General features: G+C 64.2%; 55 protein-coding genes and 1 tRNA gene (2 of these 56 cut by a window edge). 15 read left to right on the top strand and 41 right to left on the bottom strand.

The window, feature by feature from the left end; all coding sequences use genetic code 11:
• On the bottom strand, positions 1–68 hold the start of the coding sequence (locus AC3RCP_RS02290) for an ABC transporter substrate-binding protein (protein WP_492571727.1). 955 nt of this gene lie to the left of the window's left edge; only the first 68 of its 1,023 coding nucleotides appear in the window; it begins with the start codon at positions 66–68; its stop codon lies off the left edge, out of view.
• A gap of 389 nt (positions 69–457) precedes the next feature.
• On the opposite strand from AC3RCP_RS02290, the gene AC3RCP_RS02285 reads away from it, so the two are divergent.
• From AC3RCP_RS02285 to AC3RCP_RS02275, 3 genes are read left to right on the top strand one after another with little or no spacing between them, the layout of a single operon-like run.
• Complete coding sequence (locus AC3RCP_RS02285; RefSeq protein ID WP_492571728.1) at positions 458–2,053, top strand: ABC transporter permease; 1,596 nt, start codon at positions 458–460, stop codon at positions 2,051–2,053.
• Positions 2,050–2,877 (top strand): ABC transporter ATP-binding protein, encoded by an 828-nt coding sequence (locus AC3RCP_RS02280; protein WP_492571729.1) that lies wholly within the window; start codon positions 2,050–2,052, stop codon positions 2,875–2,877. The genes AC3RCP_RS02285 and AC3RCP_RS02280 overlap by 4 nt, the downstream gene beginning before the upstream one ends.
• A 14-nt stretch (positions 2,878–2,891) precedes the next feature.
• Positions 2,892–4,502, top strand: a complete 1,611-nt coding sequence (locus tag AC3RCP_RS02275) for an arylsulfatase (RefSeq protein WP_492571730.1) — start codon at positions 2,892–2,894, stop codon at positions 4,500–4,502.
• Positions 4,503–4,744: 242 nt separating this feature from the next.
• Here the strand turns inward: AC3RCP_RS02275 and AC3RCP_RS02270 are convergent, their stop codons facing one another.
• The gene (locus AC3RCP_RS02270) at positions 4,745–5,818 is read right to left on the bottom strand and encodes a fatty acid desaturase (RefSeq protein WP_492571731.1); all 1,074 of its coding nucleotides are present in this window, start codon (positions 5,816–5,818) and stop codon (positions 4,745–4,747) included.
• 100 nt (positions 5,819–5,918) lie between these two features.
• On the opposite strand from AC3RCP_RS02270, the gene AC3RCP_RS02265 reads away from it, so the two are divergent.
• A complete protein-coding gene (locus AC3RCP_RS02265) occupies positions 5,919–6,923 on the top strand; it encodes an AraC family transcriptional regulator (RefSeq protein ID WP_009041634.1) in 1,005 nt (334 codons plus the stop codon).
• Between the two features lie 45 nt (positions 6,924–6,968).
• On the opposite strand, the gene AC3RCP_RS02260 is transcribed toward AC3RCP_RS02265, so the two are convergent.
• Positions 6,969–7,655, bottom strand: coding sequence for a Crp/Fnr family transcriptional regulator (locus AC3RCP_RS02260; protein WP_492571732.1), 687 nt, complete (start codon positions 7,653–7,655; stop codon positions 6,969–6,971).
• Positions 7,656–7,757: 102 nt separating this feature from the next.
• Here AC3RCP_RS02260 and AC3RCP_RS02255 point away from each other — a divergent pair, with 102 nt between their 5' ends.
• A complete protein-coding gene (locus tag AC3RCP_RS02255; RefSeq protein WP_101336456.1) occupies positions 7,758–8,282 on the top strand; it encodes an Mpo1 family 2-hydroxy fatty acid dioxygenase in 525 nt (174 codons plus the stop codon).
• Positions 8,283–8,354: 72 nt separating this feature from the next.
• On the opposite strand, the gene AC3RCP_RS02250 is transcribed toward AC3RCP_RS02255, so the two are convergent.
• The 6 genes from AC3RCP_RS02250 to dibA all read right to left on the bottom strand — a co-directional run bounded on the left by AC3RCP_RS02250 (position 8,355) and on the right by dibA (position 14,726).
• Complete coding sequence (locus AC3RCP_RS02250; protein WP_007921524.1) at positions 8,355–9,344, bottom strand: sulfate/molybdate ABC transporter ATP-binding protein; 990 nt, start codon at positions 9,342–9,344, stop codon at positions 8,355–8,357.
• 3 nt (positions 9,345–9,347) lie between these two features.
• The gene (gene cysW, locus AC3RCP_RS02245; RefSeq protein ID WP_007921522.1) at positions 9,348–10,220 is read right to left on the bottom strand and encodes a sulfate ABC transporter permease subunit CysW; all 873 of its coding nucleotides are present in this window, start codon (positions 10,218–10,220) and stop codon (positions 9,348–9,350) included.
• Between the two features lie 13 nt (positions 10,221–10,233).
• Entirely contained in the window at positions 10,234–11,052 is an 819-nt protein-coding gene (gene cysT / locus AC3RCP_RS02240) for a sulfate ABC transporter permease subunit CysT (protein ID WP_007921521.1), read from the bottom strand.
• Between the two features lie 106 nt (positions 11,053–11,158).
• Positions 11,159–12,169, bottom strand: a complete 1,011-nt coding sequence (locus AC3RCP_RS02235) for a sulfate ABC transporter substrate-binding protein (protein ID WP_007921518.1) — start codon at positions 12,167–12,169, stop codon at positions 11,159–11,161.
• 155 nt (positions 12,170–12,324) lie between these two features.
• Entirely contained in the window at positions 12,325–12,507 is a 183-nt protein-coding gene (gene oscA, locus AC3RCP_RS02230; RefSeq protein WP_007921516.1) for a sulfur starvation response protein OscA, read from the bottom strand.
• Positions 12,508–12,806: 299 nt separating this feature from the next.
• Positions 12,807–14,726, bottom strand: coding sequence for a phosphodiesterase DibA (gene dibA, locus AC3RCP_RS02225; protein WP_007921514.1), 1,920 nt, complete (start codon positions 14,724–14,726; stop codon positions 12,807–12,809).
• 145 nt (positions 14,727–14,871) lie between these two features.
• On the opposite strand from dibA, the gene desA reads away from it, so the two are divergent.
• Positions 14,872–16,056 (top strand): delta-9 fatty acid desaturase DesA, encoded by a 1,185-nt coding sequence (gene desA, locus AC3RCP_RS02220; protein WP_007921512.1) that lies wholly within the window; start codon positions 14,872–14,874, stop codon positions 16,054–16,056.
• A 248-nt stretch (positions 16,057–16,304) separates the two neighbouring features.
• On the top strand, positions 16,305–17,297 hold the full coding sequence (locus AC3RCP_RS02215) for a GGDEF domain-containing protein (protein WP_007921510.1): 993 nt from the start codon (positions 16,305–16,307) through the stop codon (positions 17,295–17,297).
• 182 nt (positions 17,298–17,479) lie between these two features.
• Here AC3RCP_RS02215 and AC3RCP_RS02210 read toward each other — a convergent pair whose 3' ends face one another.
• The 10 genes from AC3RCP_RS02210 to AC3RCP_RS02165 all read right to left on the bottom strand — a co-directional run bounded on the left by AC3RCP_RS02210 (position 17,480) and on the right by AC3RCP_RS02165 (position 25,918).
• On the bottom strand, positions 17,480–18,709 hold the full coding sequence (locus AC3RCP_RS02210; RefSeq protein WP_492571733.1) for an HDOD domain-containing protein: 1,230 nt from the start codon (positions 18,707–18,709) through the stop codon (positions 17,480–17,482).
• Positions 18,710–18,848: 139 nt separating this feature from the next.
• The gene (gene gabT / locus AC3RCP_RS02205) at positions 18,849–20,126 is read right to left on the bottom strand and encodes a 4-aminobutyrate--2-oxoglutarate transaminase (RefSeq protein ID WP_007930337.1); all 1,278 of its coding nucleotides are present in this window, start codon (positions 20,124–20,126) and stop codon (positions 18,849–18,851) included.
• Between the two features lie 187 nt (positions 20,127–20,313).
• Positions 20,314–21,756, bottom strand: coding sequence for an NADP-dependent succinate-semialdehyde dehydrogenase (gabD, locus tag AC3RCP_RS02200; protein ID WP_009046383.1), 1,443 nt, complete (start codon positions 21,754–21,756; stop codon positions 20,314–20,316).
• Between the two features lie 454 nt (positions 21,757–22,210).
• Positions 22,211–22,522: a RebB family R body protein gene (locus AC3RCP_RS02195; RefSeq protein ID WP_025808521.1), complete on the bottom strand. Its 312-nt coding sequence runs from the start codon at positions 22,520–22,522 to the stop codon at positions 22,211–22,213.
• 52 nt (positions 22,523–22,574) lie between these two features.
• Complete coding sequence (locus AC3RCP_RS02190) at positions 22,575–22,889, bottom strand: RebB family R body protein (RefSeq protein ID WP_009041621.1); 315 nt, start codon at positions 22,887–22,889, stop codon at positions 22,575–22,577.
• An 85-nt stretch (positions 22,890–22,974) separates the two neighbouring features.
• On the bottom strand, positions 22,975–23,439 hold the full coding sequence (locus AC3RCP_RS02185) for a hypothetical protein (protein ID WP_492571736.1): 465 nt from the start codon (positions 23,437–23,439) through the stop codon (positions 22,975–22,977).
• Positions 23,440–23,532: 93 nt separating this feature from the next.
• Entirely contained in the window at positions 23,533–24,240 is a 708-nt protein-coding gene (locus AC3RCP_RS02180; protein ID WP_492571737.1) for a hypothetical protein, read from the bottom strand.
• Positions 24,241–24,258: 18 nt separating this feature from the next.
• Positions 24,259–24,486 (bottom strand): RebB family R body protein, encoded by a 228-nt coding sequence (locus tag AC3RCP_RS02175; RefSeq protein WP_007930328.1) that lies wholly within the window; start codon positions 24,484–24,486, stop codon positions 24,259–24,261.
• Between the two features lie 119 nt (positions 24,487–24,605).
• On the bottom strand, positions 24,606–25,136 hold the full coding sequence (locus AC3RCP_RS02170) for an RNA polymerase sigma factor (protein WP_492571738.1): 531 nt from the start codon (positions 25,134–25,136) through the stop codon (positions 24,606–24,608).
• A gap of 89 nt (positions 25,137–25,225) precedes the next feature.
• Positions 25,226–25,918 carry a Crp/Fnr family transcriptional regulator gene (locus tag AC3RCP_RS02165; protein WP_158245994.1) on the bottom strand — a complete coding sequence of 231 codons (693 nt, stop codon included), beginning with the start codon at positions 25,916–25,918 and terminating at the stop codon, positions 25,226–25,228.
• Positions 25,919–26,172: 254 nt separating this feature from the next.
• Here AC3RCP_RS02165 and AC3RCP_RS02160 point away from each other — a divergent pair.
• The 3 genes from AC3RCP_RS02160 to AC3RCP_RS02150 all read left to right on the top strand — a co-directional run bounded on the left by AC3RCP_RS02160 (position 26,173) and on the right by AC3RCP_RS02150 (position 27,680).
• Positions 26,173–26,249 (top strand) — tRNA-Arg (locus tag AC3RCP_RS02160).
• A 119-nt stretch (positions 26,250–26,368) separates the two neighbouring features.
• Positions 26,369–27,232, top strand: a complete 864-nt coding sequence (locus AC3RCP_RS02155; protein ID WP_492571739.1) for a hypothetical protein — start codon at positions 26,369–26,371, stop codon at positions 27,230–27,232.
• Positions 27,216–27,680: a hypothetical protein gene (locus AC3RCP_RS02150; protein ID WP_492571740.1), complete on the top strand. Its 465-nt coding sequence runs from the start codon at positions 27,216–27,218 to the stop codon at positions 27,678–27,680. The genes AC3RCP_RS02155 and AC3RCP_RS02150 overlap by 17 nt, the downstream gene beginning before the upstream one ends.
• 107 nt (positions 27,681–27,787) lie before the next feature.
• Here the strand turns inward: AC3RCP_RS02150 and AC3RCP_RS02145 are convergent, their stop codons facing one another.
• From AC3RCP_RS02145 to AC3RCP_RS02135, 3 genes are all read right to left on the bottom strand, one after another.
• Positions 27,788–28,285, bottom strand: a complete 498-nt coding sequence (locus AC3RCP_RS02145) for a DUF4411 family protein (RefSeq protein WP_492571741.1) — start codon at positions 28,283–28,285, stop codon at positions 27,788–27,790.
• On the bottom strand, positions 28,282–29,418 hold the full coding sequence (locus tag AC3RCP_RS02140) for an ImmA/IrrE family metallo-endopeptidase (protein WP_492571742.1): 1,137 nt from the start codon (positions 29,416–29,418) through the stop codon (positions 28,282–28,284). Before AC3RCP_RS02140 ends, AC3RCP_RS02145 begins: the two co-directional genes overlap by 4 nt.
• Positions 29,419–29,757: 339 nt before the next feature.
• Positions 29,758–30,015: a hypothetical protein gene (locus AC3RCP_RS02135; protein WP_492571743.1), complete on the bottom strand. Its 258-nt coding sequence runs from the start codon at positions 30,013–30,015 to the stop codon at positions 29,758–29,760.
• Between the two features lie 462 nt (positions 30,016–30,477).
• Between AC3RCP_RS02135 and AC3RCP_RS02130 the strand changes: the two genes are divergently transcribed.
• On the top strand, positions 30,478–31,029 hold the full coding sequence (locus tag AC3RCP_RS02130; protein WP_101336450.1) for a hypothetical protein: 552 nt from the start codon (positions 30,478–30,480) through the stop codon (positions 31,027–31,029).
• A gap of 12 nt (positions 31,030–31,041) precedes the next feature.
• On the opposite strand, the gene AC3RCP_RS02125 is transcribed toward AC3RCP_RS02130, so the two are convergent.
• The 16 genes from AC3RCP_RS02125 to AC3RCP_RS02050 form a co-directional block, all read right to left on the bottom strand.
• Positions 31,042–31,233 carry a hypothetical protein gene (locus AC3RCP_RS02125; RefSeq protein ID WP_007930316.1) on the bottom strand — a complete coding sequence of 64 codons (192 nt, stop codon included), beginning with the start codon at positions 31,231–31,233 and terminating at the stop codon, positions 31,042–31,044.
• An 82-nt stretch (positions 31,234–31,315) separates the two neighbouring features.
• Positions 31,316–32,065 (bottom strand): hypothetical protein, encoded by a 750-nt coding sequence (locus tag AC3RCP_RS02120; RefSeq protein WP_492571744.1) that lies wholly within the window; start codon positions 32,063–32,065, stop codon positions 31,316–31,318.
• Positions 32,062–32,643, bottom strand: coding sequence for an RNA polymerase sigma factor (locus AC3RCP_RS02115; protein WP_009041613.1), 582 nt, complete (start codon positions 32,641–32,643; stop codon positions 32,062–32,064). The genes AC3RCP_RS02120 and AC3RCP_RS02115 overlap by 4 nt, the downstream gene beginning before the upstream one ends.
• A gap of 37 nt (positions 32,644–32,680) precedes the next feature.
• Positions 32,681–34,432, bottom strand: a complete 1,752-nt coding sequence (locus AC3RCP_RS02110; RefSeq protein WP_492571745.1) for a vWA domain-containing protein — start codon at positions 34,430–34,432, stop codon at positions 32,681–32,683.
• Positions 34,433–34,522: 90 nt separating this feature from the next.
• Positions 34,523–35,083: a YbhB/YbcL family Raf kinase inhibitor-like protein gene (locus tag AC3RCP_RS02105; RefSeq protein ID WP_007930309.1), complete on the bottom strand. Its 561-nt coding sequence runs from the start codon at positions 35,081–35,083 to the stop codon at positions 34,523–34,525.
• Positions 35,084–35,351: 268 nt separating this feature from the next.
• The gene (pgaD, locus tag AC3RCP_RS02100; RefSeq protein ID WP_007930308.1) at positions 35,352–35,828 is read right to left on the bottom strand and encodes a poly-beta-1,6-N-acetyl-D-glucosamine biosynthesis protein PgaD; all 477 of its coding nucleotides are present in this window, start codon (positions 35,826–35,828) and stop codon (positions 35,352–35,354) included.
• Positions 35,828–37,177, bottom strand: a complete 1,350-nt coding sequence (gene pgaC / locus AC3RCP_RS02095; RefSeq protein WP_492571746.1) for a poly-beta-1,6-N-acetyl-D-glucosamine synthase — start codon at positions 37,175–37,177, stop codon at positions 35,828–35,830. The genes pgaD and pgaC overlap by 1 nt, the downstream gene beginning before the upstream one ends.
• A 3-nt stretch (positions 37,178–37,180) precedes the next feature.
• The gene (gene pgaB / locus AC3RCP_RS02090; protein ID WP_492571747.1) at positions 37,181–39,178 is read right to left on the bottom strand and encodes a poly-beta-1,6-N-acetyl-D-glucosamine N-deacetylase PgaB; all 1,998 of its coding nucleotides are present in this window, start codon (positions 39,176–39,178) and stop codon (positions 37,181–37,183) included.
• 12 nt (positions 39,179–39,190) lie between these two features.
• Positions 39,191–41,668: a poly-beta-1,6 N-acetyl-D-glucosamine export porin PgaA gene (gene pgaA, locus AC3RCP_RS02085; protein ID WP_492571748.1), complete on the bottom strand. Its 2,478-nt coding sequence runs from the start codon at positions 41,666–41,668 to the stop codon at positions 39,191–39,193.
• Between the two features lie 312 nt (positions 41,669–41,980).
• Positions 41,981–43,489 (bottom strand): YdgA family protein, encoded by a 1,509-nt coding sequence (locus AC3RCP_RS02080; protein WP_492571749.1) that lies wholly within the window; start codon positions 43,487–43,489, stop codon positions 41,981–41,983.
• A gap of 574 nt (positions 43,490–44,063) precedes the next feature.
• On the bottom strand, positions 44,064–44,708 hold the full coding sequence (locus AC3RCP_RS02075) for an NADH:ubiquinone oxidoreductase subunit N (protein ID WP_037004411.1): 645 nt from the start codon (positions 44,706–44,708) through the stop codon (positions 44,064–44,066).
• A 92-nt stretch (positions 44,709–44,800) separates the two neighbouring features.
• Positions 44,801–46,252, bottom strand: coding sequence for an efflux transporter outer membrane subunit (locus tag AC3RCP_RS02070; RefSeq protein WP_492571750.1), 1,452 nt, complete (start codon positions 46,250–46,252; stop codon positions 44,801–44,803).
• Positions 46,249–47,145, bottom strand: a complete 897-nt coding sequence (locus AC3RCP_RS02065) for an efflux RND transporter periplasmic adaptor subunit (RefSeq protein ID WP_492571751.1) — start codon at positions 47,143–47,145, stop codon at positions 46,249–46,251. The genes AC3RCP_RS02070 and AC3RCP_RS02065 overlap by 4 nt, the downstream gene beginning before the upstream one ends.
• Positions 47,142–47,351 carry a DUF1656 domain-containing protein gene (locus tag AC3RCP_RS02060; protein WP_007932080.1) on the bottom strand — a complete coding sequence of 70 codons (210 nt, stop codon included), beginning with the start codon at positions 47,349–47,351 and terminating at the stop codon, positions 47,142–47,144. The genes AC3RCP_RS02065 and AC3RCP_RS02060 overlap by 4 nt, the downstream gene beginning before the upstream one ends.
• Complete coding sequence (locus AC3RCP_RS02055; protein WP_492571753.1) at positions 47,348–49,432, bottom strand: FUSC family protein; 2,085 nt, start codon at positions 49,430–49,432, stop codon at positions 47,348–47,350. Before AC3RCP_RS02055 ends, AC3RCP_RS02060 begins: the two co-directional genes overlap by 4 nt.
• Positions 49,429–49,857 carry a MarR family winged helix-turn-helix transcriptional regulator gene (locus AC3RCP_RS02050; protein ID WP_053259193.1) on the bottom strand — a complete coding sequence of 143 codons (429 nt, stop codon included), beginning with the start codon at positions 49,855–49,857 and terminating at the stop codon, positions 49,429–49,431. The genes AC3RCP_RS02055 and AC3RCP_RS02050 overlap by 4 nt, the downstream gene beginning before the upstream one ends.
• Positions 49,858–50,056: 199 nt before the next feature.
• On the opposite strand from AC3RCP_RS02050, the gene AC3RCP_RS02045 reads away from it, so the two are divergent.
• Entirely contained in the window at positions 50,057–50,335 is a 279-nt protein-coding gene (locus tag AC3RCP_RS02045; protein WP_007932073.1) for a hypothetical protein, read from the top strand.
• Positions 50,332–50,616, top strand: a complete 285-nt coding sequence (locus AC3RCP_RS02040; RefSeq protein WP_087092316.1) for a type II toxin-antitoxin system RelE/ParE family toxin — start codon at positions 50,332–50,334, stop codon at positions 50,614–50,616. The genes AC3RCP_RS02045 and AC3RCP_RS02040 overlap by 4 nt, the downstream gene beginning before the upstream one ends.
• A 4-nt stretch (positions 50,617–50,620) precedes the next feature.
• Here AC3RCP_RS02040 and AC3RCP_RS02035 read toward each other — a convergent pair whose 3' ends face one another.
• Both AC3RCP_RS02035 and AC3RCP_RS02030 read right to left on the bottom strand, forming a co-directional pair.
• Positions 50,621–50,866 (bottom strand): DUF2789 domain-containing protein, encoded by a 246-nt coding sequence (locus AC3RCP_RS02035; RefSeq protein ID WP_492571756.1) that lies wholly within the window; start codon positions 50,864–50,866, stop codon positions 50,621–50,623.
• A 137-nt stretch (positions 50,867–51,003) separates the two neighbouring features.
• Positions 51,004–51,465, bottom strand: coding sequence for an aminoacyl-tRNA deacylase (locus AC3RCP_RS02030; protein WP_062824058.1), 462 nt, complete (start codon positions 51,463–51,465; stop codon positions 51,004–51,006).
• Positions 51,466–51,688: 223 nt separating this feature from the next.
• Between AC3RCP_RS02030 and AC3RCP_RS02025 the strand changes: the two genes are divergently transcribed.
• Both AC3RCP_RS02025 and AC3RCP_RS02020 read left to right on the top strand, forming a co-directional pair.
• Positions 51,689–53,074 carry an NfeD family protein gene (locus AC3RCP_RS02025; protein WP_492571757.1) on the top strand — a complete coding sequence of 462 codons (1,386 nt, stop codon included), beginning with the start codon at positions 51,689–51,691 and terminating at the stop codon, positions 53,072–53,074.
• A gap of 1 nt (position 53,075) precedes the next feature.
• Positions 53,076–53,834, top strand: coding sequence for a slipin family protein (locus AC3RCP_RS02020; RefSeq protein WP_007932057.1), 759 nt, complete (start codon positions 53,076–53,078; stop codon positions 53,832–53,834).
• Here the strand turns inward: AC3RCP_RS02020 and AC3RCP_RS02015 are convergent.
• Positions 53,800–54,240 carry the 3' end of a sulfotransferase family protein gene (locus tag AC3RCP_RS02015; protein WP_492571758.1) on the bottom strand. 564 nt of this gene lie beyond the right edge of the window, so 441 of the gene's 1,005 nt are visible here — the last part of the coding sequence; its start codon lies beyond the right edge, outside the window — the gene reads right to left on this strand; the stop codon is at positions 53,800–53,802. The genes AC3RCP_RS02020 and AC3RCP_RS02015 overlap by 35 nt on opposite strands.

Raw genomic sequence — 54,240 nt, 5'->3', positions numbered from 1 at the left:
TACCCCAGGAGCCCCGCCAGGGCCGGCGCGGCGAACAGACTGAGGACGCGTTTGAAGGGAAGGTTCATAAGGTGTGGCTCCTGGCTGCGACGGGCATTGAGGAGCAGAAGGTAGGCTCAAGGCGATCAAAGCTTTAAATACTATAAATTCACATTTTAATAACCTGTTCGAATAAACCAGCCAGGACGCGGCTCTGCGCGGCGTATGCATGGTCAGCATCGAAAATATTCTCCAAATGCATTGGATGCGGCGTGCCTGGAGGCCTTAAATGGCCTCTCTTATCTCTCAATAGCATTGATATAACTTTTTATATAACCAAACACGAACTGTAGGAGCGAGCTTGCTCGCGATAGGCCGCAGGCCGGTTTTGGCCCCGATGCCGCTATCGCGAGCAAGCTCGCTCCTACAGAAAGAAGACGGTTGAAATCAGCAAGAAACCCGACAACGGAGATCGTCCATGGCCCGTGTTTCCCTTCTCAGCTTGCCGTTGGCCGCGCCCGCCGATAAGCCGCTGTCCTGGCCGCGCATCCACCGGCGGCTGTTGCCCTGGCTGCTGCCCCTGGGCCTGTTCGCCCTGTGGTGGCTGGCCAGCCGCAATACCTGGATGAGCGAGCAGATCCTGCCGGCACCGGCATTGGTCTGGAGCAGCGCGCTCGAGCTGGCCGGCGGCGAGCTGTGGAGCCATCTGGCGATCAGCCTGCAACGGTTGGCCTGGGGCCTGCTGGCGGGCATCGGCGCCGGCGCCGTGCTGGGCGCGGCGCTGGGTTCCAGCCGGCGCCTGGAACGCCTGGTGTTCCCCACCTTCGCCGCCCTGTCCCAGGTTCCGACCCTGGCCTGGATTCCGCTGTTCATGGTGTTTTTCGGCATCGGCGAACTGCTCAAGCTGGTGGTGCTGGTCAAGGCCATCGTGGTGCCGGTGACCCTGCATACCCTGGTCGGCGTGCGCGATGCCCAGCCCAGATTGCGCGAAGCCGCCGCCGTGCTGCGCCTGCCGCCGCTGCTGTTGGTCCGCCGGCTGGTGCTGCCCGCCGCCCTGCCCGCCTTCATGGCCGGCGTGCGCCTGGCCCTGGCCGCCGGCTGGACCTCGCTGCTGGCGGTGGAGCTGCTGGCCTCCAGCGAAGGCATCGGCTACCTGATGGTCTGGGCGCGCCAGCTGTTCATGCTGGATATCGTCTTCGTCTGCATCGTGGTGATCGGGGTGATGGGCGTGGCCATGGACCGCGGCATCGGCCTGCTGGACAAGGCCCTGGTGCACTGGCCGCACCCGGCCATCGCGCAGATCCGCCGCGGCCCGCGCTACCAGGGCTGGCAACGCCTGCAGCCGTGGCTGCTACCGCTGTTCCTGCTGGCGCTGTGGCAAGTGGCGAACCAGCTGGAATGGGTCGACGCCAATATTCTGGTGAGCCCGCTGACGGTGCTGCAAACCACCTGGAACGGCCTGCTCGACGGCAGCCTGTCGGGCGGCCTGGGCCTGAGCCTGCGGCGCACCCTCGGCGGCCTGCTGCTGGGGGGCGGCCTGGGGTTTGCCCTGGGCCTGCTGCTGGGCCTGTCGCCTCTGAGCGAACGTCTTCTGGGGCCGACCCTGGCGGCGCTGCGGCAGATCGCCATTTTCGCCTGGGTGCCGCTGCTCACCGCCTGGTTCGGCCTCGGGGAGCTGGCGAAATGGGTATTTGTCGCGCTGGCCGCGTTCTTCCCGCTGTTTATCGCCACCCAGCGCAGCGTCGCCAACCTGTCGCCGCAACTGACCGAGGCGGCGCAAGTGCTGCGCCTGAACCTCTGGCAACGCCTGCGCCGCCTGGTGCTGCCGGGCGCCGCGCCGGGGATCTTCGCCGGCCTGCGCCTGAGCCTGATCTACGCCTGGCTGGGGACCATCGGCGCGGAATATTTCATGCCGTCCAACGGCGGCATCGGCAGCCAGATGATCGGCGCCCAGCAGCTGCTGCGCATGGACCTGATCATGGCCGGCATGCTCCTGGTGGGGCTCACCGGCGCCCTGCTCAACCTTATTGGCCAACAGCTCGAAACCCGCGCCACACGCTGGAGACACGCATGAACGCACCCGCACCTTCCCCCATCGTCAGCTTCAGCCATGTGGGCAAGACCTTCGAGGTCGCCGGCGGCGAGCTGGAGGCGATCCGCGAATTCAACCTGGAGATCGCCGAGGGCGAATTCGTCGCCATCGTCGGCGCAAGCGGCTGCGGCAAATCCACCCTGCTGCGCCTGCTGATCGGCCTGGATACGCAGTTTCGCGGCGAGATCCGCGTCGACGGCAAGGCCGTCAGCGGCATCGGCGGCGAACGCGGCATCGTGTTCCAGGAACATCGCCTGTTCCCCTGGCTGACGGTCGCGGAAAACATCGGCCTGGGCCTGGTCAACGAAGCTTTGAGCACCACAGAACGGCAAACCCGCATCGCCGATTTCATCGAACTGGTGGGCCTCACCGACTTCACCCGCGCCTACCCGCACCAGCTGTCCGGCGGCATGGCGCAACGAGTAGCCATCGCCCGCGGCCTGGTGGCCAGCCCGCGCATCCTGTTGCTGGACGAACCCTTCGGCGCCCTCGACGCGCTGACCCGCCAGCAGATGCAGGACGAGCTGCTGGCGATCCGCGAGCGGGCCAGGATCACCACGGTGCTGGTCACCCATGACGTCGAGGAAGCAATCTTCCTCGCCGACCGCGTGGTGGTGATGGAACCACGCCCGGGCCGGATCAAGCGGGTGGTGGACATCGCCCTGCCTCATCCGCGCCAGCGCAGCAGTTTCGACTTCCACCAGCTGCGCGAAGAACTGCTCCACGAACTGACCCGTGACTATCACTACCAGGTGCCTTTGCCCGCCCAGATCCGTGACCTGCCACTGGCCTTTATTGCTTGCTGACAAGGAGTGAACAGATGCCGCAACGTCCCAACTTTTTGGTGATCCTGGCCGACGACCTGGGCTTTTCCGATCTCGGTGCCTTCGGCGGCGAAATCGCCACGCCGAACCTCGATGCCCTGGCCGAAGGCGGCCTGCGCCTGACCGACTTCCACACCGCGCCGACCTGCTCGCCGACCCGCTCCATGCTGCTCACCGGCACCGACCACCATATCGCCGGCATCGGCACCATGGCCGAGGCCCTGACCCCGGAACTGATCGGCAAGCCGGGCTACGAGGGCCACCTCAACGACCGCGTGGTGGCCCTGCCCGAGCTGCTGCGCGACGCCGGCTACCAGACCCTGATGAGCGGCAAATGGCACCTGGGCCTGACCGCCGAACTGGCGCCCCATGCCCGGGGTTTCGAGCGTTCGTTCTCGCTGCTGCCCGGCGCCGCCAACCACTACGGTTTCGAGCCGACCTACGACGAACACACCCCAGGGCTGCTCAAATCCACCCCGGCGCTGTACATCGAGGACGACCGCTTCATCGAGCAATTGCCCAAGGATTTCTATTCCTCCGACGCCTTCGGCGACAAGCTGCTGCAGTACCTCAAGGAGCGCGACCAGACCCGGCCGTTCTTCGCCTACCTGCCGTTTTCCGCGCCGCACTGGCCGTTGCAGGCGCCCGAGGAGGTGGTCGCCAAGTACCGTGGCCGCTATGACGCCGGCCCCGAGGTGCTGCGCCTGGAGCGTCTGGAAAAGCTCAAGCAACTGGGGCTGATCGAGGCCGATGTGGAGCCGCACCCGCTGCTGGGCCTGAGCGCCGAATGGGCGGCCTTGAGCGAGCAGCAGCGGCAAGTTTCCGCGCGGGCCATGGAGGTCTACGCGGCGATGGTCGAGCGCATGGACTGGAACATCGGCCGGGTGGTGGACTACCTGCGCCAGCAGGGCCAACTGGACAACACCTTTATCCTGTTCATGTCCGACAACGGTGCCGAAGGCGCGCTGCTGGAAGCCTTCCCCAAGTTCGGCCCGCAGCTGTTGACCTACCTCAACCAGCACTACGACAACAGCCTGGACAACATCGGCCGCGCCAACTCCTACGTCTGGTACGGCCCGGCCTGGGCCCAGGTCGCCACCGCGCCGTCACGCCTGTTCAAGGCCTTCACCACCGAAGGCGGGATCCGCGTGCCGGCGCTGGTGCATTACCCGCAGTTGGCGCTCAAGGGGCGGATCAGCCATGGCTTCGGCACGGTGATGGACATCACCCCGACCATTCTCGACCTGGCCGGCGTGCGTCATCCCGGCAAACGCTGGCGCGGCAAGGAGGTGGCGCCATTGCGCGGCAAGTCGTGGCTGGGTTTCCTGTCCGGCGAGACCGCGCAGGTGCATGACGAACACACGGTCACCGGCTGGGAACTGTTCGGCCGCCGGGCGATTCGCCAGGGCCACTGGAAAGCGGTGTACATCCCCGGCCCGGTGGGCCCGGCGACCTGGCAGCTGTACGACCTGAGCCAGGACCCGGGGGAGATCCACGACCTGGCCCAAAGCGAGCCGGGCAAGCTCCACGCGCTGATCGGCCATTGGCAGCAATACGTGGACGAAACCGGGGTGATCCTCAGCGCCTCGCCGTTCCAGCCGGATTGATCCTGTAGCCGCTGCCGCAGGCCACGCTGGTCCGGGCCACGCTGGTCGCAGGACCTCTGGCGATTTCAAGATCGCCACGGCCGTGCCGGCCGATCGCAGCCTGCGGCAGCGGCTACAGGTGGGGGAAAACGCCGAAGGTTGCGCGTCTGCGGAATCGCCATCGCGAGCAAGCTCGCTCCTACAGGTTATCCATGTACTTGTAGGAGCGAGCTTGCTCGCGATTGGCCCTCAAACGCGATACATCACGCCCCGACACCCCGCACCGCCTGCGCCGCCACCTGTTCCTTGCGGATAAAGCGGTTGGCCCGGCCGAAGGTGCCGAAATCGTTGAAGCGCACGCCCATCTCGGCCATCACCTTGTGCGCCACCGGCGCGGTCAGCTGGCGGATGTAGAAGGGTTCCTTGACCACGAAATGATGGATACCGTGGGTGCTGCCGAAATTGAAGCAGAACGCCTGCAACGGCCACAGCCACCAGGGGTTGAGCACCTGGGTCTGCTGGATCACGTTGCCCGCTTCGATGTCGCCGTAGTAATGCATGTTCGAGCTGACGAAGTGCAGGCAGAAGGTGCGCAGCACGTTGGGGCCGACGATCACCACCACGGCGATATCGAGCACCTGCATCACTGCCAGGGTGCTGGCCGACCAGTCGATCGGCGCACCCAGCAGCGCGGCGACGCCATTGGCGGCGTGGAAGCCGAGAAACACATACCAGGCCCCCCAGTGCAACAGCGCCAGTGGTGCGTACACCTTCAGGGTGCGCTTGAGGATGTTGCGCTTGTGCGCCCAGGTCCTGGCGCGCAGGGTGCGGATCAATGACGACATGACATTGTCGCCAACCATCAGCAGGCGGGCGATGCCCCAGGGCTCGCCGTTGGTGATGGCGCGCTCCTCCATGTCGGCCTCGGTACCGGACACCTTGTGGTGATTGAGGTGCAGATGGCGGCGGATCCACGGGTTGATGGTGCTCGGCCGCGCCAGCCAGACCAGCGCCAGCATCAGGTTGTGGGGGACGCGCTGCTTGCGGAAATACATGCTGTGGATCAGGTCGTGTTCCAGCTCGTGGGTCAAGGAGGCGAAAAACGCGTTGAGCAGCAGGCAGGCCCACCAGGCCAGGTACCCGCCGATATAGAGCGCCGCCGTGCCGATCATCCCGGCCAGGGCCAAGGCCAGGATGCCTGCGCCCAGCGCGTCCTGATGCTTGAGCAGCGGGTAGCGCTCGCGCAACTCGACGCCCCTGGCCAGCACCACCTCACGAATATGCGCCGATCGTTGCTGAGCATTCAGCCGGTCGGGACTTGCAGAAGTACCGTACATGCTTCCATCCTCTGGTTATTGATGTTCGCATCCTGCCCTGCGCCCACGCGCCGGGCGCTAGCCGCGGACGCCAACCTGTTGACCGGACGCGCCAACCGCCATGACCGAACCCACTTCCCTCGCCAGCTGGACCCGCGCCCTGCGCAAGCAGCTCGATGCCCTGGGCCTCGACAGCACAGCCCTGTGCCACCAGGCCGGCCTCGACCCACAGCTGATGGATGATCCCAACGCGCGTTACCCGCTGTCGGCCACCACCCGCCTGTGGCAGCTGGCGGTGCAGGCCAGCGGCGACCCGGCCATAGGCCTGCGGGTCTCGCGCTTCGTTAGCCCGACCACCTTCCATGCCCTGGGTTATGCACTGGTGGCCAGCGGCAGCCTGCGGGAAGTGTTCGAGCGCATCGTGCGTTATCACCAGGTGGTCAGCGATGCCCTGGAGCTGGAGCTGACCCGCACCGAGGACCGCTATCGCTTTCGCCTGAAGGTGCCCGAAGGCAATCCGGAGCCGGCGGTCGAGGCCATCGACGCCTTTGTCGCGATCTACGTGCGCACCTGCCGCAACCGCCTGGGCCGCGACTACGCGCCGCTGGCGGTGTACCTGCGACGCCCCGAGCCGGCGGACCCCAGGCAATGGCACACGGTGTTTCGCGCGCCGGTGTTTTTCGGCGCCGACGAGGATCGCCTGGAGTTCGGCCTGCACGATTTCGACAGCCACCTGGACGACGCCAACCCGGAACTGGCCGAACACAACGAGGCGGTGCTCAAGCGCACCCTGATGCAACTGCAACCTTTGACCTGGGAGCGCAAGGTGCGCGGGGTGATCGAGGCCCAGCTGCCGGAGGGCGAACCTTCGGCCGAACGGGTGGCCCAGGCCCTGCACCTGAGCCTGCGCAGCCTGCAACGCCACCTGGCGGACGAGGGTTGTCGCTTCGACACCCTGCTCAACGAATGCCGGGAGAACCTCGCCCTGCTGCACCTGCGCGACCCGCAGTGCTCCCTGAGCGAGATCAGCTACCTGCTGGGGTTCGCCGACGCCAGCAGCTTCAGCCGCGCGTTCAAACGCTGGACCGGGATGACCCCGGGGCAGTTTCGCGATGGGTTGCGTTAGCCGTGGATTGGCGGTGGTAAGGCCGGCCTCATCGCGATCTGCAGGTCAAACTCCGGCCAATACCCGCAACCGCGCTTCGTCGAGGATCTCGATCTCGCCGTAACCCAGCTTGAGAATGCCCTGCCCCTGCAAGTCCTTGAGGATCTGGTTGGTGGTCTGGCGCGACAGCGACAGCAGCAGCGCCAGTTGCTCCTGGGGCAGGTGCAGGACCCGCCGCGTGGTGTCGGTTTCGCCGTAGCCGCGGGCGATCATCAACAGGCGGTTGGCCACCCGCGCCGGGGCCGGCATCAGGCTCAGCTGTTCGAGGTTGATAAAGGTCAGGCGCAGCTTGTGGCTCATCAGCAGCGCCAGCTGCCGCCAGTATTGCGGGTGTTCGTCCAGCAGTTCGAGCAGCGCCGCCTGGGGCACATTGAGCAGGCTGCACGGGCCCACGGCATAGGCGTCATGGGTGCGCGGCTGGCCGTCGAACAGGCTGATCTCGCCGAACCAGTGCGGCGCCTCCACCAGGCTCAGCAGCGCCTCCTTGCCTTGCTCGCTGACCGCGCCGATGCGCACCGTGCCTTCCAGCACCGCGTACAGGCCGCAGGGCGGATCGCCGCGCTGGAACAGGCGCTGGCCCGGCGCCAGCGAGCGCAAACGGGCATTGACCAACAAACTATTCTGTAATTGAGCGGGCAAGCGGCTGAACCACTGGCCGCTCATCAGGCGCTCGCGCCAGACCTGCATCTTCATCGATAGTTTTATCCACGGGGGCAGCGAGCCGATTGTCGCCTAGCCGACAGAACCGGCGATCGGCGCAGGGCATGATTCGATCACCCTACAGGAGGAACAACAATGAAAAGCCTCGTCGACCATCTCAGTCAATACGCCGCCTACCACCGTGATCCGCGCAACATCGCCAGCCACTTTATCGGCATTCCGCTGATTGTGCTGGCCGTCGCGGTGCTGCTGTCGCGCCCCGCCTGGCCGGTCGCCGGGCTGTGGCTGTCGCCGGCGCTGCTGCTGGCGCTGGCGTCCTGCGCGTTCTACCTGCGCCTGGAACTGCGCCTGGGCCTGCTGATGACGCTGTTGATGGGGCTGTCGGTGTGGGCCGGCCATGGGCTGGCGCAGCAAAGCACCCTGGTCTGGCTGGCCAGCGGGGTGGGCATGTTCGTGATCGGCTGGGTGATCCAGTTCGTCGGCCATTACTACGAAGGACGCAAGCCGGCCTTTGTCGATGACGTCTCGGGGCTGATCGTCGGGCCGTTGTTCGTGGTGGCGGAGCTGGCGTTTCTGCTGGGGCTGCGCCAGGCGCTCAAGCATGAGATCGAGGCGCGGGCGGGAGGGGTGCGGGTCAATCCGAAGCGCGCGGCGGTGTAGATCGCAATCGCGGGCAAGCCTCGCTCCTGTTTCTTCTGTAGGAGCGAGGCTTGCCCGCGATGCCTTTGCCTTTTAGATATTGGCGACCTTCTGCCAGACCTTGGGCTTGAAGAACAGCGTCTCGCCCTTGGCCAGCCCGACCAGGCTGTCATGGTCTTTCACCACTTCGGCCTCGATCAGTTCGCTCTGCCCTTCGACCTTCAAGGTCACCCGGGTGGTGGCGCCCAGCGGACGGATATCGCGCACTTCGGCGGCATGGTGGTCGGCCAGTTCGGAGCGTGACAGCGACACTTCGTGCGGGCGGAACAGCACATGGTGATCCTCGCCCAGGTGCAGGCGGTTGGAGTCGCCGAGGAAGTGGTAGACGAAGTCGCTGGCCGGGTTCTCGTACACCTCGCCCGGCGAGCCGATCTGCTCGATCACGCCCTTGTTCATCACCACGATACGGTCCGCCACTTCCATGGCTTCCTCCTGGTCGTGGGTGACGAATACCGAGGTCAGGTTGATGTCTTCGTGCAGCCGCGCCAGCCAGCGCCGCAGCTCCTTGCGCACCTTGGCATCCAGGGCGCCGAAGGGTTCGTCCAGCAGCAGCACTTTCGGCTCCACCGCCAGAGCGCGGGCCAGGGCGATCCGCTGGCGCTGGCCACCGGACAGCTGTTCCGGGTAGCGGTCGGCGAGCCAGTCCAGCTGCACCATGTTCAACAGCTCATGGACCTTCTCGGCGATCTTGCTTTCGCTCGGGCGCTGGTTTTTCGGCTTCATGCGCAGGCCGAAGGCAACGTTGTCGAACACGCTCATGTGGCGGAACAGCGCGTAGTGCTGGAACACGAAACCGACGTTGCGATCGCGCACATCGTGGCCGGAGACGTCCTCGCCGTGGAACACGATGCTGCCGGCGTCCGGGGTTTCCAGGCCGGCGATGATCCGTAGCAAGGTGGTCTTGCCGCAGCCGGACGGGCCCAGCAGCGCCACCAGCTCGCCGCTCTGGATGTCCAGGTTGATGCTGTTCAGGGCCTTGAAGGCGTTGAAGTTCTTGCTGACGTTACGGACTTCGATCGACATGATTCATTCCTCCGCGGCGCTGGCGCGCAGGCGGTTGATACGGTTTTCGCTCCACTGCTTGAGCAGCAGGATGAAGAGCGCCAGGATCAGCAACAGGCTCGCGACGGCGAACGCGGCGACGTGGTTGTATTCGTTGTAGAGGATCTCGACGTGCAGCGGCAGGGTGTTGGTCACCCCGCGAATGTGCCCGGAAACCACCGACACCGCGCCGAACTCCCCCATGGCCCGCGCGGTGCAGAGCACCACGCCGTAGATCAGGCCCCACTTGATGTTCGGCACGGTCACATGCCAGAACATCTGCCAGCCGTTGGCCCCCAGCAGCCGCGCGGCTTCCTCTTCCTGGGTGCCCTGCTCCTGCATCAGCGGGATCAGCTCACGGGCGACGAAGGGCACGGTGACGAAGATGGTCGCCAGGACGATGCCCGGCAGGGCGAACACGATCTGGATATCGTGATCCTGCAGCCACGGCCCGAACAGGCCCTGGGCGCCGAACATCAGCACATAGACCAGGCCGGCGATCACCGGCGAGACCGAGAACGGCAAATCGATCAGGGTCACCAGGATGCTCTTGCCGCGGAAGGTGTATTTGCTCACGCACCAGGCGGCGCTGACGCCGAACACCAGGTTCAGCGGCACCGAGATCAGCACGGCGATCACCGTCAGCTTCAGGGCCGACAGCGCGTCCGGCTCGAAGATCGCGGCGAAGAACGCGCCGAGGCCGAGCTTGAGCCCCTGGGACACCACGATAAACAGCGGCAGCAGCAGGAACAGGGCGAAGATCAGCCAGCCAAGGCCGATCAGGATGCGCCGCGAGGTGGCGCTGCCACGACGGTCGGCGTTGGCCGAAGAGGCTGCGGAAATGGACGATTGGGACATGGTTCGCGCCTCCTTAAGGTCGTTCGATGCGCCGCTGCAGCAGGTTGATCAGCAGCAACAGGACAAAGGAAACCACCAGCATCAACACGCCGATGGAGGTCGCGCCGGTGTAATCGTACTGGTCGAGCTTGACCATGATCAGCAGCGGCAGGATTTCTGTTTTCATCGGCATGTTGCCGGCGATGAAGATCACCGAACCGTACTCGCCGACACCCCGGGCAAAGGCCAGGGCGAAGCCAGTCAGCCAGGCCGGCAGCAGCGCCGGTACCAGGATGTGGCGGAACACCTGCCAGGGCTTGGCGCCGAGGCAGGCGGCGGCTTCTTCGACCTCACGGGGAATGTCGGCCAGCACCGGCTGTACGGTGCGCACCACGAACGGCAGGGTGACGAAGGTCAGCGCCAGGGTGATGCCCAGGGGGGTATAGGCAATCTTGAAACCCAGGTCGGTGGCAAACTGGCCGACCAGGCCGGTCGGCGCGTACAGCGCGGTCAGCGCGATACCGGCCACCGCGGTGGGCAAGGCGAACGGCAGGTCGATCATCGCATCGATGATCTTGCGTCCGGGAAAGCTGTAGCGCACCAACACCCAGGCCAGCAGCGTGCCGATCACGCCATTGATGATCGCCGCGTACAGCGCCGTGCCGAAGCTCAGCTTGAGCGCGGCGAGCACCCGCGGCGCCGAGACGATGGCCCAGAACTGATCCCAGGTGAGTTGGGCGGCATGCACGAACATCGCCGCCAGGGGTATGAGCACAATCAGGCTGAGGTACACCAAGGTGTAGCCCAGCGTCAGCCCGAAGCCGGGTATGACGGGGGAGATACGACGCGACATAAAAGTCCTTGGTTGACACGCAAAGCCCGGAAACGAATCCGGGCCTATTGCTCTGGCGGTTCGGCGAGCCCTGGATGTCTTGCCGCCCGGGGCTCGCCACTGAAGATTACTGCGCCTGGTAGATCTGGTCGAACACCCCGCCATCGTTGAAGAATTTCGGTTGGGCAGTTTTCCAGCCGCCGAAGTCCTTGTCGATGGTCACCAGGTCCAGTTTGGGGAACTGCTGGGCGTATTTGGCCGCCACATCCTTGTCCCGCGGACGATAGAAGTTCTTCGCCGCGATTTCCTGGCCAGCCGGGCTGTACAGGTGCTTGAGGTAGGCCTCGGCGATCTCGGTGTTGCCCTTTTTCTCGGCGTTCTTGTCCACCACCGCCACGGGCGGCTCGGCGAGGATCGACAGCGAAGGCACCACGATGTCGAACTTGTCGGCGCCGCCGTCTTCCTTCAATGCCAGGAAGGCTTCGTTTTCCCAGGCCAGCAACACGTCGCCCTGACCGTTGTTGACGAAGGTGATGGTCGAGCCGCGGGCGCCGGTATCCAGCACCGGTACGTGCTTGAACAGCTCCTTCACGTATTCCTGGGCACGGGCTTCGCTGCCACCGGCTTTCAGGCCATAGGCCCAGGCGGCGAGGAAGTTCCAGCGGGCGCCGCCGGAGGTTTTCGGGTTCGGCGTGATCACCGACACGTCTTTCTTGATCAGGTCGCCCCAGTCCTTGATGCCCTTGGGGTTGCCCTTGCGCACCAGGAACACGATGGTCGAGGTGTAGGGCGTGCTCGCATCCGGCAGGCGTGTTTGCCAGTCGGCCGGCAGGGTCTTGCCGAGCTTGGCGATTTCATCGATGTCGCCGGCCAGGGCCAGGGTCACCACGTCGGCGCGCAGGCCGTCGATCACCGCGCGGCCCTGCTTGCCCGAGCCACCGTGGGATTGCTGGATCTTGACGTTGTCGCCCGGGTGTTCCTTTTTCCAGAAGCTTGTGAATTCGCTGTTGTAGTCCTGGTACAGCTCGCGGGTCGGGTCGTACGACACGTTGAGCAACTCGTAATCCTTGGCAACGGCGGAACCGGCAAAAACGGCGCTGGCGAGGGCAGCCAGGGCATAACGGCGAATCGACGACATGATGGAGCTCCCGAAATTTTTTAATGTGCTGGCATTTTTCTTATGGCGAATCAGGCCCGCATTCGTGGGCGAACGCTGGGGTTCAGGCTGGGGGTCATGGATGACGCCCTCCGGTTGTCCAGTCGGGCCTCTCGTGGCGAGAGGTGGTGCGGCGTTCAGCTTGGTTTGTTGCCAGGGTGTTGCAGGCGGAATTTTTCCTTGCGTTCGATCTGCACGACCTGGGCGTTGTGCACGGTGATTTCCACCGCGCCGAAACGCAGGTCGCGCAATGCGCTTTGAATCTCGCGCAAGATGGTTTGTTCGTCCTGGCCGTCAACGCTACGAAGAGATGCGCTCATGGTGTTGCTCCTGAATGAGATGTGCCTGGCAGTGGCGGCACTGCTTGCGGCGTGAGGGCAATAGTAGATAGGCGCAGATATTCTTAAAAATACTATTTAAGAATGTTTATATAACCAGAAGAAATTATTTGAATTGACGCGGGGTTGCGTCTCTTCGGGCGGCAGAAAACCCTGTAGCCGCTGCCGCAGGCTGCGACAGGACCGCAGGTCCTCCTGCGTCCTTGCGAGCGCCACGGCCGTTCCGGCCGATCGCAGCCTGCGGCAGCGGCTACAGGGTGGAATCTATGCAAGCCTGGCAATCAGTGGATCTGCGGCGCCCGGTTCCATTGCAGTTGCGCCGCCGGCACCGGGCGGCCGAACCAGTAGCCCTGGCCCAGGTCGCAGCCCTGGTCGAGGAGGAAGCGCGCCTGTTCCACCTGTTCGATGCCTTCGGCGTGCACCTGCATGCCCATGCTCTGGGCCAGGGCGATGATCACCCGGGAGATCGCCGCGTCGTCTTCGTCCCCCGGCAGGCCGGCGACAAAACCCTGGTCGATCTTCAGCTTCTGCACCGGCAGGCGCTTGAGCCGCAACAGCGAGGAATAACCGGTGCCGAAGTCGTCGATGGCCAGGCGCAGCCCCAGTTCGCGCAGACGGTGCATCTGCTCCAGGGCGACCTCCGGGTCTTCCATCACCGCGCTTTCGGTGACTTCCAGCTCCAGGTAGGCCGGGTCCAGGCCGGTGTCGTGCAGCACCTGGGCCACCTGCTGGTACAGCTCGCGGCGGGCGAACAGGCGGCTGGAGACATTCACCGCGACGAACGACAACGCCATGCCCTCCGCCTGCCATTGGCACATCTGCCGGCAGGCCTGCTGCATGACCCAGGCATCGATCTCGGCGATCAGCCCGGCGCGCTCGGCAATCGGAATGAACTCCCCAGGCGGCACCAGGCCACGCTGCGGATGCTCCCAGCGCACCAGCGCCTCGACCCCGACCAGGCGGCTGCTGGCGAGGTCGTGCACCGGCTGGTAGAACACCCGCAGCTCCTGCTGCTCCAGGGCGCGGCGCAATTCGAAGGCAATTTCCACCCGTTGCTGGGCGTGGGCCGTCAGTTCCTCGGTGTACAGCGCGTAACTGTCGCGCCCGGCGCTCTTGGCCTTGAACAGCGCCGTGTCGGCATTGCGCAACAGTTGCTCGGCGCTCAGGGCATCGCTGGGAAACAGGCTGATGCCGATGCTGGCATTGATGAACAGCTGGTTCTCGTCCATCAGGAAAGGTTGCTTCACCCCGTCGATGATGCGCTGCGCCAGCACCGCGGCCTGCCCCGGCTGCGCGCAGCTCTCGACCAGCACCGCGAACTCGTCGCCGCCCAGCCGCGCCAGGGTGATGCCCGGGCCGAACATGCCTTGCAGGCGCTGGGCCACGGCCTTGAGCAGGCGGTCGCCGACATTGTGTCCGAGGCTGTCGTTGATCATCTTGAAGTGATCCAGGTCGACCATCAGCAGCGCACAGCCGCGCTTGTGGATCTGCGCCGACGCCAGGGCCTGCTCGGCGCGGTCGGTGAACAGCAGGCGATTGGGCAGGTCGGTCAGCGGATCGTGGTGCGCCAGGTGGGCCAGTTCGTGCTCGGAATCCTTGATCGCGCTGATGTCGGAAAACACCGCGACATAGTGGCTGAGCTGGCCGTCGTCATCGCGGATGGCGCGGATGGTCTGCCACTGCGGGTAGATCTCGCCGCATTTGCGTCGGTTCCAGATCTCGCCGCTCCACTCGCCCGTGGCGTTCAGCGAATCGAACATGGCCTGGTAGAAATCCGCCGTGTGGTGCCCGGACTTGAACAGGCTCGGCTGGCGGCCCAGCACCTCGTCGCGCTGATAGCCGGTGATCTCGATGAACGCGCGGTTCACGTGGACGATCTGGCCCCGGCGGTCGCTGACCAGCACCCCTTCGCGGGTGCAATCGAACACGGCGGCCGCCTGGCGCAGACGCTCGCGGTCCTCGCGCTGGTGATGCCGCCAGGAGTCGGCACCCAGCAAACGCAGCAGACGGCCCCGCGCGATGAAGATCAGGACCGCGCTGACCAGGGCCCAGAGATACCCGTTGATCAGTTGCCAGCGCGCCAGATCGTTCGACTCATCGAAGAAACTGCTCAATAAATGACCACTGAGCTGCAACCACACCACAGACAACAAGAGATAGAGCAAGGCTGCGCGCAAAGCGTCGCGGGAAGAAACCGACATAAGGTCGTCAATGTCCTTACGGAAAGCTTGGGATTATAGAGGAAGAAACATCTCGCCACTCTTATCTGAAAGGGCGACTGGTTTTCTCTGTGGGCTCGGTGATAATGCGACTGCTGTTTTTTCTTTATCGAGGGCCCTACAGCCTATGTGGTACGAAGGTTTTCTTGGCTTGTCGGCCTGGCAACTGGTGGCAGTCACCCTGTTAATGACTCACGTGACCATCGTTGGCGTCACGGTTTACCTGCATCGCTATTCAGCCCACCGCTCCCTGGAGCTCAATGCCGGCCTGAAACATTTCTTCCGCTTCTGGCTGTGGCTGACCACGGCGCAGAACACCCGCGAGTGGACCGCCATCCACCGCAAGCACCACGCCAAATGCGAAACCGAGGATGACCCCCACAGCCCGGTGATCAAGGGCCTGTCCACGGTGCTGCGCAAAGGCGCCGAGCTGTACCGCGAAGAGGCGAAAAACCCGGAAACCCTGCGCATCTACGGCAAGAACTGCCCGGACGACTGGATCGAACGCAACCTCTACTCGCGCTACAAGCTGGGCGGCGTGGCGCTGATGGCGGTGATCGACCTGCTGCTGTTCGGCACCATCGGCATCACCATCTGGGCGATCCAGATGATGTGGATCCCGGTCTGGGCCGCCGGGGTGATCAACGGTCTGGGCCATGCGGTCGGCTATCGCAACTTCGAATGCCGCGACGCGGCCACCAACCTGGTGCCCTGGGGCATCCTGGTCGGCGGCGAAGAGCTGCACAACAACCATCACACCTACCCCAACTCGGCCAAGCTGTCGGTGAAGAAGTGGGAGTTCGACCTGGGCTGGGCCTGGATCAAGGTGTTCAGCTTCCTGCGCCTGGCCAAGGTGCAGCGGGTCGCGCCGATCGCCCACCGGGTCGAAGGCAAGGGCCACCTGGACATGGACACGGCGATGGCGATCCTCAACAACCGTTTCCAGATCATGGCCCAGTACCGCAAGCTGGTGATCGCGCCGCTGGTCAAGCAGGAGCTGGACAAGGTCGATCACTCGGTGCGCCACCAGTTCCATCGCGCCAAGCGCCTGCTGTCGCGCGAGACCAGCCTGCTGGAAGAGCGCCACCATGCGCGTATCCAGAACATGCTGGAGCACAGCCAGGCCCTGAAAGTGATCTACGAAAAGCGCCTGGCGCTGCAGCAGATCTGGGCCAAGACCAGCTCCAACGGCCACGACATGCTGGCGGCGATCAAGGACTGGGTCCACGAAGCCGAGGCCAGCGGGATCCAATCGCTGCGCGACTTCGCCAGCCAGTTGAAAACCTACTCGCTGCGTCCCGCCAGCCTCTGACGCTGGCCCGTTCACCTGCCATGGCAAGCCCGGCTGCCGTGGCGGGTGGGCTTCGCTGCCCTCCCCGCCCCATGAGTTCCAGCCCGTCATCCGTGCCACCGTGACCGCCCAGCGGCTGTCGGCTCCCAGACCGCGGCAAACGGGAACTTCGCCGCCAATCCCCTATCTCAAGCAACACTTCGCCATCCAGGCGGGCTTTCCGTGGCCGCTTCGTTTCCCGAGCGGCGAGCGCTTTGAGATCGGTGCCGATGGCCAACAAGAACCCACAACTCCCATCCGCTTTTCCCCAGTGGCCCGAGGCCGCGCAAACCCTGATGGCGCTGATGCATGCCCAGGGCGAGGTCGCCCGGCTGACAGAACGCGAACAGCTGTTCAGCTCGTTGCTGGTCAGCGTCAATGCCGTGCTCTGGGCCTTCGACTGGGAAGCCCGCCAGGTGCTGTATGTCAGCCCGGCGTATGAACGTATTTTCGGCCGCTCCGCCGGCCTGCTGCTGGCCGACGCCAACGAATGGCGCGACAGCGTCTACCCCGACGACCTCGAATACGCCGAGCGGACCCTGGCCCAGGTGCTGGAGAAAGGCGCGGTGGAAGACCGCGAATACCGCATCATCGATGCCCAGGGCCAGGTCCGCTGGCTCAGCGACAAATGCTTCATCAATCGCAATGCCGCCCCCGGGGACCGGGTGATCATCGTCGGCCTGGCCGAGGACATCACCGAGAAAAAGCACCTGGAAACCGAGCTGCAACGCCTGGCCACCACCGACGTGCTGACCCAGAGCAGCAACCGCCGGCACTTCTTCGAATGCGCCAACCGCGAATTCGAGCAGGCGCGCCAGCAAGGCACGCCGCTGGCCTTCCTGTTGCTGGATATCGATGACTTCAAGGTGGTCAACGACACCTACGGCCACCCCGAGGGCGATAACGTCCTGCAACGCATCGCCGAGACCGGCCGCGCGACCCTGCGCCGTGGCGATCTGTTCGGGCGTATCGGTGGCGAGGAGTTCGCCGCCCTATTCCCCGGTTGCGCCCCGGACATGGCGCGCCAGGTTGCCGAACGCCTGCAGCGGGAAATCCAGCGCCTGACCTTCAGCCATGGCGAGGAGCAGTTCAGCATCACCGTCAGCCAGGGCCTGACCAGCCTCACCGCCGACGACGAAAAACTCGACAGCCTCTTCGCCCGCGCCGACGCGGCGATGTACGAAGCCAAGCGCCAGGGCAAGAACCGGATCGTTTCGGGGTAGGTCGCAACTGCAACCCACCGTAGCCGCTGCCGAGCCCGCGAGGCTGCGATCGGCTGCGCAGCAGTCGTAACACCCGGCAACTTGATCTTCCTGGCGAACCGCGTGCCCAGGTTTGGCGAGGACTTTGTCCTCGAACGCAGCCTCGCGGGGCTCGGCAGCGGCTACAGGATTGCGCGGCGTCCTCACGCTTCTCGCGTATCGGTTTTACGCAGGCGAACCAGCTCCGGCAGGCCGATCTTGAGCAGGCGCGCGGTCTTGCTGTCGGCCAGCTCTTCGAGGCCCTCGGAGGGCCGCAGGCGGGCGAGCTGGGCAGAGAGGTTCATCACCAGAGCCTCGCGGGAATAAACCCCGCCACCGAGCTGGTAGGCCGAAGCAATCAGCTCGCGCAGCTCCAGCGGCAGGCGCCAACGGGTGCGCAAGGCCGAACCATAGGCCGCGCCGAACTGTGCCAGGGCATCGCCGATCTCTTCCATGTCGTCCAGCGCGCCACCGGCTTGCTTCCACTCTTGCAGGCAGCGCAGCAGCGCCAGGTCCCCCAGGCGATGCAGCATGCCGGCGCAATAGCAGCGCTCCTGGTCCAGGTCCAGCAAGCGGGCCAGGGTCCGGCCGTATTCCGCGGTGTGCAGCGACAGTTCCCAGTAACGCTCGGCGTAATCGCCCAGGGCCGGGTCGCTCAGGCGCGCGCTACGCTTGAGCGCCAGGCCGAGAATCAGGTTCATGCTCTGCCCGGTACCCAGCCGGTGGAGGGCCTGGGCCAGGGTCTGCACCGCGCTGCCATGGTGCTGGGCGGCGCTGTTGGCCGCGGCAATCAGCACCGCGTTGATCTGCGGGTCGGTACGCACCTCTTCTTCCAGCAGCTTGAGGTCGAGACCGTCGGGGTTGAGGCTGCGCTTCACCGCCAGTTGCACATCGGCGAGCAACGGCGCGCCGTCGGCCAGCTCGCGGCGGCGCTCGAGAAAGGTCCACAGGGCCATGCCCGGCGCCAGGGTCGGCACCTCGCACGACACTTCCTGGCCGGGGTCCAGCAGCAGGTCCTGCAGGCGCTGGGTCAGGCCTTCCATGTTCAGCGGCTTGGTCAGGTAGGCCGTCGGCGCCAGCGGCAAGGCTTCGCGCACGCTGGCGCTGTCGTTGCGGGTGCTCATGAGGATAAAAGGCAGCACCGGGTTGCGCTTGCGCTGGCGCACGCTGCGCAGCAGGCCCAGGCCGTCGACGCCGGGCAACTCCCAGTCGGCGATCACCAGGTCATAGGGGTTTTCGGCCAGCAGTTGCAGGGCTTCCTGACCGTCGGCGCACACGTCCAGCCGCGCGTCGCAACGTACATTCAACAACACCTGCTTGAGCAAATCGCGCGACCAAGGGTCCGCCTCGGCAATCAACACTCGCGGTACAGCGGGTAAATCCACAGCAGTCATGCAGCACGCTCCCTGGGCAATCCTTTGCACCTTAGTCAATGCCGAGGCTTCCATACAGCGCAAATGCACTGCGCAGCCTCTATCGGCACAAAAAAACCCGCCGAGGCGGGTCTTTTTGTCAATCAGGTCACAGGCGGGATCAGAGTTCGGAGAAGCACTCTTCGATGATCGCCAGGCCCTTGTCCAGCTGCTCGTCCGGCGAGGTCAGCGGAACCAGCACGCGCAGGACGTTGCCGTAGGTGCCGCAGGACAGCAGGATCAGGCCCTTGTCGCGCGCCTTGGCAACAACCTGTGCCACGGCGGCCGCGTTCGGCTTGTGGCTGTCGCCGTTCTCGAACAGCTCGACCGCGATCATCGCGCCCAGGGCACGCACGTCGCCGATCACCGGGTACTTGGCCTGGATGGCCTTGAGGCCGGTCACCAGACGCTCGCCGACCGCCTTGCAACGGTCCAGCAGGTGCTCTTCCTCGAACACTTCCATCACGGCCAGGGCCGCGGCGCAGGCAATCGGGCTACCGGCGTAGGTGCCGCCCAGGCCGCCTGGAGCGATGGCGTCCATGTATTCGGCCTTGCCGCAGACACCGGCCAGCGGGAAGCCGCCAGCGATGGACTTGGCGAAGGTGGTCAGGTCGGCGGCAACGCCCATCTGCTCCATGGCGAAGAAGGTGCCGGTACGGCCAGCGCCGGTCTGCACTTCGTCGGCGATCAGCAGGATGCCGTGCTGGTCGCACAGGGCGCGCAGACGCTTCATGAACTCTTTAGGCGCGACGTAGAAACCGCCTTCACCCTGCACCGGCTCGATGATGATCGCGGCGATGTCACGTGGCTCGGCATCGTTCTTGAAGATGCGCTCGATGCTGGCGATCGAATCGTCGATGCTCACACCGTGCAGCTCGTTCGGGTACAGCGCGCGGAAGATGCCGCCTGGCATCAGGCCCATGCCGGCCGAGTAAGGCACGACCTTGCCGGTCAGGCCCAGGGTCATCATGGTGCGACCGTGGTAGGCGCCGGTGAAGGCGATCACGCCGGCGCGGCCAGTGGCGGCACGGGCGATCTTCACCGAGTTTTCCACGGCTTCGGAACCGGTGGTCACCAGCAGGGTTTTCTTGGCGAAATCGCCCGGCACCTTGGCGTTCACTTTTTCACACAGTTCCACGTAAGGCTCGTAGGCCAGGACCTGGAAGCAGGTGTGGGTCAGCTTGTTCAGCTGCTCGGTCACCGCGGCGACGATTTTCGGGTGCAGGTGGCCGGTGTTGAGTACGGCGATACCGCCGGCGAAGTCGATGAACTCGCGACCTTCAACGTCGGTTACCGTGGCGTTCTTCGCGGAGTCGGCGAAGATCGGGTGAATCTGGCCAACACCGCGCGGTACGGCGGCTTCACGGCGTTTCATCAGGGATGCGTTGGTCTTGCTCATAGTGTCCTCATTCGCCGCTCATCGGTCGGCGTGGTTCAAGGATGACGTGGCGGGAAGGCAACCGCGGCAGCATGCGATGATCGACTGCCCCGGCTATCCCGGCCACTAACTGAAAGATCGTTTACAGCACGCCAGGGGACAGCGCTCTCGTGCCCCTGGCGCTTAAAACCATGCCTTGGCGCGGGTATCAGATGCCCAGGCAGAGGTATTTGATTTCCAGGTAATCCTCGATGCCGTACTTGGAACCTTCACGGCCCAGGCCCGAGGCCTTGATACCGCCGAACGGCGCGACTTCGTTGGAGATCAACCCGGTGTTGACGCCGACCATGCCGTATTCCAGGGCTTCGGCCACACGGAACACACGGCCCAGGTCGCGAGCGTAGAAGTACGAGGCCAGGCCGAACTCGGTGTCGTTGGACATCGCGATCACTTCGGCTTCGTCCTTGAAACGGAACAGTGGCGCCAGCGGACCGAAGGTTTCTTCCTTGGCCACGGCCGCGTCTTTCGACACGTTGACCAGGATGGTCGGCTCGAAGAAGTTGCCTTCCATCGGCTTGCCGCCGGCCAGCAGGGTCGCGCCTTTGCCCAGGGCGTCGGCGATGTGTTCCTGGACCTTGGCCACGGCTTTTTCGTCGATCAGCGGGCCGGTGGTGGTGCCTTCTTCCAGACCGTTGCCGATCTTCAGCTTGGCCACCGCGGCCTTGAGCTTCTCGGCGAAGGCGTCGTAGACCGAATCCTGGATGTACAGGCGGTTGGCGCAGACACAGGTCTGACCGTTGTTGCGGTACTTGGAGATGATCGCGCCTTCGACGGCCTTATCCAGGTCCGCGTCGTCGAACACGATGAACGGAGCGTTACCGCCCAGCTCCAGGGAAACCTTCTTGATGTCCTTGGCGCATTCGGCCATCAGCTGGCGACCGATTTCGGTCGAGCCGGTGAAGGACAGCTTGCGCACGATCGGGTTGCTGGTCAGCTCGCCGCCGATGTCGCCGGCGCTGCCGGTGACCACGCTCAGCACGCCTTTCGGAATGCCCGCGCGGTGCGCCAGCTCGACCAGGGCCAGGGCTGAGAACGGGGTCTGCGACGCCGGCTTGATCACCATGGTGCAACCAGCGGCCAGGGCCGGGCCGGCTTTACGGGTGATCATCGCCGCCGGGAAGTTCCACGGGGTGATGGCCGCGGTCACGCCGATCGGCTGCTTGATCACGATCAGGCGCTTGTCCGGCTGGTGGCCGGGAATCACGTCGCCGTAGATGCGCTTGGCTTCCTCGGCGAACCATTCGATGAAGGAGGCGGCGTAGGCGATTTCGCCCTTGGCTTCGGCCAGTGGCTTGCCCTGCTCCAGGGTCATCAGGCGACCGAGGTCGTCCTGGTTTTCGATCAGCAGCTCATACCAGCGACGCAGCTTGGTCGCCCGCTCCTTGGCGGTCAGCGCGCGCCAGGCAGGCAGGGCCTTGTCGGCGGCTTCGATGGCACGACGGGTTTCGGCAGCGCCCATCTTCGGCACGGTGCCGAGGATTTCGCCCGTGGCCGGGTTGTTCACTTTGATGGTCTGGCCGTTATCCGCGTCGACCCAAGCCCCATCGATGAAGGCTTGCTGGCGGAACAACTGGGCGTCTTTAAGCTGCATGTCGGTTTCCTTAACAGCACCGCGCGGGGCGGAGCGAATTGTGATTGTTGAAAGGCGCCTTGACAGGCTGCCGTCAGGAAAAACTGTTACCGGGCTCAAGCACAGAAATAGCGCCTGTCAGAATAGACGGGCGGATCGGCTCTTTGACAAGAGCGTTTGAAATCTCAAACGAATCCTAGGGTCAACCAGGGGACAGGGCAATAGGCTGTTCGAAAAAAAGAACGAAAACGCCGCTTTGGCAGAATCTTTCGGATCAACGACACCGTCCCTGCGATTGGGAGCAGACGCCCCCTCTGTAGGAGCGAGCTTGCTCGCGATGGCGGCCTGGCGGTCGACATGGGTGTCGAATGGGCGTTCTTTATCGCGAGCAAGCTCGCTCCTACAGGGGGTTGGGCGTGCCAAACGCAAAAAACCCCGCAACCGGAAGGCTGCGGGGTTGTTCCAGGGCCAGGCCTTAGGTGAACGACTTGAGGATCGTCAGCAGGCTGGCGAGGTTGTCGCCGACACCGCCCTGGGCCATTTTTTCGGTGGCCGCCGCGCCTGCGGTGGTGTTGACGCTGTAGATCTGCATCACGCCCTGGTTGGTCGCCGCCTGGGCCAGGGTGTTTTGCTGTTGCTGGGCCGAGACCGAGTTCTGGAACAGGATCGCTACGGATTGCCCCAGGGATTGGTAGATGGTGCCCATCGACATGGCCGGCGCTTCGGCCACGACCTTGACGTTGGTCTGGGTCACGGCGTCGGTGATTTGCGGACTGACTGTACTCATAGGTGAAACTCCTTATTTCAAGAAAGAACAACTTCCGTTAGCGCTCGCCCGATCAAGGGTTGAACGATTTGAGGACTGTCAGCAGGCTGGTCAGGTTGTCGGCCACGCCGCCCTGGGCGACTTTTTCGGTCGCCGCCGCGCCGGCGGTGGTATCGACGCTGTAGATCTGCATCACGCCCTGGTTGGTGGCGGCCTGGGCCAGGGTATTTTGCTGCTGCTGGGCGGAAACAGCGTTCTGGAACAGAATCGCCGTCGCCTGGCCCATGGACTGGTAGATGGTGCTCATCGCCATCGCTGGGGATTCGGCCACCACTTTGACGTTGGTCTGGGTGACCGCGTCGGTAATTTGCTCGTTGACTAATGGCATGGTTCAACTTCCTTTGTTTAGTACACGGCGGGTTCCGTGTTAACCAATGAACGTGGCAAAACACAGGCTGTGAACGAGCAAATGCTCAATGGTCCTGCGGCGCGTCGCCTGCCTGGTCGATACGGGAAAGCACCGCCTCGACCTGCTGCACCAGCCCCAGCATCCGCGCTTGCACGGCTTCCTCGACGGTCTGGCGGATCAGCTGGTTCTGCGCGCTGCTGAGCATCCGCACAGGCTCCTCCGGCGCATCGATAACCGTCGCCTGTCGCTTGGCCGCCAACCACTGGCGGATCACCGCCTCACGCTGCTGGGGACTGCCCAGCAGGCTGCTTTCGCTGACCCTGGCCTGCTCCATCAAGTCGCGGGTGCGCTGTCTCTCGTTCTCGATCAAATGCTGGGTCTGGTTGAGCACCCGCTCCATGACACCCGTGCGCGGCTCGCTGCGCATCCAGGCTTCGAGAATCTGCTTTTCGCCCGCGGACAGGCTCAGGTTGAGCGCATCGGCCAATTGATAAAGACTCGCTAGCGAGTCGGAATTTTCCTGGGGCATCTCGGCCTCCTCCTTGCTCATTAAAGAACGTGCTGCTGCCCAGTCCCGGTGGGGCTCCGGGACCGGGTGCTCATGACGCCAGGACGGCGTGACTCAGGACGGCGGCGCGCCGCGATTGGCCAGGGTGTTGCTGTACTTGGCGATGCTCTCGTCGATCTTGTCGATGGCAATACCCGCCGCTGTCGCCTCCAGGGCGCCGGCGGCCGCGGCAACGGCGGCGGCCGCCCCCACCAGCAGATCGGTGGCCAGGGCGCCCAAGGCGTCCTCGGCGGCTTTTTCGGGATGGTTCTCGACGATGTTTTTCGTCATCTGCTCGAGCAATACCGCCTGGGCCGCCAGCGCCAGCTTGCTGACCCCGTCGAAATAGCCCGCCGCCGATTGCGCGACCAGGCCGGCGGCCTGGCTGATCATCATGTCCGGAGCAATGGCGATCTGCGCCGGGGCGTAGCTGAAGGTCTGCGCGTTGGTGAACTGCACCGCCTCGACGATCTGGCTGTTCAGCGCATCGGTGCTGCCGGTCGGCGGCGCCGCGACCTGGACCATCATGTAGTCGTTCATGCGGTCCATCACCGTGCGCGGCGACTTGCTGGGAGGACTCGGTGGCGGGGAGTCGCCCGCTGGGGTGGGATCGGCAACCTGGGGCCCCGCAGCCGTAGGCTCGGCGGCTTCGGGATTGCTCGGCCTGGGATTGCGCGGCTCGGTATCGCTTGGCTTGGGATCGGCCGCCTCGGGGTCGGTCGCCGACGTGGCGTCAGTCTCCGGCTCGGCGGCGGCAGCAGGTTTTTTCTTGAACCAGAACATGAGGCATCTCCCCAGGCGTCAAGGCTTCTCGCCGATCTGCATGATCAGCGACACCGCCTTGGAGATCACCGCATTGGAGATCTGATTCAACGCCTGCTGGCTGTTGACCGCGTTCTGCAGGGACAGCCCCGCCGAATGACTGGCCACCTGGTACAGCGAGGCAATGGCCTGGGCCGGCGCCTCGGCCACCACCTTGACGTTGGTTTGCGTTACAGCGTCGGTAATCTGGCTGTTGACCTCTGGCATACATCTCTCCTTGATGGAAGGCGCCAGCGCAGGCGCGCTGACGGTGAACTCGTCGACGGTTTCAGGTGCTCATGACACAAGAACGCCCGGCATCCACGGCTGTGAACGCAAAGGCGCTGTCAACGCAGCGCCGCCCGCAGCAACTGCACGCGCTTGCGCACCAGGGGCTGGGCGATGCCCAGCTCGGCGGCGATCTGCGGGTACGGCAATTCCTCGACAAAACGCATTTCAAACAACCGCCGCTGGAGCAATGGCAGTTGTTCCACGCGATTGCCCAACTGCACCAGTCGTTCGAACCGCTCGGTGTACTCGAACACCGACAGGCAAGGCGCGGCGAGAAGGGCCTGGTGATCGTGCTCAAGGTCGATCGAATGATCGAACAGCTGCCCTTCACGCTTGCTGCGCCGCAGGCTGTCGAGAAACACATGGTCCAGCACCAGAAACAGAAAACCCTGCGGCTCTCGTATGCGTTCCGGGGAACGCCTGAAGAACAGCAGGGCTTTCACGGCCGTGTTGGACAGCCACTCCTGGGCCAGGGCCAGGTTGCCCCTGGCTCGCCGGTTGGCCCGGCGCATCAGCTCGGGGTACACCGCTCGCCAGCTTGCCTCGAACAACTGGTCGACCGCCGCCACTTCACGAAAAGATCCCATCGCCAGCACTCCCTGTGCATTCCTTGATGAGCCGACAGTCTCTGATCGCACAGCAGGCGTTCGCTGTTACCTGGGGAACAGTTGGACAATTAATTCAGCGAGCAGGCCTTGCGCCGCAGATGCTCGACATCGTTGATCACCAGGCGGCCGCTCTGGCAGCTGATCACCCCCGAACGCCGCCACAGCTGCAACTGGACATTGAGCTTCGGCCGGCTGGTGTTGAGCATCGAGGCCAGGATGCCCTGGTTGCGCGGCACCGCCGCACAGGTCGCCGGGGCCAGCTCGAAGTCATCGATATTGGCCAGCAGGAACCGCGCCAGACGCGACTCCAGGCGATGCAGGCAAACCAGTTCGAGCAACTCCAGGATCTTCATCAGGCGGGTCATCAGCAGCATCAACACGCGCTGCCAGAACAGCGGCTCGTCGTACAGCGCCCGGAAATGCCGCCGCCCCAACAGCAGCACCCGGGTCGGGCCACAGGCGAAGGCCGAGGTTTCCCGGGCGTGACCCTCGATCAGCGCCGACTCACCCACCACCTGGCCGACGCCGGCGCTGCCGACAATCTGCTCGCGCCCGTCCGGGCCATGAATCACCGAATACACCTGCCCTTCGGCGACCAGCGCGATGAAGTCCAGTGCCTCGCTCTTGAGGTAGAGCACCTCCCGGTCACTCAACGAGCGCTCCACGGCATGGGTGGCCACATAACGGATCAAAGTGTCTGGTAGCCCCCTGAACAGATCGGAGCGTGCCAGCAGAGTCTGACGCAACGAAAAATCGAGCATTACCGCGCCTTTTGAATGCATGCGTTCGCCTTGACTGGTAGGAAATCGCTGCGCGAGCACGCAGCGGTTAGAGCGCTTGAAGCCATAGAGCAAAGCAAACAAAGGGACGTCCGAGAGGAGGACTTGTGAATGGGGCGAGGGGGCTTGCGGGTATCGCAAAGGACAAGATAAACAACGAGACGACGACCAATCATCACGCGAAAAAAAACCGCATGGACGCCCCAAGCCGACATGGGTATGATGTCGCCCGCACTGCACTCGTAGCTCAGCTGGATAGAGTACTGCCCTCCGAAGGCAGGGGTCGTGGGTTCGAATCCCGCCGAGTGCGCCAGCCAGAAACGCAAAAGCCCCAGGTCGCATGGCCTGGGGCTTTTTCGTTTCCAACCGTTGAGTCGATCGAAGAATCACCGAGGCGTGTGCCGCCCCACGCCTCGCGGACAGGAGGTCCCGATGCTGCGCCATCCTTTACTCGACCAGCCCTACCAGCCGGACCTGCGCGCCTGGATCGGCGGTTTCATCGGCTATGACATGCCCCCGGCCCTGGATGCCGAGCTGAGCCGCTACGACCCCAACGACCCTGATGATCGCGAACACCTGATCCGTCATTACTGCCTGGCGCGCTTCAACGCCCGGGAGAACTTCCGTCACCGGCAGCGGTTGGTGGAGGTCCTGCAAGCGGCCCTGGACGATCCGGATTTCGACTTCCAGGAAGTGTGGGAACCCATTGAAGACGATTACGAATACGATCAATGGCCCGCCGGCTGGCCGGCGCAGATCGACGACAGCCGGGACTTCTTCCAGCGCCTGCTCCTGGCGGCCCGGCAGCTGTGGCACGACGACCTGACACGCGCCCGGTTGCCGTCCCTGGCCGAATGCCGGGCGATCCCGGAGCGAGATCGCGGTTCCCGCGACTGGCTGTTCAGCGTCGATAATCCCCAAGCCTGGAAAGCCGTATTCGACGTAGCGGCCACGCCCTACGACCTGCATACCCCGGGACCACAGTTCCAGGGCGAGCAACTGAGCCTGCCGTTGGCGGGCGCATTGCATCGCCAGTCCCTGCCGTCCACCTGGCTGGCCGGCCAGGCGCTGACCCACTGCCGCCTGGACCTGAAGATCCAGGGCATCAGCGAACTCCAAGTCAGCGGTACGCGTTTCGACGGGTGTATGCGCACCCAGCTCACGCGCTTGCAGCCTGGTTATTACCTGCGCCTGGACATCGGCTTCGACTGCGTCATCGAATGCGTAGCGCAGTCCGTCGGCATCGCCAACGTCCAGGGCTCACGAGAGGAAGAGCGGCATGAACAGCAACTTTGAACGGGCCCTGGCGCGCCAGGAGATACCGCAGTTCTTTCGTGGCCAGGGCGAGTACCTGACCCGGGACGGCGATTGGGACGAGCACCTGTTCTGCATCAACTGGCCGGGGATATTCGCCTACCTGCGCGATAACGCCGACGGCGAGCAGCAGTTGAGCGCCGGCTTCGAGCTGTATGTCTACAGCATCGAGGAAAGCTTCGAGGACTGCTTCGGCCTGCGGGAAAACCTGTTCGGCTATTATTCGACCCGGGCTCGCTGGGCGCCCGCCAGCACCGACCTGCTGGCGCAGCTGCCGGCCCCTTGTCGGCGACGGATAGTCCAGCGCCTGAGCTGGTATCGCTGGCAGCTGGAAAACCACGCCCGGCTGCTGCCGGAGCGGGCCCGGCGCATGGCCGAGGACGGTGCCACCGCCGAGTTCATCGACCTGCCCGCTTCGCCCTATGCCTGAACGCGCCTGCTGCCGGTTGCTGATCGCTCGAAATATGTTTGCCCTGATACTTCAGGCAAAACGTCAGTTCTACCAGTTCAAGGAACCTGAACCACTTCTCTAACGGCTCATACTGGTAAGACGAACCGCGCCTCAAGTTTATTTAGTAGTTCAAAGGTATTCATATAAGAGACTCCAAACATCTCACATACGTTCGGAATAATAAACTTTCTCTTAACCTCAAGATTAAGCACTTCATGAGTCACTACTGTTGCGCCAGTAGTAATGGCTTTCGCAATTAACCAAGGATCTGCTCCACTCAGGAACTCGTCGAGCGCGCCAACCTTCATTTTTTCGCTTTGTACGGCAATAGCAGAAACAACTTGGCCAAATGCTTCCTGAGTTCGTTCATCACTAACCTCATGAAACAAAGCAGAATTATCTTTAGCCCATTGAGCCAGCTCGTCTTTTCCTTTGGTCAACTCATCTTTAACAGACACTATGCTGGCCAACTCAAAAGCTTGGTTTTGAAGAAGAAGCCAAGACCAATATCCGGGACAGATGGTCATCCCGTAATAACGATTCTTAGCTTCAATCAGTGTATTTGCGTCTAATAAATGCTTCATTCCGTGAGTTTACTGGCGTAGGTCCTAAGGTTGGCAGGCTGCACACCGAGCAACCTACCCGCGTCACGCAGCAGCATCCGACCGCTCATTGCTTCTGTTAATACCGCTCTACTGAAACGGATACTATTTTTTGCCTTTACGGTTCGATAATAGTCGCCGCCAGCACCATCCTTATCCTGAAAAGCTCGGAGTATCTGACGGTAGTAGTTACCGTACTGATCGCTGCTGATATAGCCTAGATCCCGTGCGCGACGACCAATTACTAGGGTGCTAACGTGAAATCGAGCAGCCAATGGGGCTAAATTATCGTGCCAATCGACCCCATCCTGCCAAGCTGCCCGAAAGGCTTCTTCTGGAGCAAGAAATTCGCCAGCCACGGCATTACAGAAAACTTCCTCTCTACGGCCAGCAGGGCTACCGCCATCAGATATTCCAGTGCTGCCAATCCAAATATGTGCAAGCTCATGCATCAGAGTAAATAAACGAGCTGTATCAGCGTCAGCACTATTGATAAAAACCACAGGTGCTAAAGCATTGCTAATCGCAAACCCTCGAAACTCAGAAACATCTAATTTACGATGAGTGTTACCTAAAGCAATGCCACTACGCATCACAAGTATTCCAACCGTCTCAGCTGCGCTAATGAGCGTACGGACATATGCATCATAGTTAAGCCGTGCTGCATCAGGATCTACACCTAGAGTTTGCCTTATATCAGCTACTACTTGCTTTACCGAAGCCTGTGTTGTGAACCTACCCACAAACGGAAGTGGGTTCATCTCTTGGTCCTGAAGGTAATCTAGGTACCAATCCTGCTTACGTAGCACATCCTTCACTGTATCCAGTAGGTTCAAACTAGGATACGCAGGAGCAGCTCCGCCCAAAGTGCGTAAGTCGGGTAATGGAAGTTTTTCGGAGGGAGGCTCTTTGAGGAAGAGAAAGCCAAAGGGAACGTGGGCAATAGTCGCCCAGTGCTGAGCCTGCCTAAAAGTAGGCTTGCTTTCCCCAGACTCCCATTCAAGAACGCGATCAGGTTTTGTAGGCAGCTTTTTAGCTACATCCTCAGCAGTCAGACCAGCACGTTCGCGGGACCACGTTAATATGTTTGGATTGATAAGGGCGGCTTGGCTCATAGGGAAAAGTACAGCATATATAGTTCAGATGAATTCGATACGACGGCACACCGGCAACAAGTCTTTACATCGACCGTGTCTGATTTGAGTTTTTTGCACCCACGGGTGCCAGCACCGTTCAGCATCGCCTTTCTCCTTGGCCATAGGGCTGCAAAATGAGGTGGGAGGTTTTCCTTGTACCGTCCGTTCGCTTCATTCGTTCTGCCCGAGACTATAGGTGGGGCGATACGATTGCGTCAATTTAGGGGGACAGAGGGGCATTCATGCAGAGGCGAGGCCTCTCCCGTCAGCTGAAATTGATCGAAGGGCTGCGCAAGAAGCCCTTCGTGGAACTCAAGCTCAAGCAACAACTCTTCGCGCAACCTCCAATAAATCCACCCCTTCCCTGAGCAGCAAATAAGCCGCGTGGGTCAGCCGATAAAGATCAGCATCCTCGATGCCCTTGATCGTCACCGAAGTGAGGCTTTCCAGAAGATCCGTCCCGGCCTTGATCCGCTGATGAGCACAATCCAACACATGCGCTACCGGCTCATCACTATCGATCAGCAGAACAGGACAATCAGGAAAATTGGTTTGCAGCGGTATGTACTTCGACATGACATGTCATCCCTAACTTGGTTAAGAAGACTGCCGATCTCGTCGCCAAACGAGTGGGTGGCAGCCGTACGCGGGTTGGCGAACCGGTAAGTTAGTAAACCCGGCAGACCCGAAGGTCTCCCGCGCACAGCCGCCATTGATCGCCATCACCCGTACAGAAATGCACGCGCAAGGAGTCGATGACACGACTGCGCCTAACTTTAAACGGATCGCCAAATCCGGTCGCTGATTTTTCAGCGACAGGAAGAACTATAGGGAGGGAGGTTTGGGAGGGACAAGGCGGATTGGCTGCATTGGTTGTGAGGTATTTCGCTTCTTGGTGAAGCCTTTTCTCCCCGAAAGCCCTTTAGGTGTCTCCAATCTTTTTTGCGATGATGCCTCCCCTGATGCCATTCACGCGCCCGGCCCACTGCCGAGCGCATACACAGCGTTTCTCGCCAGACTCATGGAAGACCCCAAACGATGAATATCCCGAACCTTTCCGGCAACACCGCGCCGTCGCACCAGGCACGTTACTACTACGGGCCCAACTACAAGAAAATGACCCTGGCGGGCCTGGTCTTCGGTGGGTTTTCGCTGTTCGCGGTGTTCGGCACACCCAGCGAGAACAACAGCGTGATCCGGCTGATAGAGGCCCTGGGGCTCAATGGTCATCTGGTCATGCAACTGCTCGGCGTCCTGGGCGTGGCCATGACCGTCGCCGCCGCGGGGGCGCTGATCTTCCTGCGCGGTGCCGGCAATCGTTATGTGGTGCTGACGGACAAGAAGCTGGTCGCCCCGGTCAGCAATTTCAGTTCGAAGATCCGCGAGATTCGCCTGATCAATATCTCGGACGTCGAGCTGGTGGAAGTCTTCAACCAGCGCTTCATCCGCGTCCAGCACAGCGACGGCAAGATGGAACTGGTGGAGAACATGTTCAAGAACCAGGAACTGTTCTACGACTGCTACAAGGCGATTGCCCTGGCCATCGAGGCCAAGGGCCAGAACGTGAAACGCGCGCCCGCCCGCAAGTAACCGCGCCGGGTTTCAGTCTGGCGTCTGCCGCTGCGGCGCCGCTTCATCCTGATCCGCGGCAGGTTGGGCCTGTTGCGGGTCTTCATCTTCTTCACCGGCCTCGAGCAGAAAGTCCTTGCGACTCTCCTTGATGGCCTGGCGGATATCCGCGCCCTTGGTCGGGCAATTCAGCAGTGCAGCGATACGGTCGATGCGTGGCGCCATGGCCAGCCTCTCACTTTCAGGAAACTGGCTCGATAGTGCGCGTTTTCGTGGTGCCAGGCCATTACTTGCGCGCGTTTTGCCCTCAGGGTTGCTGCAAGGCCTCCAGGCGTTCGGCAATTTCCTCGTCGGGGAAGCGCTGCTTCAGGGCGATGATGTACTGGTCGGCGACCTTGTCCTGGCCGGTCTTGCGCAGCCGCAATACCTCGCGCAGGGCGTCGTCGAGGATCGACGCCGGCGCCTCGCGCTCGTCCTGCTCCTTGCCCTGCTCCTTACCCGGGAATGACGCCAGGTGCCCCAGGGACTCATAAGGCTTGGCGGTGAAGGCTTGCGGGTCATGGATCAGCGGCAGGCCCGCCCCGGGTGCCGCGGGAGCGGGTGCCGACAAGGCGCCAGCGGCCGCCTCCGGCGTCGCGGCCAGTTCGAAGCGGTTCGATTCCTCCATGGTTGATTCCGCATGGGCGGATTCCGCAGGGGCTGCGCCGGCTGGCGCGGACTCGGCCTGGCGCCGTGCAAGCTGCGGGGCAGCGGCCTTTGCCACGGGTGCCGGCGCGGGAGCGAATGCCTGGCTCGGTGCCGGCTCTGGAGAGCGCTGCAACACGCCCAGCAGCAGGGTCACGCCGAACAGACCGGCGAACGCCACTTGCCAGCGCGGCTGGCGACACAGATCGAACCAGCGTTGCCACAGGGAAGGCCGGGGCGCCGGGACTTCGCGGCGGGCCGTGGCCATGATCAGGGCGTCGAGGCTGGCCGGCGGCTCGCCATGGCTGTGCTGGCGAATGTGCTCGAGCATGCGCTCTTCTTCGGTAGGGGGAAGCTGTCGGGCGTCAGTCATGTCAGTACCTCCTCGGCCAGGAGCCGACGCAGTTTTTTCAGCGCATAACGGAAGCGGCTTTTCACCGTTTCCAGCGGCGTATCGGTAAGGCTGGCGATCTGCGGCAATTCCAGTTCGCCGTGGGCGCGCAGCAGGAACACCTCGCGCTGGTCGGCGGGCAGATCCTGCAAGGCGGCGTCGATGCGTTGCCGTTCACGGCTCAGGCTCAGGTGTTGTTCCGGACCGCTGGCGTCATCGGCCAAATCGTGCAGTTGCTCGTCGTAGCTGTCGTGCAGCGGGTTGCGCAGGCCGTGCTTGCGCCAGTGGTCGATCAAGCGGTTGCGGGCGATCTGGTACAGCCAGGTGCGAAAGCTGGCCCGGCCCTGTGGCGCACTGGTGGTGCGGATCAGGCTGAGCCAGGTGTCCTGATAGACCTCGTCGGCCAGCTCGGCCTTGTCGCACAGGCTCAGCAGGAACCGGTACAACCCCTGGCGATGCCGCTGGTAGAGCACTTCGAAGGCAGCGCTGTCGCCCGCGCGATAACGCGCCAGCAGCGTTTCGTCGCTGCTGGCGGGCTCTGGTCGATTCGCCGCAGGCATAGTCGTACTGAACTCCTTCTGGTGGCTCGTCATGACGTTACTCACGGCGGCTCAACGCCTCCCCGGAACGGCCCGGCTGATTCGCCGGAGCGGCAGTCTGCAGGCTCTGCGCCAGTTCCACCAGTTGCACGAACTCGCCGCGCAGGCCGAAACGGTCTTCGCCCTTGGCGCCGCGGGCCAGAGCAACGGTGTCCTTGAGGCCGAAGTCGCCAGTGTAACGAGCATCCTTGAGCTGCTGGGCGAACGCCGCCACGGCTGCGGCAAATCTTAGATCATCGCTGGCCTGGATGAGTTTGCCGTGCTGTTGCGACGCCAGGATCGGCCGCTCGATCAGCCGGCTGCTGCCGCCTTGCGGCGCCTGGTAGCGCACCCGCAGCATGGCCAGTTCGTCGCTCTTGATGCTCGATTGCGGCTGCGTGGGGGCTGGGCCATAACGCAACGGCTCCAGCCAGCCCAGCTGGCCCTTGGGCACGATTTCATACAGCGCGGTGACCGTATGCCCGGCCCCGATCTCGCCGGCATCGACCTTGTCGTTGTTGAAGTCCTCGCGTTTCAACGCGCGGTTCTCATAACCCAGCAGGCGGTATTCGCTGACCTGGGCCGGGTTGAATTCCACCTGCAGCTTCACGTCCTTGGCCACCACCGCCAGGGTCGAGCCGAGCTGGTCCACCAGGACCTTGCGCGCCTCGCGCAGGTTGTCGATGTAGGCATAGTTGCCATCGCCGGCGTCGGCCAGTTGCTCCATCAGGTGCTCGTTGTAGTTGTCCACGCCAAAGCCGAGGGTGGTCAGCGACACGCCGCTTTTACGCTGCTCGACGGCCATCTGCTTGAGGCGGTCGAAGTCGCTGATGCCGACGTTGAAGTCGCCATCGGTGGCCAGCAGGATGCGGTTGATGCCGTTCTTGATGAAGCCTTGCCGGGCCATCTGATACGCCAGCTGGATGCCCGACGCGCCGGCGGTGGAGCCGCCCGCCGTCAGTTGCTCGATGGCGTTGCGGATCTTCGCCTTGTCACGCCCGGAAGTGGGCTCCAGCACCACCCGCGATTCACCGGCATACACCACCAGCGACACCCGGTCCTGTTCGCGCAACTGGTCCACCAGCAGCTTGAGGGTGCTTTGCACCAGCGGCAGGCCCTCGCGGCGATCCATGGAGCCGGACACGTCCACCAGGAACACCAGGTTGGCCGGCGCCAGTTCGGCGACGGTGCGATCCGAAGCCTTGATGCCGATGCGCAGCAGGCGGGTGTGGGGGTTCCAGGGCGACGGCGCGATCTCGGTGGTCACGCCAAACGGCGAGCCGTCCCCGGGCAGGGCGTAATCGTAGGGGAAGTAATTGACCAGTTCTTCCAGGCGCACCGCGCCTTGCGGCGGCAGGCTGCCCTGGTTGAGCAGGCGCCGGACATTGGCGTAGGCACCGGTATCGACATCGACGCTGAAGGTCGAGACCGGAGCCTGCGCCACGCTGTGGATCGGGTTGTCCGGCAGGTTCTGGTACTGCTCCCGCGGCTCGGCGCGATAGCCGGCGGGCAGCGATTCGCGCGTCATCATCGAGGCTTGCATGGGGGCCGGGGCGAGCGCCTTGGCGTTGTTGTATCCGGCCAGGATCACATCGGCGCGCGGGGCCTCGCTCGGCGAGGGCACGGCGGCCTGCGGCTCTACCGCCTCCGGGGCGGGCAAGGCAGCGCCCCGGGTCTCAGGCGAGGACGGGCCGCAACCGGCCATGGCCAACAGCAACCCGGCGGCGCACCCCTGAACGGCGGGGCGAAGGAAATACGGAGGAAGGAACATGGGGGCTGACCTCGGGGGAAATTGATCCATTCCCCCCTTCAGACGAAGCCCCTTGGCGATTCGGGTTAAGCCCCCGGAAAAAAATTCTGCTTAGCGCAGGTAGCGCCGCACCACGCTGCTGTTGCGCAGCACGTGGCCGTTGATCTTTTCCAGCAACTGGGCGCGGGTCAGGCCGGCCGGCAAGGCGTCGGGCGCCAGTTCCAGGGCATAGATCTGGATGATGTAGTGGTGCGCGCTGTCGCCCACCGGCGGGCAAGGGCCGACGTAGCCGGTGGTGCCTTTGCTGTTGGTGCCGCCCAGCCCTTCCAGGGTGCCCTTGGCCCCCGCGCCCGCGGCGATCTGCCGGGTCGTGGGCTTGATCCCGTAATGCACCCAGTGGTCGATACCCTGGCCTTTGGCGCCGTCCGGGTCGTGCATCACGATGGCGTAGCTGCGGGTGCCTTCCGGGCCGGCGGTCCAGGCCAGGGCCGGCGACAGGTTATGCCCGCCGCAGCCCTTGGCATCGCTGGCGCTGGCCGGGGTGAACAGGCGGTTGTCCGAGACACCGGGCACATTCAGGGTGAAACGCTCCTGGGCCTGGGCCGGCAACTGCAGGCACAGCAGGACGGCGCCGGCGGCCAGCCAGGTATTGAGAGAGGCAAAACGGGACATACGCGAGCACCTTCTGCGAATGGGTTCATCGGGGCCTGGAGACTATAGCTGCGCAGCGTTGCTGCTTGAAGCTTGGAGCTTGGAGCTTGGAGCTTGGAGCTTGGAGCTTGGAGCTTGGAGCTTGGAGCTTGGAGGCTGATTGAGCTTGAGCCGCAGCCGCTTGTAAACGAAAAAACCCCGGATTTTTTCAGCTCCGGGGCTTTTTTCGACGAGCACCGGGATTTTTACCCGACCGCCCTGATCCCGCGACCTTCAACCGGCCGCCGAATCAGCGCTCCACGGAATCCGCCAGCAACGGCGGATGCGGCTGGCGCTCGGGGTTCAGGCGCAAGAAGCCGGTGGTGACAAGGCTGATGCCGCCCTCCTCGTCGTTATGCACCGTCATGGTCCCGGGCTGGCGCATGCGCGCAAAATTGGCGGCGCTGAGCTTGAAGCTTTCGCTCAGGCGCTGGTCGTCCAGCGCCGGCGACGGCAGGCGGCGCCGGGCAAAACTTTTGCTCTTGCGCTGCTGATAACGCGCCCAGAGGATCAGCACGGCGGCGTTGAGCAAGGCCACCCACAGGTAGGTCTGCAAGGTGCCCAGCGCTTCCAGCACGCCGACCTCGATGCGCGGGCCGTCGTGGGTGTCGATCAGCGGCCACAGGCCGCGTACCAGCAGGTACAGCAGGCCGATCCAGGCCAGCACGGTGAACGCCGCATCGACGATCACCAGCAATGGGCGTTGACGGGTTCTGATGATTTTCATCAGCGAGCCTCCTCTTCATCATCTGTCGGCTTGATGCCACGGTCAGGGCTGACCCAGCGCGCACGCTTCTGGTGTTGGCTGAACAGCACCTTGGGGAAACTGACAAGCGTGGTGAACAGGCTGACGAGCCAGAACACCAGGGGGTACCAGACCACCCAGAACATGGTCTTGCCCAAGCCCTTTTCATACCGGCGATCGATCAGGATGCTGACCGCGAACTGCAGCAGGCAGACCATCGCCAGCACCAGCCCGGTGAAGGCCGGCGGCATCAGGCGGTCGACGGCGATGGCCTCGGGCATGACGATGAAATGGCCGACGCCCCAGAAGATCACCGACAGCAGGAAGGTGAAGGCCCAGCCGGTGGACAGGCAGTATTCGAACAGCAGCGGCCACAGGTAGCGGTGGCGCCATTGCCAGATCCCGCGGATGTTCTTGAACAGCACCTCGGCGCCACCCTGGGCCCAGCGCAGGCGCTGCTTCCACAGGCCGCGCAGGGTTTCCGGCATGAGGATCCAGCACAGCGCCCGTGGCTCGTAGAAGATGCTCCAGTGATCGAGCTGCAGCTTCCAGCTGATGTCGATGTCTTCGGTGATCATGTCCGGGCTCCAGTAGCCGACCCGGTGCAGGGCCGAGCGGCGGAAGGCGACAATCACCCCGGAGACCGTGAAGATCCGCCCGAACACCCGCTGGGTACGCTTGATCAGACCGATGATCGAGGAGAACTCGCCCACCTGGACCCGGCCCACCAAAGTCGAGCGGGTGCGAATCCGCGGATTGCCGGTCACCGCGCCCAGGCGCGAATTCTCCAGCAGCGGCGCCACCAGATAGGCCGCGGTGTTCGGCGCCAGCAGCGCATCGCCGTCGATGCACACCAGGTACTCGCTGCGCGCCGCCACGGCGCCCATGCGCAAGGCCACGGCCTTGCCCTGGTTTTGTGCCAGGTGCACCACTCGCAGCCGCGGATCTTCCAGCGCCAGGGCGTCCAGCACTTGCGCGGTGTTGTCCTTGGAGCCGTCGTTGATCGCGATGACTTCGATGTTCGGGTAGTGCTGGGCCAGCGCCGCGTGGATGGTGTCAGCCGCGTTGTCGCCCTCGTTGTAGCAAGGGATCAGGATGCTGATCAGCGGCTCGCCCGCCAGCGCCGGCGGCAGGGTGTCGTCCTTCCAGGGCCAGTGGCGTTCCCAGTGCAGCCAGAAGTACAGGCCGCCGGCGATCCACAGGCCGGACATGAACAGCGGGTAGAAGAACACGAAGTCCATCAGGAACTGGCCGGTCACCAGGAAGATCAGGCCCAGCGGCACACCGAGGACAATCGCCAGGACGAGCAGGGCTAGCAGTCGATCCAACATGATTTAGGGATTCCACTTGGTGGAGAGCGCGGGACGGATGGTCTTCAGGTCCGGCGAGTTCTCGAGAAAGTTATCCGGGTAGTAGCCGAAGCTGGTCGCGCCCTGGCGCTTGAGCCGGCCCATCCAGTCGGCCATCTGCGCGGCGTCGATATCGCTCGCCGGTTTTTGCGCCCAGTCCCGGGCCTGCAGTTCGAAGACGGTACGGTTGAGCGCGCCGGGGCGTGCCTTGACCGTGGCCACCAGTTGCTCCAGCCAGGCGCCGGAAGCCTTGCGCGGCTGGCCCTCCATCAACGGCATGGCCATCGGCGCGGTCCAGTCGTAATGGGCGAGGAAGTCGTCGAGGTTCTGGGCGAACCAGGCTTCGCTCTGCGGGTTGAGCATCGGCTCGGCGAACAGGTTGCGCGCGGTCAGCACCTGCGGCCCGCGGATCGCCTTGACCTTGGCGGTCAGCTCATGGGTGAAGTCGATCAGGTAGCGGCTCTTGAAGCGGGTCCAGCGCTGCAGGGTCGCCGGATCGGCGCGCAACGCGGCGATCGAACCGGGCAGGCCGTTGGCGGCATAGGCGCGCAGGGCTGCGGGGCTGGCGTCTTCGAAGTCGGAGAACACCGCGTCGTCGTGGTAGAGGATGCCGTCCACCGAGGTCAGGCGCGCCACGTCTTCGTAGATCTCACCGATGATGCGCCGCACCTGCGGGTCGAACGGCGACAGGCGCCGGTACTGGTCGGGGTCGACCGCGACCTGGCCGGTTTCCGGGTCCCAGCGGGTCACGCGCGGCAGGCTCGGGTCGAGGGCGAAACTCAGCACCGGCATCCAGGCGAACACCTTGACGTTGGCCCGGGTGCGCAGTTGCCAGGCGACCCGGTCGAAGATATCGGCGCGCACCGGCAGGTGGCGGTTGGCGAAGTACAGCGAGTGCACCAGGCCATCGCCCTTGGGGTCGGCGAAGGCTTGCAGGAACACGGTGTTGACGCCCAGGTCGGCCATGCGCTGGACCAGCTTGCCGAGGTTGATTTCCTGCTGCTGCGGGTCCGGGTCGTAGACGTTGTCCAGGTCGACGTGGGCCACGCGCATCGGGTTGCTGGCCTCGACGCCGACGATGCTGTTGGAGAAGTGGATGGCGTCCGGGTCCGAGGACACCAGGAAGCGCGGGCTGCTCATCAGGTTGTCGAGGGCATCGAGGCCGTCGTCGAGGGTCAGGGCCATGTCGTAGCCCTGCTCGCCCACCACCCGCAGCGCGGTGCCGTCGGCAGCGCCATAAGGCCAGACCCAGACCCGTGGGCTGTAGCCGGTGGCGGCGCGGATTTTTTTCGAGATCGCCGCCACGTCGCTGCGCAGGCGCGCCTCGAATTCGGCTTCGCTTTCATAGCGCCCGGTGCTGGCGTCATAGCGCCGGGTGGCGGCGGCCGGTTGCAGGTTGCCCTGGGGGTTGGCCAGCACGCCCTTGTGGTTGGCATCGGTGTGGGCGGCGATTTCCACCAGGCCGGAACGGGAGATCTCGCGGACCTGCTCCCAGGTCAGGAAGTCCGAGCGCTTGCGCGGGGTGCCGGCAAAATCCACCGGCTGGTTCAGCGGGGTATCGACCCACGCCCCCACCGGCGCCAGCAGGGCATGCCAGTTGTAGCTGCGCAGCACCGGCAACACGCGGGTGTAGAAGCTCGCGTAACCGTCGTCGAAGCTCAGCAGCACGGCCTTGGCCGGCAGCTCGGGGCCGCCTTTGCGCGCCGCCATGATCTGGTCCACGGTGACCGGCTGGTAGCCGTTCTCGCGCAGCCAGGCCAGCTGTTCGATCAGGCGTTCAGTGCGCACGGCCACCACCGCCTGGTCGGGGTCGCGGTCTTCGACGTCGTGGTAGGCAATGCCCAGCACGTGGTTTTTCGGCCACGGGGTTTCGCTGGCGGGCACCGGGCGTTGCGCCGGCGCCAGGAAATCCGCGGCGGGCTGGGCGCAGGCGCTGAGAATCAGGGCTCCCAGCAGGAGGATGCAACGGGTCATCGGAGGCATCTTCGGACTCTTCTAGAAGCGGTAGGTAAGGTCGAGGAGCAGGCGCAGGTCGGTTTCCCGGTCGCCGTCGTAAGGCCGGTTGAGCACGCTCAGGGCGGCCCCGGCTTCGAACACGTCGTTCCAGGTCACGCGCTGGCCATAGCTGAGCAGGCCGATCGCCCCGGTGGAGTAATCGCGCTGGCTGTAGGTACCGGCGCCTACCTGGAACTGCTGGCTCCAGGAGGTTTCGTAGCGGTGATAGAGCACGTGGTTGACGTTCACCGTCGGCAGGACCGTGAAGTCCGACTTGGGGTTGAAGTACGGCGTGTCTTCCTTGCTGTTGCGGCTGGCGCCGACTTCCAGGCCCAGGTCGACCTGCACGTGAGGCGTGGCATAGACGCCCTCGCGACCGGTGAGCAGCGCTTCGAAACGGTTGTTGCCATCGCTGAAATGCGAAGGACTCAGGGCCAGTCGCCATTCCCGGCTCTCGTTGGCCCGCCAGCGCACGAAGCCGCTGCCGCCATTGGCGTAGATGTTGCTGTTCAGCGCCCGCAGCGGCGTGTTGGCCGACAGGTATTCCAGGCTGGCGCCGTACTGCCAGTGATCGTCGATGTCGCGGGCCAGGGACAGCCGCGCGCCCTGCTTGTCGTCGAAGCCGTAGGAGTGGTTGGAGACTTCCGCTTCCAGGGTCATGTCGCGGGTCCGGCGCTCCACGCCGATACGCTGCCAGCGGTGATGCCCGGTGCCTTCCTGGAAGTCGCCGGTGGCATAGCCGAGGCCGCCGAACAGGCGCCAGTCTTCATTGATTGGCGGGCTGTAGAGCACCGTCTCGATGCCGAAGTCCTTGCTCCCGGAAACCGCGCCGGCGCCGTTGTTGCCGCCGCCGTAGCTCTTGCCGCCATAGGTCTCGACCCGCAGCTCGGCCATGTCGTGCACTTGGCGCTGGCGGGCCAGGCGCTGCACCTGACGGTTGTCGGGATAACGCTGCACCACGTCGTCGGTCAGGGCATCGAGCTGACGCCACTCCTGCAGGTCCTGGGCGGTGTGGCCCTGGGCAACCTCGAGGCCGACATCGCGCGGCGCCATGCTCTCGGTTTCCTTGAGCAGGCCCTCGGCGCGCCGCGGCCAGTCCCGGGCCTGGTACAGGTTGGCCTGGGCCACGCGCAGGCCGATATTGCCCGGCGCCTGGTCCACCAGGCTGGCCAGGCGCTGCTCGCTGCCCGGCAGGTCGGCGCTGTAGGTGCCGGACTGCGCGGCGAGCTGCTGGGCGTCCATCCATTCATCGTTGGGGTTGCCCACCGGCAAGCCCTTGAGCTCGACCCGCGGCTTCTGGTTCCTGGCCAGGTCGTCGGCGACCTGTTGCGCTTCCTGCGGGCGGTCGCTTTCCAGCAAGGCGTAATACAACGCGGTGCTGTCTTCGACGCGGTCGCTGACATCGGCATCCGGCGCCGCCAGCACCTGGCGATAGAGGTCGCTGGCGATCTCTGGCTGGCGCTGGTCCAGATAGGCGGCCGCCACCCAACGCCGGGCGTAGGTGGGGATGGCCACGTCTGCGGCGGTCAGTTGGTGGTAGTCGGCGATCACCTGGGCGGTGCGCGCCCGGGCCTTGAGCGCGCCCATGCGGTCGATGCGCCAGCGGGTCACGTCGTCCCTGGCCGCCGGGTCCGGGGTCCAGGTGGCGAGCAGTTGATCGTAATCGGCCAGGGCACGGTCGGCGATGACATAGCGCTCTTTCTCGCTGCGGGTCGCCAGTTCGGCCAGGCGCACGCGCTCGGCGGCCAGGTCGCCTTGCAGACGACGTTCTATGACGGGATCGATCAGCCCCGGGCGCTGGCGGGCCAGGCGCAGGGCCGGCTCCGGCAGGCGGGCCCGTTGCAGGGCGAACACGTATTCGCGGGCGACTTCCGGCCGGGTGCCGGCGCGGACGAACGCCTGGTCGAACTCGAACAGCGCGTCATACGGCGAACCGGCGCGAGTCAGGGCGTAGCCCAGGGCCAGGCGGCGGGTGGCGTCGTCGGGCTTGGCCGCCACCAGCTCGCGGGCACGGCGCACGGCCTCCTCCGGCTTGCCGGCGTCGGCCTGGGTCAGGGCCAGACCCAGTTGCAGGTCGGGGTTACGCGGGTCGCGTTCGAGGGCCAGGCGGTACACCTGGATCGCCGAGTCCCAGCGCTGCAGATTGCGGTAGGCCCGGGCGGTGGCCGTCAGCGCCTGGATCGGCAGCACCCGGCCATGGGCCTGGGTTTCATAGACATTCACGACTTCGGCGTCGAGGCCGGCCCAGCTGGCGATCTGCAGGTGATCGCTGACCAGCCCGGTGCTCAGCCGTTCGGCCGGCACCTGGCGCAAATGGCTCAGGGCTGGCGCATAGCTGCCGGCGCGGGCGTCGAGAATCAGGCGGTCGTACGCCGGGTCGGCGAGGGCCAGGGTCGGCCACAGCAATTGGCTGCATAACGTCAGGCGCAGCAGCGGTCGCAAACCATAAAGGCGAACAGGATGAACAATGAACGGCATTTCTTCAGCATCCTTACATGGCTAGCCGGGGTCTTGTGTCCCCCCGCCTGATACGTGCCAGGAAGCCGAATCAGATGACTCGGCCAGATTGGGCGGAGTCTTCCATGCAAGGCTGATGCGGATGCGCAAATGCAATATTTCTTCAGATTCGTTTCTGCGCGAATCCGCGAACGACGTGGCCTGTAGCCATGTTCAAGGAGGCTCTGGGGGGGAACTCTCCAGCCAGCTACAGGCAAAAAAACGCCCGGCGACTCCGTGGTACGGAGGCCGGGCGTTTCTGGCTGAAAACCCCGTGGAGGGGTTTTGCGCGGTTTACTGGATGGTGACCGGACCCAGTTTGCTCATGACAAAACCGACGAACTGCTCAGGCGTCATTTTCTGGCCGTTGAAGTCCACTTCGTTGTTGGCATAACGCAGCTTGGAGACGATGTCGTTACCTTCCAGCTTGGCCAGCTGGGTGCCCAGCGCCATGCCGCTGACCATGTCGGCGGCCATGCTGCCCTGGTCGGCGATCGCCTTGGCGTCGGTCACGCCGTCCAGCTGCGCCTGCACCGATGCCATGTCGGCGATCATCGGCTTGGACAGCAGCAGGTTCAGGTCCAGCTGGGTGAGCAGTTGCTTGCTCAGTTCGGCCGGCGGCAGCTCCATGGATTGCGGCTTGTTCAGGTCCACCACCAGGCTCAGGCGGCTTTCGCCATTGGTGGTCTTGAACGAGAGGTTTTCCAGGGCGATATGCGGCTGGGCAGCCAGCAGCTTGTCCAGGTCAGCCTTGACCTGGGCCTGCTCGGCCTCGCTCAGGTTCAACTCGGGCGCTGGCTCGCCGGCGGCTTCGGCCGCGGCGACGGCGTCTTCGTAGGGTTGCAGCTTGTTCTGGTAGACCTGCATCAGCGACATGCCGGAGGCGATGTCGAGGTTCTTCATGCTCCAGGTCATTTGCGCCGAACCGACGGCTTTGCCGTTGAGGGCGACTTCGCCGATCTTGTAGTCGGCACGACCGGCCAGGTGGGCGCCGGTCTCGTCGGTGGCGCTCTTGATCTCAGAGTTCTTGAAGCTGAGCACCGACTGTTTCTCGCCGAACGTGGCCTTGGTGCTGGTCAGCTCCAGGGTGTTTTCGCCGACGTAGAAGCCATAGTTGCTCTTGGTCAGGTTGCTGGCCAGGGTCAGGCCGTTGAGCTCGACCTGCACCGGCGTCTGGTCTTCGGCGACGCTGTTGAGCTTGAGGCTGTCCATGTAGCCTTCGGCCTTGACCTTCTGCGCTTGGGCGCTGGTCGAGAGGTCCAGCTTCAGGCCGGAGAACTTGAGGGTCGACTTGTCGTCCAGGGCCGTGTCCAGCGGCAGCAACTCCAGGTTGCCGGTGGCGGAACGGTCGTAACCCAGGTTGACCACGCCCTTGAGCGGGGAAACATCCTTGGTGGCGGCGAACCATTTCTCGGTCAGGGCATTCTTTTCCAGCTCGTAGTGACTGGTGGCCATGACCGGCAGCCATTTCAGGGTCATCAGGCGCGAGAACGGCAGCGGGCCGTGTTCGATGCGGTCGACGAACACCAGCTCGACGCCCTCGGCGCTGTCGCCGAACATCTCGCCCTGGCCCTTGAGACGGTAGCGCGCGGTGCTGCTGAACAGATTGCGCTCCAGCGATACCAGCTCCAGGCTGGCGGTACCGTTGGAACCGACCATCGCGGCCTGGAGTTCCTTGTTGGCGTCGGCGATAGAGGTTTGCAGCACCCCTTCCAGCTTGGTCCCGGTATACCAGGCGCCGCCGGCACTGATAGCGCCCACCGCGACGACGATTCCTAACAGTACGCCTGCTGATTTATTCATTATTTGACCCGATCGATCCGTTGTTGAAATGTGTGGTCGTCTTCCCTGAACCCGGCACGGGTTGTGGCTCGACTGTGCGTAAAACTGCCGAAGATTAGCACCGGCCAAGCCAGGCGGCCCAACCTTTCCATGTGAAAAGTAGTGAATACGCAGGGCAGAAAGCTATAGCGCGTTTAGCCAGGTAAATCACGGAGTCAGGATTTGCGGTTGCTCTGCAACCGGTCGCAGCCTCGCGGGCTCGGCAGCGGCTACGTAGACGCCGCGTTCCTGTAGCCGCTGGCGCAGCCTGCGATCGGCGGCGCAGCCGTCGCTGGGCCAGACGGTGCGTTTCTTCAGGCAGATCGCGGACTCAGGGTTTGCGGTTGCTCTGCAACCGGTCGCAGCCTCGCGGGCTCGGCAGCGGCTACGTAGGCGCCGCGTTCCTGTAGCCGCTGGCGCAGCCTGCGATCGGCGGCGCAGCCGTCGCTGGGCCAGACGGTGCGTTTCTTCAGGCAGATCGCGGACTCAGGGTTTGCGGTTGCTCTGCAACCGATCGCAGCCTCGCGGGCTCGGCAGCGGCTACATGGCGACATGGCTACGTGGCGTGTTCGGAGTATTCGACCTCCAGCGCGTCGAGCTGGTGATCGAAGCTTTTCAGGCGCGCGGTCCAGGTGTAGACCAGCACTTCGAAATCGCGGTTGATCACCGCGCCGCCCGGGGTTTCCGAACGCGGGTCGCAGAAATCCAGTTGATAGCGTTCGCGGGCCATGGCGGCGGCGACATCGGACAGTTCGCGGGCATTGTTCAGCCAGTGGCGACCGTCGGCGGCCTGTTTATCCAGTAATACGCACTGTTTTTTCAGGGCTTCGAGGCTTTTTTCCAGAGGGGTGCCGGTCAACTCGCCCATGACTTCCTGGAAGGTCCGCCCCGGCTGCCAGTAACTGCCCCAGAAGTAACGGTCGAACACCGTCTCGACCCGGCGCAGGGCGACTTTGGTGTCCCAGATCGCGACCAGGGTCTTGCCCTGCTCGAGCTGCCTTTTCTTGATTTTCTGGGTCTGGAACGACGTCCAGGCCACGAAGACGATGGCGCTCACCGCAATCAGCGCGCTGGCGCTGTCGAGAAAGATCATGGCCTTGTCGATCTGGTGCGCCAGCATGACACCGTAGAAATAAGTCGCAGAAAGCAGCACCAGTGCGACGATGGCGCACCAGAAGCCGAGAGCATAAGGGTTTTTCATTATTGGAATCCCCATGACCATCACGTGCCTGACCGCTGGCCGAGCACTGGACGCAAGGTGCTCAGCCAACTGTTCAAAGCATAGCAACGGCCTCAGGGTTTGGCGGGGTTCGAGGCTTGCGTTCGTCCGCTTTCCCAGCCACCGCCCAGGGCCAGGAACAGGTCGATCTGACTCATCACCACCTGGGTGTTGGCCGCGGCCAACTGGGCCCGTACGTCGGTATAGGTGCGGGTCGCCTGCAGGTCGGCGAGGAACGACTCGCGGCCGGCCTGGAAGAAGCGATGGGTCTGGTCGGCGGCCTGGCGCGCCGACTGCTCGGCCTCGGCCAGGGCGTCGCGACGTTGCAACTGGGCACTGTATTGGGCCAGACCGGTCTGAGTTTCGCGGATGGCGTTGAGCACCACCCCGTCGAAATGCGCCAGGGCGCCCTGGCTGGCGGCTTCGGCCTGGTGAATGCGTTCGCGGGCGCCGTTGGCCGGTACCGTCCAGCTGATCAGCGGGCCGAAGCCCCAGCGGTTGGTGGAGGGTTTGCCGAGGTTGTCGACGATGCCCACGGTGCCGACGGTCGCGCCAATGCTGATGTCCGGGTACAGCGCGCCAGTGGCGACGCCGATATCGGCGGTGGCCGCGGCCAGGCGACGTTCGGCCTGGCGCACGTCGGGGCGACGCTTGAGCAGGGTCGCGCCGTCACCCACCGGCAACAATTGCGCAATGTGCGGCAGCTCGGCGCAGCTGTCGGTGCCGGCCGGCAACTGGTTCAGCGGCCTGGCCAGGAGCATCGACAAGCGGAACAGGCCGGCCTGGCGCGCCGCTTCATAGCGCGGCAGTTCGGCGCGCAGGGACTTGAACTGGGTCTGGGAACGGGTGACCTGGGTCTCGTCGCCACGCCCGGCGTCGCGCAGGCGCTGAATCAGCGCGGTGCTCTGGGCCTGCAGGTCCAGGGAGTGCTCGGCGATCTCGCGCTCTTCATTGGCCGCGCAAACCTGGGTGTAAGCCCGCACCACGTCGGCCACCAGGGTGATGCGCGCGGTATCGGCCGCCGCCTGGGTGGCATCGGCGTTGGCCTGGGCCGCCTCGATGCCGCGCTGCAGGGTGCCGAACAGGTCGAACTGATAAGAGGTGCTGACAGACAGGTTACCGACGTTGGCCACCGGCACTTTCTCCGGCAGCAGGAAGGCTTCGCCGGACTCCTGCAAGCGCTCGACCCCGGCCTTGACCCCGCCGCTCCAGCCGCCGGCCGTCTGGGCCTCGTCGACCTGGGCGCGGGCCCGCGCCAGGTTGGCCGCCGCGACCCGCAGATCGGTGTTGGAGGCCATGGCCTGCTGCACCAGCTGGTCCAGGCGCGGGTCCTGGTACAGGCGCCACCAGTCTGCCGGGACCGGCGCCGAGACCACCTTGTCGCTCGATCCGGCCAGCTCGCCCTGTAAATCGCTGCGGTGCAACGCCGCGTCGTCCGGCAGGTGGTAGTCCGGGCCGACCATTTGGCAGGCTGACAGCAGCAAAAAGCCGAGCCCGGCCGTGGCCAAACGCAGGGCGCTGTTCATTGCGCCGGCTCCGACCGGACTGGCGCCTGATCGTCAATGATCGACACAGTGGCGGTGCGCCCGGCGATCATGCGGAAGTCTTCCGGCACCTCGTCGAAGGCAATCCGCACCGGAATCCGCTGGGCCAGGCGCACCCAGCTGAAGGCCGGGTTGACGTTGGGCAGCAGGTTGGAGCCGCTGCTGCGGTCGCGGTCCTCGATGCCGGCGACGATGCTTTCGACATGCCCGCGCAGCCGCGCGCGATCGCCGACCACGCGGATATCGACGCTCTGGCCGATATGAATGCCGTCGAGCTTGGTTTCTTCGAAATAACCGTCGATATGGAAGGAATTGCTGTCCACCACCGACAACACCGGGCGCCCGGCGGTGACGAATTCCTGGGTGCGCGGCGCGCGGTCGTTGACGTAGCCGTCCACCGGGCTGCGGATCACCGAACGGTCGAGGTTCAGCTGGGCGCTGTCCACCGCCACCTGGGCCTCGGCCAGGGCCGACTGGGCACGGGCCACGCGGGACTGGCTTTCTTCGAGCTGCTCGCGCGGCACCAGGTTGCCCAGGCCGAGGTTACGCCTGGCCTCGCGCTGGGCCTGGGCCAGGGTTTCCTGGCGGTCGGCCAGGGACGCCTTGGCCTGGCGCAGGGCCAGGCTGAAACGGTCCTGGTCGATGCTGAACAACACCTGGCTGCGCTTGACCAGCTGGTTGTCACGCACCTGCACCTGCTGGATCAGCCCGGAGACGTCCGGGGCGATCTGCACGATGTCGGCGCGGATATGCCCGTCCCGGGTCCAGGGCGCGAACATGTAGTACATCACCATGCGCCAGACCACCACGACCGCGAAGCTCACCACCAGCAACGTCAGGACCACACGGCCAATGGTCAATAAAGGTTTTTTCATGTCATCAGGTATCGACTGAGTGAGTCCACGGCGCCGAGCAGCAAAGCGTACAGACCAACGTTGAACAAAGCCCGGTGCCAGACCAGGCGATAAAAATGCAGGCGCGTCAGCAGCCCGTGGACCACCAGGTACAAGCCATAGGTAAGGCCCATCAGCACCAGCAGCGTGGGCAGGAATACCCCGCTGATATCCAGGTCACCGATCATAAAGGCGCTCCATCGATGCCATGGGGCAGCGGTTCTTCAAGCTCGCCACCGCCGACGAACTCGACGCCGGGCAGCAGGGCCAGGCGCAGGCCGCTGAGGGCATGCAGCAGGTGCAAACGGGTTTCGCGGTCGTCCTGGCTGTGGGCATCCAGGGTGCGACGGGCGCGGTCCAGGGTCATCAGCAGGCCGCTCGGCGCCGGCAGGCGTTCGCCGGCCTTGAGGCAAGCCTTGAAGTAGGCGCCGACCTCGGCCACCACCTGGCGCAACAGCACCTGCCCGTTGCCCTGGGCCCGCGGCGCATAGGCCAGCAGGTCCAGCAGGTTCAGGCCGACGCGCACTTCGCGCAGGGCGCCGCCGGTGTCCTGGCCGGTCATGGCCAGCCGCGGCAGGTGCTGCATCAGGCGGTCGAGCATCTGCACCCCCAGATGGCGGTGTTCGGCCAGGTTGGCGGGCTCGGTCATGCCGACGATGTCCTGCCAACTGAAGCGGGTCATGCGCTTGGCCGCCAGTTCCGAGCCGAATGGCCGGGCGACCAGGGTCCAGACAAAGGCGAACAGCAAGCCCATGGGCCCGGCCAGGTTGGAGTTGGCGAAGCTCAGGAAGTCGGCGTCGTAGGCGCCCTGGATGCTGATGAAGGACGAGGTGTTGACGATGGTCAGCAGCATGCCCAGGTAAAAGCGCGGCTGCACCGTGAGGGTGCCGACGCAGATGAACGGCACGGCGAAGGCCAGCACCAGCATCGGGAAATCGTGCAGGTTGGGCAGGATCAGGAACAGGTAGAGGCTGGCGAACAGCACCGACATCGCGGTCCAGAAGAAGAACCGGTAGATCTGCGGCGCCGGGTCGTCCATCGAGGCGAAGAAGCTGCAGGCCACCGCCGCGAGGATCACCGCGCTGCCGCCGTCGGTCCAGCCCAGGAGGATCCACAGCACCGAGGCGACGATGATCGCCAGGACAGTGGAGGCCACCGAATACAGCATCAGCCCACGGTCGAGGAACGGCGTCAGGCGGCCCAGGCGCCAGTGGCGATAGACCGCGCGCCAGATGTCCTGGCTTTCGCATTGAATGGCGTGTTGCAGGCTGCGGCAGTCCTGCCACAAATCGATCCATTCGCCGAGGCGGTACAGGGCGTTTGAAAACAGCAGCTGGCGTCGGTCGTCGAGGGCTTCGGCGTCGGGTTGCAGCGCTTCGAGCTGGCCGCGCAGGGCCTGCCAGCGCTCGACCGAGGCGCCCTGGGCGGTGCTTTCCAGCCATTGCCCGGCCTGGGCCAGCAGCGGCGCGAACTGCTCCACCAGCTCCGGGGTGCGTCGCTCCAGGGCGTACAGGGCATCGTCCAGGGCGTCCACCACGGGCAGCAGGTGGATCATGCGCCCGCGCAGTTCCTTGGTATTGCGCACGGTCTGCGGGCGCGCGCCCTCATGGGGCAACTGGCCGATCATCAGCTCCAGGCTGTTGAAGGTGGCGACCATGGACGCGCGCAAGGCGCTGACTTCTTCGGGCTGCACGTTGCGGCTGAGAAAGCGCTGGCTGTAGGTGGAGGCATCGGCGAACCATTTGCCCGCCGAATCGACGAACACCGGCGCCAGCCGCCGTGGCCAGAACATACTGCCGATCACGGCCGCGCAGACGATGCCGAGGAAGATCTCCTCGGTGCGGGCCTGCGCCACGTCCCACACCCCCAGCGGGTTATCCACCACCGGCAGGGCGATCAGCGGCAGGCTGTAGCCGGCCAGCATCAGCGCGTAGCTGTTGGCGGTGCGCAGGTGCAGGGAGAGAAACAGCAGGATCCCGGTCCACAGGGCGATGATCACCACCAGCAGATAGGGGCTCTGCACGAACATCGGCACGAACAGCACCGCCGCCGAGGCACCGAGCAAGGTACCGATCGCACGGTACAGCGCCTTGGAACTGGTGGGCCCGACGAACGGGCTGGAGACGATGTAGACCGTGGCCATCGCCCAGTACGGACGCGGCATCTGCATGAGCATGGCGATGTACAGCGCGATCATCGACGCGGCAAAGGTGCGCACGCCGTAGAACCAGTCGCGCGCCGGCGGCACGCCGGTAAAGAATCCGCTCAAGAAGGCACCGCCGGCGGCTGGGCAGCCGACTCGAAGGCGCGGATCACCTTCAGCGCCGCCTCAAGGTCCGCGGGTGTGATGCCTTCCAGCACCTCGCGACGCAGGCGCACCAGCTCGGCTTCCACCGACTGCACCAGCTCGCGGCCGGTGTCGGTCAGGCTCAGGCATTTGGCCCGGCGATCGTGGGGGTCCTCGGTACGGCAGGCGTAGCCGGCGCTGCACAGCTGGTCCAGCAGGCGCACCAGGGACGGGCTTTCCATCCCCGCCGCCTGTGCCACCGTCACCTGGCGCACGCCCTCGCCCAGGCGCCCGATCATCAGCAGGGGCACGGCGCAGGCTTCGGAGATTCCATAGTTGACCAGCGTGCTCTGGCAGATCCGCCGCCAATGCCGGGCGGCGACCACCATGCCACTGCTGATATTCATCTGGAGTGATTCGAGAGAGTCGGGCAAAAGAAGGTTCGCACACTGTTAGTTTGCTAACTATCAATGGTGCATGAGGGGGTTAAATCCAGTCAAGTTTTGAAACAATTTAGCGACCAATCGTCGCCGCGAGAAAACCTGGACCGGCTCAGGTACTGAAGATATATATACTTGGTATATACGTTTTTGCAGGAACTGTCCCATGCCCAAACACGCCGTTTTCACGATGAAACTCGAAGCCGACTTGCGCGATCAGTTTATGGCCGAGGCCGAGGCCAGCCATCGCCCCGCATCGCAGATCGTCCGAGAAATGATGCGTCAGTACGTGCAGGAACAACGGGAAGCCCGGGAGTACGAGGCCTTTCTGCAACAGAAGGTCGATACCGCACGCGCATCCATGACCGCTGGGAAAGGCATCGCCAACGATGATCTGGAAGCCACCTTCGCGGCCCGCAGGGCACAGGTAGCGCCCCGGCAATGAAAGTGATCTGGACGCCGCAAGCCGCACAGGACCGTGCAGACATATGGGATTACCTGCATGACCTGAATCCGCAGGCGGCGCTGGACATGGACATACGCTTCAGCCAATCGGCTACGCAACTGGTGCAACATCCTCAAGCCGGGCGCCCCGGATTGATCGCCGGCACCCGCGAACTGATCCCTCATCAAAGCTACCGTCTGGTCTATCAACTCCATCAGGATGCGGTGTGGATCCTGGCGCTGGTGCATACCGCGCGCCAGTGGCCTCCAACCGAAGCCTGATGCCTCAAGCCCCCCGCCCCTTCCTCAACAACACATCCAGCTGATCCACCACTTCCGCCCAGTCGGCGTCGTCGAGGATCTCGCTGCGCAGGAAATCCGCCTGGCTGCTGGTCCAGAAGAAGGCATCCGCCAGGTGCAGTTCCGGCTTGAGCGGCGAATGGGTGGCGATGAAACGGTCGATGCCCTCGGGGTCGTCGGGCAGGCCGAGTTGTTTGAACAGGGCGGGCAGGCTGTGGGATGGGGATTCCATGGGGGCTCCTGAACGGGTTGGGTGTTGGTTGAACCACTGCTGCGCAGTCGATCGCGAGCCAGCTCGCTCCTACAGAAAACAAGCATTTTTGTAGGAGCGAGCTGGTTCGTGAAAGGTGGGTACATCCGCCGACGGCGCTAGTAACTGACCTCGCACACCTCGGCATGAGGCACCATTTTCAGGTACTCGTCCATGCTCAGATGCACCAGGTTGTTGTGGTTGCCGGCTTCCAGGTAGATGTCTTTCTGCCGGGTCAGCAACGGATCGATCACCACGTCCAGCCCATAGGATTCGCCCAGGGCCGGTACCGCGCCGCGTTCGCAATCGTTGAACAAATGCGCCAGGGTGCTTTCCCGGGTGATCTGCCATTCGTTGCTGCCGCGCACCTTGCTCAGGTCCAGGTGGCGGCTGGCCGGCAGCACGGCCATCAGGTAGTGGCCGTGACTGTCGTCGAGGATCACCGACTTGGCCACGCGCTCGGCGGGAACTCCCGCTACCCGAGCGGTCTCCAGGCTGCTCGACGAATGTGGATGAGCCACCACGTCAAAATCGCAATGCGCCTGTTCCAGGCTGCGTTGCACGGTTCTTGCCATACGCATGATGCACCTCGGTGTCCTGAACGGCTTTGCAGGACGATGGGTTAACGACTGTCACTCCCTTCACAAAGTCTAGGCCGCGCCGCCCTCGCCCACCGACGAACTTCCGAACGGCACGCGGGCGTGAGACTGCTTAAAATTTGCTCAATCCCACGCTCTACTAGACTCAAGGACAAGGCCAGCGAACGGCTGGCAACCGAGGCACATGACTCTCCAGGAGGGTCGGATGAACGAGCGTGGGTGGCGGGCGACACTGAAGGGGCTGCTGCTGGCTGTGCTGATCGGCCTGCCGACCGGGCACGCCCAGGCCGTGAAGCCAGTGGTGGTGCTCACCGTCAACGATGTGATCAGCCCCGCCAGCGCCGACTACGTGGTGCGCGGCCTGGACAAGGCCGCCGACGAGCACGCCCAACTGGTGGTGCTGGGCATCGACACCCCGGGCGGCCTCGACACCTCGATGCGCTCGATCATCAAGGCGATCCTCGCCAGCCCGGTGCCGGTGGCCAGTTTCGTCGCCCCCAGTGGCGCCCGCGCCGCCAGCGCCGGCACCTACATCCTGTATGCCAGCCACATCGCCGCCATGGCCCCGGGCACCAACCTCGGGGCCGCCACCCCGGTGCGGGTCGGCATGCCGGGGCAGCCCGACCCGGGCGGCAACCCGCCCGCCGCGCCACGCTCGGACAAGAACCCGGAACCGGACACCGACACCCTCAGCCACAAACAGATCAACGACGCCGCGGCCTATATCCGTGGCCTGGCGCAATTGCGCGGACGCAATGCCGAATGGGCGGAACAGGCCGTGCGCGAGGCCGTCAGCCTGCCGGCCCAGGAAGCCTTGAAGCTGAAGGTGGTCGACTATGTCGCCGATGACCTGAACGGCCTGCTCAGGCAACTCGACGGCAAGTTCCTCATCGCCGCCGGCCAGGCGGTGCAACTGCATACCCTGGGGGCGGCGGTGATCCATCACGACCCGGACTGGCGCACGCAGCTGCTGTCGGTCATCACCCACCCCAGCGTGGCGCTGATCCTGATGATGATCGGCATCTACGGGCTGTTCTTCGAGTTCGTCAACCCGGGCACCGCGGTGCCCGGCGTACTCGGCGGCATCTGCCTGCTGCTCGGTTTGTACGCCTTGCAACTGCTGCCGGTGAACTACGCCGGCGTGGCCCTGATCCTGCTGGGCATCGCCTTCATGGTCGCCGAAGCCTTTCTACCGACCTTCGGCGTCATCGGTTTCGGCGGCATCGTCTCCTTTGTCGTCGGCGCGGTGATCCTGATGGACACCGATGTCCCGGGCTATGGCATTCCCCTGCCGCTCATCGTCGGCCTGGCGGTGGTCAGCGCGCTGCTCCTGGCGACGCTGGCGAGCATGGCGCTGCGCGCGCGACAGCGCCAGCAGGTGGCCGGCGACGCGGGGCTGGTGGGCAGTGTCACGGCGATCACCGCGGTGCAAGCGGGCAACCCTTACAACGGCTGGGTGCTGTTGCAGGGCGAACACTGGCAGGTCCTGAGCGCAACGCCGCTGCAAACCGGACAACAGGTACGGGTGGTGGCGCGCAAGGGGCTGCTTCTGGAAGTGACGACGGCCGAGGCCGCGCCGCGAGGAGGATGAAATGGGTCTGGAATTGGGTTTTGGCGCGCTGCTGGCGCTGCTGTTGGCGCTGGCGGTCTCGACGTTTCGCATCCTGCGCGAATACGAGCGCGGGGTGGTGTTCCAGCTCGGGCGCTTCTGGAGGGTCAAGGGGCCGGGGCTGGTCCTGCTGATTCCGGTCGTCCAGCAGATGGTCCGCGTCGACCTGCGCACCGTGGTGCTCGACGTGCCGCCGCAGGATGTGATCACCCGCGACAACGTCTCGGTCAAGGTCAACGCCGTGCTGTATTTCCGCGTGCTGGACTCGCAGAAGGCGATCATCCAGGTCGAGGATTTCCTCATGGCCACCAGCCAACTGGCCCAGACCACCCTGCGCGCGGTGCTGGGCAAGCATGAGCTGGACGAACTGCTGGCCGAGCGCGAACGCCTGAACGCCGATATCCAGCAGGTGCTGGACGCCCAGACCGACGCCTGGGGCATCAAGGTGGCGAACGTCGAGATCAAGCATGTCGACCTCAACGAATCGATGATCCGCGCCATCGCCAAACAGGCCGAAGCCGAGCGGGAACGCCGGGCCAAGGTGATCCACGCCGAAGGCGAATTGCAGGCCTCGGAAAAACTCATGCAGGCCGCCGAAATGCTCGGCCGCCAGCCCGGCGCCATGCAACTGCGCTACATGCAGACCCTGGGCGCGATTGCCGGCGACAAGAGCTCGACCATCGTTTTCCCGCTGCCCATCGAATTCCTCAAGGGCATGGCGGACTTGTCGCCGAAGAGCTGAGACGCGTTTGCGGGACTGCGCTGGCCGCCCTGCTGCGCCACTGTTCCAGCGCCGCGTAAGGCGCCTGCGCCCATTGCTCCAGCTGCTCCCGCAGCCGCGCTGAAGCCTGTTGCTGCTTACCCTGGCGATCATCGACAAAGGCCTGCGCCGGCTGCTTGGCATGCTGGCCGATACGGGCGAAGGCCGCCCTGCGTTGCTCGGCGCCCAGGCCGAGAAAATCGCCCAGGTGGCTGTCCATGGCGGCGGGCAGTTCGCTGTAGTTCAGTGCCAGGCCATGGTGTTCGCGGCAGTGTTCCAGCCCCAGCTGCAACAAGCGCCCCAGACGCCGGGCGACCCAGCTTTCCCGGTCCTGGAAAGGCTCGCCGTCGTCCAGCGCGCTGGGCCCGATCAGGCCCGGCGTCATGTG

This window comes from Pseudomonas sp. GW822-FHT05A08, from assembly GCF_058800485.1.
The sequence above is the reverse complement of the archived record's forward strand: the minus strand, read 5'-3'. Positions and strand labels throughout refer to the sequence as shown.

What these genes read in the sequence shown, in the direction of transcription:
- AC3RCP_RS02260 (WP_492571732.1), bottom strand. Translation starts at nt 7,655, where the DNA reads ATGAAGATGCAGGTCTGGCGCGAGCGCCTGATGAGCGGCCAGTGGTTC.
- AC3RCP_RS02195 (WP_025808521.1), bottom strand. Translation starts at nt 22,522, where the DNA reads ATGAGTACAGTCAGTCCGCAAATCACCGACGCCGTGACCCAGACCAAC.
- AC3RCP_RS02070 (WP_492571750.1), bottom strand. Translation starts at nt 46,252, where the DNA reads ATGAACAGCGCCCTGCGTTTGGCCACGGCCGGGCTCGGCTTTTTGCTG.
- AC3RCP_RS02060 (WP_007932080.1), bottom strand. Translation starts at nt 47,351, where the DNA reads ATGATCGGTGACCTGGATATCAGCGGGGTATTCCTGCCCACGCTGCTG.
- AC3RCP_RS02250 (WP_007921524.1), bottom strand. Translation starts at nt 9,344, where the DNA reads ATGTCGATCGAAGTCCGTAACGTCAGCAAGAACTTCAACGCCTTCAAG.
- AC3RCP_RS02280 (WP_492571729.1), top strand. Translation starts at nt 2,050, where the DNA reads ATGAACGCACCCGCACCTTCCCCCATCGTCAGCTTCAGCCATGTGGGC.
- AC3RCP_RS02115 (WP_009041613.1), bottom strand. Translation starts at nt 32,643, where the DNA reads ATGCCTGCGGCGAATCGACCAGAGCCCGCCAGCAGCGACGAAACGCTG.
- pgaB (WP_492571747.1), bottom strand. Translation starts at nt 39,178, where the DNA reads ATGCCTCCGATGACCCGTTGCATCCTCCTGCTGGGAGCCCTGATTCTC.
- AC3RCP_RS02080 (WP_492571749.1), bottom strand. Translation starts at nt 43,489, where the DNA reads ATGAATAAATCAGCAGGCGTACTGTTAGGAATCGTCGTCGCGGTGGGC.
- cysW (WP_007921522.1), bottom strand. Translation starts at nt 10,220, where the DNA reads ATGTCCCAATCGTCCATTTCCGCAGCCTCTTCGGCCAACGCCGACCGT.
- AC3RCP_RS02285 (WP_492571728.1), top strand. Translation starts at nt 458, where the DNA reads ATGGCCCGTGTTTCCCTTCTCAGCTTGCCGTTGGCCGCGCCCGCCGAT.
- AC3RCP_RS02180 (WP_492571737.1), bottom strand. Translation starts at nt 24,240, where the DNA reads ATGTTCTGGTTCAAGAAAAAACCTGCTGCCGCCGCCGAGCCGGAGACT.
- AC3RCP_RS02030 (WP_062824058.1), bottom strand. Translation starts at nt 51,465, where the DNA reads ATGCGTATGGCAAGAACCGTGCAACGCAGCCTGGAACAGGCGCATTGC.
- AC3RCP_RS02025 (WP_492571757.1), top strand. Translation starts at nt 51,689, where the DNA reads ATGAACGAGCGTGGGTGGCGGGCGACACTGAAGGGGCTGCTGCTGGCT.
- pgaC (WP_492571746.1), bottom strand. Translation starts at nt 37,177, where the DNA reads ATGTTGGATCGACTGCTAGCCCTGCTCGTCCTGGCGATTGTCCTCGGT.
- AC3RCP_RS02190 (WP_009041621.1), bottom strand. Translation starts at nt 22,889, where the DNA reads ATGCCATTAGTCAACGAGCAAATTACCGACGCGGTCACCCAGACCAAC.
- AC3RCP_RS02255 (WP_101336456.1), top strand. Translation starts at nt 7,758, where the DNA reads ATGAAAAGCCTCGTCGACCATCTCAGTCAATACGCCGCCTACCACCGT.
- pgaA (WP_492571748.1), bottom strand. Translation starts at nt 41,668, where the DNA reads ATGCCGTTCATTGTTCATCCTGTTCGCCTTTATGGTTTGCGACCGCTG.
- AC3RCP_RS02050 (WP_053259193.1), bottom strand. Translation starts at nt 49,857, where the DNA reads ATGAATATCAGCAGTGGCATGGTGGTCGCCGCCCGGCATTGGCGGCGG.
- AC3RCP_RS02145 (WP_492571741.1), bottom strand. Translation starts at nt 28,285, where the DNA reads ATGAAGCATTTATTAGACGCAAATACACTGATTGAAGCTAAGAATCGT.
- gabT (WP_007930337.1), bottom strand. Translation starts at nt 20,126, where the DNA reads ATGAGCAAGACCAACGCATCCCTGATGAAACGCCGTGAAGCCGCCGTA.
- AC3RCP_RS02215 (WP_007921510.1), top strand. Translation starts at nt 16,305, where the DNA reads ATGGCCAACAAGAACCCACAACTCCCATCCGCTTTTCCCCAGTGGCCC.
- AC3RCP_RS02120 (WP_492571744.1), bottom strand. Translation starts at nt 32,065, where the DNA reads ATGACTGACGCCCGACAGCTTCCCCCTACCGAAGAAGAGCGCATGCTC.
- AC3RCP_RS02135 (WP_492571743.1), bottom strand. Translation starts at nt 30,015, where the DNA reads ATGTCGAAGTACATACCGCTGCAAACCAATTTTCCTGATTGTCCTGTT.
- AC3RCP_RS02040 (WP_087092316.1), top strand. Translation starts at nt 50,332, where the DNA reads ATGAAAGTGATCTGGACGCCGCAAGCCGCACAGGACCGTGCAGACATA.
- AC3RCP_RS02105 (WP_007930309.1), bottom strand. Translation starts at nt 35,083, where the DNA reads ATGTCCCGTTTTGCCTCTCTCAATACCTGGCTGGCCGCCGGCGCCGTC.
- AC3RCP_RS02035 (WP_492571756.1), bottom strand. Translation starts at nt 50,866, where the DNA reads ATGGAATCCCCATCCCACAGCCTGCCCGCCCTGTTCAAACAACTCGGC.
- AC3RCP_RS02170 (WP_492571738.1), bottom strand. Translation starts at nt 25,136, where the DNA reads ATGGGATCTTTTCGTGAAGTGGCGGCGGTCGACCAGTTGTTCGAGGCA.
- AC3RCP_RS02045 (WP_007932073.1), top strand. Translation starts at nt 50,057, where the DNA reads ATGCCCAAACACGCCGTTTTCACGATGAAACTCGAAGCCGACTTGCGC.
- AC3RCP_RS02185 (WP_492571736.1), bottom strand. Translation starts at nt 23,439, where the DNA reads ATGCCCCAGGAAAATTCCGACTCGCTAGCGAGTCTTTATCAATTGGCC.
- AC3RCP_RS02130 (WP_101336450.1), top strand. Translation starts at nt 30,478, where the DNA reads ATGAATATCCCGAACCTTTCCGGCAACACCGCGCCGTCGCACCAGGCA.
- AC3RCP_RS02020 (WP_007932057.1), top strand. Translation starts at nt 53,076, where the DNA reads ATGGGTCTGGAATTGGGTTTTGGCGCGCTGCTGGCGCTGCTGTTGGCG.
- desA (WP_007921512.1), top strand. Translation starts at nt 14,872, where the DNA reads ATGTGGTACGAAGGTTTTCTTGGCTTGTCGGCCTGGCAACTGGTGGCA.
- AC3RCP_RS02175 (WP_007930328.1), bottom strand. Translation starts at nt 24,486, where the DNA reads ATGCCAGAGGTCAACAGCCAGATTACCGACGCTGTAACGCAAACCAAC.
- AC3RCP_RS02235 (WP_007921518.1), bottom strand. Translation starts at nt 12,169, where the DNA reads ATGTCGTCGATTCGCCGTTATGCCCTGGCTGCCCTCGCCAGCGCCGTT.
- AC3RCP_RS02140 (WP_492571742.1), bottom strand. Translation starts at nt 29,418, where the DNA reads ATGAGCCAAGCCGCCCTTATCAATCCAAACATATTAACGTGGTCCCGC.
- gabD (WP_009046383.1), bottom strand. Translation starts at nt 21,756, where the DNA reads ATGCAGCTTAAAGACGCCCAGTTGTTCCGCCAGCAAGCCTTCATCGAT.
- cysT (WP_007921521.1), bottom strand. Translation starts at nt 11,052, where the DNA reads ATGTCGCGTCGTATCTCCCCCGTCATACCCGGCTTCGGGCTGACGCTG.
- AC3RCP_RS02065 (WP_492571751.1), bottom strand. Translation starts at nt 47,145, where the DNA reads ATGAAAAAACCTTTATTGACCATTGGCCGTGTGGTCCTGACGTTGCTG.
- AC3RCP_RS02075 (WP_037004411.1), bottom strand. Translation starts at nt 44,708, where the DNA reads ATGAAAAACCCTTATGCTCTCGGCTTCTGGTGCGCCATCGTCGCACTG.
- AC3RCP_RS02275 (WP_492571730.1), top strand. Translation starts at nt 2,892, where the DNA reads ATGCCGCAACGTCCCAACTTTTTGGTGATCCTGGCCGACGACCTGGGC.
- AC3RCP_RS02165 (WP_158245994.1), bottom strand. Translation starts at nt 25,918, where the DNA reads ATGCTCGATTTTTCGTTGCGTCAGACTCTGCTGGCACGCTCCGATCTG.
- AC3RCP_RS02270 (WP_492571731.1), bottom strand. Translation starts at nt 5,818, where the DNA reads ATGTACGGTACTTCTGCAAGTCCCGACCGGCTGAATGCTCAGCAACGA.
- oscA (WP_007921516.1), bottom strand. Translation starts at nt 12,507, where the DNA reads ATGAGCGCATCTCTTCGTAGCGTTGACGGCCAGGACGAACAAACCATC.
- AC3RCP_RS02210 (WP_492571733.1), bottom strand. Translation starts at nt 18,709, where the DNA reads ATGACTGCTGTGGATTTACCCGCTGTACCGCGAGTGTTGATTGCCGAG.
- pgaD (WP_007930308.1), bottom strand. Translation starts at nt 35,828, where the DNA reads ATGAAAATCATCAGAACCCGTCAACGCCCATTGCTGGTGATCGTCGAT.
- dibA (WP_007921514.1), bottom strand. Translation starts at nt 14,726, where the DNA reads ATGTCGGTTTCTTCCCGCGACGCTTTGCGCGCAGCCTTGCTCTATCTC.
- AC3RCP_RS02110 (WP_492571745.1), bottom strand. Translation starts at nt 34,432, where the DNA reads ATGTTCCTTCCTCCGTATTTCCTTCGCCCCGCCGTTCAGGGGTGCGCC.
- AC3RCP_RS02155 (WP_492571739.1), top strand. Translation starts at nt 26,369, where the DNA reads ATGCTGCGCCATCCTTTACTCGACCAGCCCTACCAGCCGGACCTGCGC.
- AC3RCP_RS02265 (WP_009041634.1), top strand. Translation starts at nt 5,919, where the DNA reads ATGACCGAACCCACTTCCCTCGCCAGCTGGACCCGCGCCCTGCGCAAG.
- AC3RCP_RS02125 (WP_007930316.1), bottom strand. Translation starts at nt 31,233, where the DNA reads ATGGCGCCACGCATCGACCGTATCGCTGCACTGCTGAATTGCCCGACC.
- AC3RCP_RS02150 (WP_492571740.1), top strand. Translation starts at nt 27,216, where the DNA reads ATGAACAGCAACTTTGAACGGGCCCTGGCGCGCCAGGAGATACCGCAG.